Genomic DNA, 57007 nt, shown 5'->3' with positions numbered 1-57007 from the left:
CCATGGATTCGAACGCGATGGCCAGCATCATGCCGCGATGATGTTCGGAGACATTGACCTGGCGGGTGCCGAACAGGGTGGCGAATCCGATCATGATCAGCGCCACCATCAGGGCGGTATCGGATATGCCGCTCTGCTCGATCAGCCCCGGTGCGGTCAGGACTTCCAGGCTGGTGGAGACGGCCTTCAACTGCAGGGCGATGTAGGGGACGCCGGCCAGGGTGCAAATACCGGTGACCAGCAGGGCGATGCCGTTGCGCTTGCCATAGCGCGAGGCCAGGAAGTCCGCGATCGAGGTGGTGTTCTGGCGCTTGCCGACCTTGACCAGTTTCTGCAGCAGTGAACGACCGAAGACAAAGACCAGGATGGGGCCCAGGTAGATGGGTACGAAGTCCCAGCCGCCACTGGCGGCGCGGCCGACACCGCCGTAATAGGTCCAACTGGTGCAGTAAACCGCCAGCGACAGGGAATAGATGGTGGCGTTCACCCAATTGGGCCAGCGGTGCTCCTTTTGACGGTCGCCAAACAGGGCGAGGCCGAACAGCAGGGCCACATAGGCCAGGGCGAGACTGAAAATGGACCAGGCATTCATCGCGGGCGGTGTCTCATTGAGTTTTTGTTATTCAAGTTTTGGAGACCACTGAAGGCTAGCGCCGGATGCCGGGTAGACCTATTCGGGGATGTGGGCCGCCAGGACGGCGGCCGTCAAGCCCCCATGGATGGGTTCACGGCGACCCCGAAAAGGTCTACCCGGCAGCCGGTGCGGGTTCTAGCACCCGCTGCGGACTCCGAGACTTAAGTTGTTATTGTCATCGCCATGCGGTCGTCCATTAGATCGTGGCAAACCATGCGCCAATCCGCCGGATTGGGTATGATCCGCGGTCATCCGCAGGCATGGATCAACCGTACATGGGCGGCATTCGATAAGAATGCGACCTTAGTCGAACATGGCGCAAGAATTATCTATCCGAACCCCCGGCAGAGAAAGAGGTGGCATGAACAAACCCCAGCAACACCCCGTCGTCAAACACGGCCGCATCGGCGTGCTACTGGTCAATCTGGGCACGCCGGATGCCACCGACACACGCAGTGTGCGCCGTTACCTGAGGGAATTTCTCTCCGACCGTCGTGTCATCGAGTTGCATCCGCTGTTGTGGGCGCCGGTGCTCTACGGGCCGATTCTGATGTTCCGGCCGCGCAAATCGGCCGAAGCCTATCGCAAGATCTGGCTCAAGGATGTGGACGAGTCCCCGTTGCGCTATTACACCCGCCGCCAGGCCGAACGTCTCCAGGAGCGGCTGCCGGATGTCGAGGTGGATTGGGCCATGCGTTACGGCACGCCCGCCATCCGCGATCGGATCGACGCGCTGATCGAGCGGGGCTGCGACCGCTTGCTGGTGTTACCCCTCTACCCGCAATACTCGGCGACGACTTCCGCCTCGGTCGCCGACGCCACCTTCGATGCCCTGAAAAAGCTGCGCTGGCAGCCGACCTTGCGCCTGGCCCACCCCTGGCACGATCACCCGGCCCACATCCAGGCCTTGACGCACAGCATTCAACGGCAGCTGGCCGAATTGGAACGCGAACCGGAGGTTCTGGTGCTGTCCTTCCACGGTCTGCCCAAGAAGTACTTCGATCTGGGCGACCCGTATTACTGTCACTGCCAGAAAACAGTCCGCTTGCTGCGCGAGTCGCTGGGTTGGCCCGAAGACCGGGTGAGAGTCACCTTCCAGAGTCGGCTGGGCCCGACCGAATGGCTGCAACCCTATACGGCGGAAGTTCTGGCGCAGTTGCCGAAAGAAGGCGTGACCAATATCGCCGTCGCCACACCGGGGTTCGTTACCGACTGTGTGGAGACGCTCGAGGAAATCGCGATCGAAGGCCGGGAAATTTTCGAGGAGGCCGGTGGCGAGCGTTACGACGTACTGCCCTGCCTGAACGACAGTGATGACAGCATCGAGATGCTCGAGGCACTGGTCACACAGGAGCTCGGCGGCTGGCGCTAAGGCTGGAACCGGACTGTGAAACTGTAGGGCAGAAGAGCCTTGGGCGTTATCTGCCGTCGGTAGGATGACCAGCCATACAATGACCCATCGGCACGGTAGAAACGGCAGATATCGCCTACGGCTCTTCTGCCCTACGAGGTAGGTGTACCGCAGTCAAAGGAATCCAGCCAAGCCGGGCTTGATACTTGATATCAGTAGAAATCGGGAATCATGCAGGAGGGGTTCGTAACTAAGTGGCCCTGTTTTTGTTCTTGGCGGGCCTCTCTAATAAAAACAGCGCCCTTGTTCTTGTTTTTGGATGGGCGCCTATCGTTCTTATCTCACCCGTTCTTATTTTTGTTTGTGGGTGTCTTTATCGTTGTGCGCTTATGATTGCAGTCTGCGTGCCAGTTTTTAAAAACCCTTTAAAATCAGATAGTTGCGTAATATAGGTTAAAAACCGATCAATATAGGGAAGGGTGACACTCTCTGTGCGTGTGTATCGGTAACACTTTTGCGGAAACAGTAACACTTGTAACGCCGTCGTATCCTCAATGTAACCTAATGTAGTCGAAATACCGCCTGCGTCAGTAAAATTGACACACCCACCCGATTTAGACGCTACAATGATGACCCCGGGAGGCTCTTCTCGAACAGCCTCCGGCGGCGCCCATTCGGGGCGACCGGTGTTCCGTGTTAACTAGAGGTACAAGATGTTCAATTGGCTCAAAAATGCGTTGTCCGGCGGGGGCGACGCCCAACCCGGGTCGGTAACAGGCGAGACGATCGAGTACAACGGTTACCGCATCACGCCGACACCGATCTCCGAGTCCGGTCAGTTTCGCGTCAGCGGCGTGATCGAGAAGGAAGGCGATCCGGAGAAGAAACACACCTTTATCCGCTCCGATCTGGTGGCGGGAAAAGACGCCGCCTGCGATTTTACGGTGGTCAAGGCCAAGCTGATCATCGACCAGATGGGCGATCGACTGTTCGACCAGGCCTGAGGCCCGGGCCGCACCGGCCCGATTGGTCTGGTCGGCCAGGCCCATTGACCACTCTCAGGCACAGATCTTAGGCCGGTGGATCAAAAAAGAACCCGAGCATCTTCGTTATACTGCGGTGTCCAGGTTTGTGACTAACTTCACAGATTAGTCCGGCCGGGTTGTCGGGTGTCCCGACCACTTGCGGATCGCAGTATCGGCAAGCGCCATGCTTCTCGAATAAGACGCCGGGTAAAGACTTCTTATGACTACCGTGCCCCATTACCGTTACTTCAAGCCGACGCGGATCGATATCCTTCCGCATGAGAACGCCTCCTATTCGACGAATCGCATCGCCGAGGATCACGAGATTCGTTACGGGTTCGGCCATTGCAGCCGCATCAACCGCAGCCACATCGAGGTGGTGGAGATCGATCTTGTCTGGCTGGGGGTGGTGTTTCACATCGTGAAGACGAGTGAGACCGACGAAGCCGGCTGGGCGGAACTGGCCGCCGCCCGCGATGACATCGACGCGATGAAACGCCTGAGTCGGGACATCGTGCTGGCGTTTTTTCGGGATCACCCCGAGCGTCAGATGAGTCTGCTGGAGCGAATCCACCAGGGCAGTTTCAACCAGGGGCGGCTGGACATGGCCCTGGGCACGGTCCGCCAACTGGATCCTTCCATGGATCTGACCCGGTTGTCGACGCCCCAGTAGACGCTGTGTGGCGCCGGCTTATTGCAGACGCTGGCGCTGCTGCTCGAACAGGACGTCCACATCGTCCGCCGTAAAACGGTATTGCTGGTGGCAGAACTGGCAATCGCTGATGATGGCGCCTTCTTCGGCGACAACCTCTTTGGCCTCCTCATGGCCCAGCGTCAGGATGGCCTCTCCACAGCGCTCCCGGCTGCAGGTGCATTGAAAGCGCAGCCCACGTTCCGGAAACAGCCGAACCTTCTCTTCATGGAACAGACGGTGCAGGATCGTTTCATTGTCCAGTTTCAGCAATTCCTCTGCGGTCAGGGTGTCGGCCAGGTGGGTGACCCGGTCCCAGGCGTCGTCGTCCTTGATTTCCAGACTGCCCTCGCTGGCCGAGACCGGCATGGCCTGTACCAGCATGCCGGCCGCACGCTGGTCGTCCGCATCCAGCCAAATGCGGGTGCGGATTTGCTCCGACTGGCGGAAATAGCCTTCCAGTGCCCGGGCCAGGGTGTGGGCATCGTCGTCGATGGGCACGATGCCCTGGTAGCGCTTGCCCCGCTTCGGGTCAATGGTGATGGCCAGCTGACCGTTACCCAACAGCGGGTCGCTTGAGCTGAAGTCATCGGTGTACTGCGCAATGGCGCGCAACGCCTCATGGTCCCGACACTCGGCCATCAGCATCCGTACCTGACCGGCACCGCGCACTTGCAGGCTCAGTGTGCCCTCGAATTTCAGGGTGTCGCTGAGCAGCGCCACCGCGGCCATGAACTGCCCGAGCAGATGCCGCACCGGTTCGGGATAATTGTGCTTGTCCAGCACGTCCCGGTAGCTCTGTTGCAAGCCGGTGATTTCGCCGCGCAGCGGGGTGTCGTCGAACAGGAAGCGTTGGGTCTGGTCTGGGTTGCTCATGCGTGCCTACGTCGTGATCAGAGGTTGTGGGTATCCTTGAAACGCCGGATATCGCGGCGTTCCTTCTTGTTCGGCTTGTGGTCCGGTGCCAGCTGGGTGGCCTTCTGTGCCTTGCGCAGTGCCGCCTGTTTTTCGCGCTTGGCGATCGACTCCTCGGTTTCCCGATAGAGCGTCTGGGCTTCCGGCGCGCCCCGGCGTTTGTCCGACAGGTCCAGCACCTCGACCGTCTTTTCGTCGAAGCCCAGGCGCATGCGCAAAAGAGCGCCGATTTCTACAGTGCGGCTGGGCTTGGCGCGGGTGCCATTGTAATGCACCTTGCCGCCTTCGACGGCCTCTTTCGCCAGACTGCGGGTTTTATAAAAGCGGGCGGCCCAAAGCCATTTGTCGAGTCGAACTGGGGTATCGGTCATAATAAACAGAAGCACATATCGATCGGGTACCGTGAAAGGTCGAAGATGCGGCCTGGAGGTCGGGAATGCAAGGGAACTCGCTGTCGACCGGGGCAAATGAACCCCGCGCCGAAGCCGGCGGGATCGTGTTAGACTGACATTTCATCCGTAACGAGCCCGATCCTCCTCCATGGCCGAACCGCAGTGGCATTCCGACGACCTGATTCCCGGGCTGTACCGCCTGATGCAGACCGCGGGCGAACGTATTCTAACCGTCTACCGGGATGTGGAACGCTGGAAGACCAACCACAAGGCCGACGACTCCCCGGTGACCGCGGCGGACATCGCCGCTTCCCGCGTGCTGGAAAGCGGCCTGCCGGAGGTGGTCGATTGCCCGGTGTTGTCGGAAGAGGCCCTGGTCAACTACTCCGAGCGTCGCCACTGGGACCACTACTGGCTGGTCGATCCGATGGACGGTACCCGCGAGTTTCTGCACCAGAGCGGCGAGTTCGTCATCAACGTGGCCTACATGGTCGACAACCAGCCGGTGTTCGGCATGCTCTACCAGCCCACTACCGACCTGGCCTGGTGGGGCGGTGACTCCGTGCCACCGCAGGAAGGCCGGCCGGGCGACGCCCGCCCCATTGCCGCCGCCCGGGTCGACAGCCACATCAGGGTTCTCGGCAGTCGCCGGGCCCGCTGGCAGGGCCCGTGGCGCAAACGGCTGGAGGACGCCGGTTTCGAGGTCGAGACCCAGGCCGTCGGCAGTGCCCTCAAGTTCATGCACCTCGCCTCCGGCCGTGCTCATCTCTACCCCCGTCTCGGCCCGACCAGCGAATGGGACACCGCCGCCCCCCAGGCCATTCTCAAGGCCGCCGGTGGCGCCCTGGTGCAATGGAACGGCGAACCGTTGGAGTACGGCAAGGCGGACACGTTAAATCCCGAATTTTTTGCCGTTTCGGATCCAGCATTGATCGAGGTTTTGAAGCGGAAGGATATCTAACCGAGCCATAGACAAGGACATAAGGAGAACGCGTGATAAAACGACGTATTTTGGCCGTGGTAATGGCGGCGTGCGCCAGCCTGGAAGGACAGGCCGACGACTTCAGCGATCGCATCGACACCCTTTTTAATAACCTGATTGCCGAGGATGAACCGGGCTGTTCGGTGGGGGTGATCGAATCCGGACAGTTGATTTATCAGGCCGGTTACGGGCTGGCCAATATGGAAAATCAGGTGCCGATGACCGGGCACAACGTCCATCGAATGGCCTCGGTCTCCAAGCAATTTACCGCGATGGCGGTGCATTTGCTGGCCGACGAAGGCAAGATCGATCTCGATGCCGATATCCGGACCTATTTGCCCGGCCTGAGAGATTATAGTGAAACGGTCACGGTCAATGCCATGCTGGGTCATGTCAGTGGCATGGTTAATGACAGCGGAGATGACTACGAATTCTGGACATCGACAACCGGTGGTGACGAACTGGTACTTGAATCCGCGTTCGGAGGTCCCTTTCTCTTTAATCAGAACTTTTCGATTGATGAGTACTTCCGATACATACAGAAGCTTCCGTTACGTTATTCACCGAATGAGAAATTCCACTACAGCAACATCGCTTACTTTTTGTTGGCCATGCTGGTGGAGGAAGTCAGCGGCCAAAGTTTAAGGGATTATGCAGATCGGAAGATTTTTAAACCCTTAGGGATGTCCAATACGATGTTTTTGGACAGCCCGCGACCCATCATCGACGGTCGGGTTACGGGGTATAACATGATCGGCCGCGACTATGTCAGGGACGATGCCAATGTCTATACCGTCGGTGCCGGTGGCTTGTACACCACCGTGAATGACATGCTGAAATGGGACCGGCATTTTTACCAACCCCAATTGGGTTTTGATCCGGAATCATTGATCCGGCAATTTAACCAGCCGAATAGCGCACTAAAAAAATACGGCCGCTTATACGCCAATGGGCAAATGGTGACTGAACGTCATGGTGAATCGGTCTATCTGCACCATGGAGGGTTTTTCGGTACCCGGACTTATTACGGACGCTATTCGGATGCTGATTTTTCCATCATGGTGTTCTGCAATGATGCCAGTCGGAACGCCGGTGATTACGCAAAAGCCATCGAACAGTATTACTTTTATCCAAACAATTAGTGACTGACCGACGGGATCAAACCGGGTGACGTTCCCGGTTTAATCCTGCTCTTCTTCGCCGTCCCTCAGCCGCTGCATCTTACCCTTGAGCTGAGCCTCCCATTCCTCGCTCAGCTCTTTCACTTTCTCGACGTACGGCTTGTTCTCCATCACCGGAATGGTCATGTCGTACAGCTCGGCCAGAATCGGCATGGAGGCGCGGTCTTTCGTCTCGAAAGCTTTGGCCATGCTCACGGCCTTGTCCTGAGGAATACCCATGGCTTCCAGGGCCGAACGCGCCATACGAATGGAGCTGTCGTAGGTTTCGCGAATAACGTCGCGGCAGCCGACATACCAGAGATCGAAGACATGGATGCGGTCCACGGCGCGCGCGATGACATGAACGTGCGGGTAGGTCTTGATAATGTAGCGCACCACGTTGGTGATGTGGTCCTTATCGTTGATGGCGACGACGACCAGTTTGGCGTCTTCGATACCGGCGGCCTTGAGCAGATCGGGCCGGGTGCCGTCGCCGAAGAAGACGCGGAAACCGAAAGTACGCAGCATCTCCAGTTGCGAAGAACTGTAGTCGACCACTGTGGTTTCATAACCGACGGCGCGCATCATGCGGTTGACGATGCCGCCGACCCGGCCGTGCCCGATGATGATGGCATCGCCCTGAACCTCGATGTCGTCCATGCCGCCGTCGGCCTGTTTGGCGTAGAAGGGCACGACCAGTCGGTCGAAGGCGATGAACATCGCCGGTGTCAGAATCATCGACAAAGCCACCACCAGCATCAACAGGTTGGCGGTGTCGCCCGGGATGACCGAATTGGCGACGGTGAACGAGAGCAGTACGAAGCCGAATTCACCGGCCTGGGCCAGACCGATGGTGGTCAGCCATTTGTCCGATCCGCGTATCTCGAACAGGTACGCCAGTGCGCCCAGTACGAGCCCTTTGACGACGATCAGGCCCAGCGTGAGCCCCAGGACGGTGCCGAACTGATCGAACAGCAGGTCGAAGTCGATTCCTGCGCCGACGGTCATGAAAAACAGGCCGAGCAGCAAGCCTTTGAACGGATCGATGTCCGATTCCAACTCATGCCGGTATTCGCTGTTGGCCAGCACCACCCCGGCCAGAAAAGTGCCGAGCGCCGGCGACACCCCGACCAGCGACATCAGCAGGGCGATGCCGATGACCAGGAACAACGCCGTGGCGGTAAACAGTTCACGCAGTTGGGCGCTGGCGATGTAGCGGAACAGCGGCCGTGCCAGATAGGTACCGATGACCAGCACGAAGGCAATGGCCAAGACAGTGACGCCGGCGGTCTGCCAGGCATTCAGACCCTCGACCAGGCTCAACCCATGGGCGGCCTCTTCGCCGTGGTCGGCTTGTCCGGGGGTTGCGTCCTGAAGTCCCGGCATGGCCAGCAGCGGAATCAGCGCCAGCATGGGAATGACAGCGATGTCCTGAAACAGCAGCACGGAAAAACTGGCCTGCCCGCCATCGCTTTTCATCAGACCTTTTTCGTTCAGGGTTTGCAGCACGATGGCGGTGGACGACAGCGACAGAACCAGGCCGATGGCGAGCGCGATCCGCCAGGGCTGACCCAGAGCCATGGCGATGGCCGTCACCACAGCCGCCGTGCCCGCGACCTGCAGGCCGCCCAGGCCGAGCAACTTGCGCCGCATTTCCCACAATTTGGTCGGATTCAGTTCGAGACCGACGAGGAAGAGCATCATTACCACCCCGAATTCGGCGAAGTGCTGCAGTGAAATCACGTCCACATGCAGGAGCGTCAGCAATGGGCTGATGGCGATGCCAGCGATCAGATAGCCGAGCACGGAGCCCAGTCCGAAGCGGGTGGCCAGCGGCACGGCGATGACACCGGCGCACAGAAATACAAAGGCGGTCAGTAGGAAATCGGTCATGCGGGGTCGGTTCCTGACGAATGCGTTGGCGAGTGGTGGCGTCTCAGTCGTCCGGCGCGTTGATCACCGAGACGACGCCCATGTCCCGGAAGGTATCACGCATCTGTTCCAGATCGTAGGCACCTAGCCCGGTGTATTCGAACACCAGCGGACCGACCCTGGCCCATTCGACGTCCTCCTCCCGGTCCGTCAGGATCAGCGGCAGGCCGCACAGGTGTTCGGCGATTTTCAGTATTGCCAGCAGGGTTTTCTTGCGACCGTCCTGGGCGTAATTGTTGGTGAAGATCTGTTCCACGCTGTGGTGGTCGGCGATGGCGTCGCACAGCAACTGCGGCACACGCCAGGATTTGGCCGTGTAATAGCCGATGACGGCGTGATTGGTGCGGTAGGCATCGTTTTCCGCGTCGATGATGCGGCCGTATTCGCCGGCGTAGGCCAGGCGCTGGGTGTCTTCGAAGTCCGGGAAGCGTTTCATCATCAACGGGATGCCGGCGTTGTGGAACAGGCCCAGGGTGTAAGCCTCGTCCGGGGTCGGGTAGCCGATCAGCTTGGCGATGTTCTGGCTGACCATGGCGATGTCCAGGGCCGCGTCCCAGAACCGGTTCATCTTGACGATGTCTTCGTCGCTCAGCTCGCCCTTGATGCTCAGGCCGTTGACGATGTTCACCACAGTGTCGATGCCCAGCAACATCACCGCCTGCTCGACGGAGGTGATCTTGTTGGCGAGACCGTAGGAGGCCGAGTTGACGACCTTCAGCATGGTGCCGGACAGTCCGACGTCCTGGCGGATCAATTGGGCGATGCGGCGCAGATCCGGCTCGGGCTGGATCTGCTCCATTTGCAGGTCGACCATGACTTGCGGCTGGGGTGGGATAACAATGCCCTGCAGGATCTGCTGAATCTGGTCGGAATCGAGTGCGATGGCCACGACGGTCCCTCTCTCGGATGGATACGGCTGGCCCGACAGTTTAGCAGAGCCGACTGTAATCGGGGACGGTCAGGGGTTGGTCGCCTCGAACAGGGTGTTCAGGTCCTGGTGCAGGGTCGCGATGGCCTGGCGGGCCTGATTGAAGGATTCGACGTCGACGTCGCCCAGGGGGGCATTCGCCGGCAGTGCTTCGATCGTGGAGCGGACCGCGGCCAGGTGCTCACGCAGCGTCGCACCGTCGGGCTGTTCGAAAGCCTCATCAATCCAGACCGTGATCGGGTTGGTGCCGTTGGGGGTGACACCCAGCAAACGTTCCAGCCCCGCTACACGGGCCAGCATGTGGCGCCGGCCCTGACCCGCGACGGCGCTGGGGTGGTGCCACTCGGGGTCGTCCAGTGCACCCTCGGCGAAGGTGCGGGTCAGCAGGGCCTGGTAGACCAGACGTTCCAGACTGCGCAGCAGCACCCGTGCCTGGATGGCGTTCGGTACGTCGCGCAGGGACGTGTCCGTCTGCCAGCGATCGCGGGCCGAACGCAGCTGGGCCAGCAATTCTTCCGTGGCCACTTCCAGGTACTGGCGACGGCGCGGCACCACGCTGGTGTCTTCCTCTTCGCCGGCGATCCACAACTCCGCCAAGGGTTCACGCCAGAGCAGCGTTTCCACCACGGGGAACCCGAGGGAAGCGGATTCCTCATCCATCATCTGGTGCTGATCCAGCAGTGTGCTCAACGACAACACCATGCCGGTTTCATGCACCAGGCCGCTGTAGGGGTATTCCGGCAGGCCGTCGATGTAACCGGGCTGGAAGGGGCGGGTGTTGATCAGTCGACCGGTTCGCACCAAAGCGGCCGCATCGCGCGGCGTGAACGCGACCTGATGGAACACCAGGAAGCGATTCCAGTGTTCGTAACACTCATGCCAGGCCTCGCGCGCCGCATCCCGCCCGGAATCGTCCGGGTGTTGCAGAAACCCCGTCACGCGCGCCTGCAACGTCCGGCAGGTCTCCATCATGGCGTCGCCGGTCTCGCGCGCCGCCTGCTGCATCCGACCGGCCGCCGCCACCAACTGACCGCTGTCGGCCGGTGTGGTCGCAGGAGTGGTGTCTTCCGCCGTGCCGTCGTCGGTGGTCGCCGCTTGCTCCGGGTCGGAACCCGAGCAGGCGGCCAGTGTCAGGACACCGGTCGACAGCAGAGCCAGGGCAAGCAGGTGCGGGCGGTGCATGGCGTTACTCCCTTAAACTGATGATCGGCCAGGCGTTTCGCTCCGCCACGGCTCGCAAGGTATCGTCCGGATCCACGGCCACCGGGTGGTCCACCCGGTTCAACAGGGGCAGGTCGTTGTGGGAATCGCTGTAGAACCAGGCGCCGACCATCGTTTCGTGATGATCGGCCAGCCAGGCTTCCAACCGGGTGATTTTGCCTTCCTGATAACTCGGAACCCCGGTCGGTTGGCCGGTATAGCGCCCGTCCACCCGCTCGGCTTCGGAGGCGATCAGGTTGTCGATGCCCAGCCGCTCGGCGATCGGTCCGGTCACGAAGCGGTTGGTCGCGGTGATGATCAGCAGTGTATCGCCTTGTTGACGATGCTTGTCGACCAGGGCTAGTGCCTTGTCGGTGATCAGTGGCTCGATGCAGCGTTGCATGAAGTGCGCGTGCAAGGTGTCCAGTTCGGCCGGATCCTTGTGGGCGAGGAAGTCGAGGGCGAAACACAGGTAGCGTTCGATATCGAGCTTTCCGGCCTGGTAGTCGGCGTAGAAGCCGTCGTTGATGGCTTTCACTTCATCCGCATTCACCAATCCCTCGTCGATCAGAAACTGACCCCAGGCATGGTCGGAGTCGCCGGCCAACAGGGTATTATCGAGGTCAAAGATCGCAAGGGTCACGGTTTACTCCACGGCAGTTGAATCAAAACCCGTAGGTTACGGTGGTCCGGTGGGTGGCACAAGACGTGATGGTGGCTCAGTCTAATGGTGGCTGGGTTGGCTTGGTTGCCCGGGAGTGCGCGCGAGGTGGGGGTAAGCCCCTCCAGGGTCGCCGTAGACCCGTCCATGGGGGCTAGGCGGCAGCATCCATGCTGCCGACTTCCCTGGAGGGGCTTACCCCCACCTCGCGCTTACTGCAGTGGCACCGGTTTACATTCCCAAAACCAGAACCAATAAGAAGTTTCGTAGGTTGGATCGGTACGTCTGGTCCGGCACCCCGGCCTCGGTAGCCGAAGGCGTAATCCAACCGACTCATGACCCTTGAGGTTATGTTTTGATCGGTGGTCTAGTGCGCCGGGGCGGGGTGTGCTCTGGAGGGGACATCTGAGGCATGGATGCCGAAGTTAAGCGCCCATGGACGGGTTCACAGCGGTCCCCGGAAGAGCATACCCCGTTCCGGGGCACGGGTTAGTAGCACTCAGTCGGCCCAAGGGTTTTACCCTGGCACGACACTCAAATGTGACCTGTTTGGTGTTTTGCGGTGGTTGTGGAACAATGCGGGAAGAGGTTTGAGCGTGCCGGGGGTGGGGTATTGGCCCGGAACCGGCACGGTTGAGGGCTTCCTTGGGTTTGAGAGACGAACAGCGCAGGCGACGATGATCGATTCCGACGGTTTTCGCCCCAATGTGGGCATCATATTGACCAACGGCCGGGGCCAGGTGCTCTGGGCACGCCGTATTGGTCAAGATGCCTGGCAGTTTCCCCAGGGGGGTATCCGGTCCCAGGAAACCCCGTTGGATGCCCTGTATCGCGAACTGCGTGAAGAAGTCGGATTGCGCCCCGACAACGTCGAAATCATGGCCTGCACCCGGGGCTGGCTCAAGTATCGCCTGCCCAAGCGCATGATTCGCTACAACGCCATGCCGATCTGCGTCGGCCAGAAGCAGAAATGGTTCCTGCTGCGGATGCTCGGCGACGACAGCTCGGTGATGCTCAACGAAAGCGACGACCCCGAATTTGACGGCTGGGAATGGGTATCCTATTGGTATCCTCTGGCCAAGGTCGTTTCCTTCAAGCGGGACGTTTACCGTCAGGCATTGGCCGAACTGGCCCCGCGCGTTCAACGGGAGCAAAGGGTACGTGGCTGATATGTTGCATCTCCTCCGCAATGTTGTGGAGGAAGTAAACAGCACCAGAGACTTGCAAACGTCGCTGCGTACCGTCGTCGGGCGCATCCGCGAGGGTATGGACGTGCAGGTCTGCTCCGTCTTCCTGTGGGACCCGCACGTCAACCGGTATGTCCTGATGGCGACCGACGGCCTGAGTCCGGACGCTATCGGCAAAGTCACCCTGACCCAGAACCAGGGCCTGGTGGCATTGGTCGGCAAACGTGAGGAACCGCTCAATCTCAGCGATGCCACCCAACACCCGAATTTCTTTCCCGTCGCCGGTCTCGGCGAGGAACCCTACAAGGGCATGCTGGGCGTGCCGATTATTCACCACCGCAAACTGTTGGGCGTGCTGACCATCCAGAAGACGGATGCCGGACGCTTCGGCGATGCCGAGGAAGCGGTGATGGTGACCATCTCGGCACAGTTGGCCGGGGTGCTGGCGCATGCCGAGGCGACCGGAGCCTTGTCTGGTCTTAACCTGCTCGGCGGTGAGCAACAGGATGTCCGCTTCAACGGGGTCGCCGGTGCCCAGGGCGTGGCCATCGGCCAGGCGCATGTGCTTTTGCCGCCGGCGGATCTGGATGCCGTTCCCGTCCGCCGCACCGATGACATCGAGGCCGAGGTCAAGCTGTTCCACGATGCCCTCGCCAGCGTGCGCTCCGATTTGCGGGCCACCAGCGACCGCCTGAAAAACGAATTGCGCCCGGAAGAACTTGCGCTGTTCAATGTCTACGTCGGCATATTGGAAGACGCGGCGCTGGGCGATGCGGTCATCGAACGCGTCCGTAAGGGTGAATGGGCGCAGAGCGCACTGGCCGAGGTCATGCGCGGCTATATCGACCACTTCGACAGCATGGACGATGCCTACCTGCGCGAACGGGCCTCGGACATGCGCGACCTGGGTCGTCGTGTGCTGTCCTACCTGCAGGAGTCCGTCCCCGAGACGGTTCTGCCCGAAAACGCGATTCTGGTCGGCGAGGAGATCTCTCCCACGGTGTTCGGCGAAATGGCCGACGGCAAGATCGCCGGCATCGTCTGTACCCAGGGCTCGGCCAACTCACACGTCGCCATTCTGGCCCGGGCGCTCGATATCCCCACCGTCATGGGGGTGCAGGAACTGCCCTGGCAGGCACTGCAGGGCGAGGAACTGGTGGTCGACGGTTACCGGGGCCATCTCTATTACCGCCTGTCCCAGGAAAAGCGTCGCTACTTCGAGAACATTGTCGAAGAGGAAGCCGAACGCGAAGCCGGGCTGGAAGCGCTGAAAGACGTGCCCAGCGAAACCCAGGATGGCGTGAACATCAGCCTTCTGGTCAATACCGGCCTGCAGACCGACGTCATTCGCTCCCAGGACCGAGGCGCCGACGGCGTCGGCCTGTTCCGCACCGAAGTGCCCTTCATGCTGCGCGAACGGTTTCCCTCGGAAGAGGAACAGGCCCTGATCTATCGCGCCCAACTGCAAGCGTTCTCGCCGCTGCCGGTCACCATGCGCACCCTTGACGTTGGCGGCGACAAAAGCCTGGCCTACTTCCCCATCGTCGAAGACAACCCCTTTCTCGGCTGGCGCGGCCTGCGGGTCATGCTCGACCACCCCGAACTGTTCATGGTCCAGATCCGCGCCATGCTGCGCGCCAGCGTCAACCTCAACAACCTCAAGATCATGCTGCCCATGGTCACCAGCGTCAGCGAAGTGGAAGAATCCCTCGCGCTGATCCACCGGGCCGTCATGGAACTCAACGAAGAAGGCGTCAACGCCCAGGTGCCCCACATCGGCGTCATGGTCGAAGTGCCCTCCGCCGTCTACCTGGTGCGCGAGTTCGCCAGCCAGGTCGACTTCATCTCCGTCGGCAGCAACGACCTGACCCAATACCTCCTCGCCGTCGACCGCAACAACCCCCGCGTCGCCGGCATCTACGACGCCATGCACCCCGCCGTACTCAAGGCGCTGAAAATGGTCGTCGACGCCGGCAACGAAGCCAACGTACCGGTCAGTCTCTGTGGCGAACTCGCCGGCGACCCGCTGGGCGCCGTGACCCTGGTTGGCCTCGGCTATCGTCAATTGTCGATGAGCAGCTCCAACCTGTTGCGGGTCAAGGCCGTACTGCGGCAGATCGACAGCGGATGGGCACAGACCGTGGCCTCCGGGTTACTGCATCTGGACAACCCCCGGGTGGTCCGGTCGACGCTGCGCCTGGCGTTGCGCAAGGCCGGGGTGCCGATGGCGGATTTGGGGATGTTGCCGTCTTGATGGGTGGGTTTCGTGGCTGGGTTCGCCCCTGAGGCGGGGGTAGCCCTCCCTGGGGCCGCGCGGTGTGCCGCCCACTCAACCCGTCCATGGGGGCTTGACGGCAGCACCGAAGCGTCGGACCGCCCTGCTGCCCACATCCCCTGGGAGGGCAACCCCCGCCTCAGGGGCTTGTTGCCGTGCCCACCCTACGAAACTACCGAAGTATCGGCCGAATCAATCGATGAACCACATGCGTAAGTGCAGGGGGCGGGGTATGCCCGTGCGGGGATGTGTGAGGCATGGATGCCGAGGTCAAGCCCCCAGGGATGGGTTGAGTGGGCGGCATACCGCGCGACCCCGCACGGGCATACCCCGCCCCCTGTACGGACGATTGGCACATGGCATTCTACTCGTCGGTAGGAAGCCAGCGGGCGAGCATGGCGTGGAGGGCCTGGGAGCGTAGCGGTTTGGTCAGGTAGCCGTCCATTCCCGCTTGGAACGCCCGCTGCTGATGATCCGTCATGGCATGAGCGCTGAGACCGATGATCGGCAACCGACTCAGGCGCGGATCATCCAGCGCCCGAATCGCACGGGTCGCCTCGTAACCGTCCATCACCGGCATCTCACAATCCATCAGGACCAGATCCACATCCGTATCCTTCAGACGATCCAGGGCCTCCTGGCCGTTTTCAGCGACCGTCACCGCCATCCCCATCCGCTGCAACAACCCCTGCGCCACTTTCTGATTGACCGGATTATCCTCCACCAGAAGTAACCGCGCCGCCGGCAGAGCCATCTCCTGCTCAGCCGAGCGCCGGGAGTCCTGACTCGCCCGGCGATGTTCCAGCGCCTGTGGCGAAAGCTCCGGCAGCGGCAGGTCGAACCAGAAGGTCGCGCCCTGATCCGGCTCACTGTCGACACCGATGTCACCGTCCATCAACGCCACCAGACGCTTGCAAATGGCCAGTCCCAGACCGGTCCCGCCGAATTGCCGGTTGATCGCCGAATTCGCCTGGAAAAACGCATCGAACAGAGACGTCTGCTTGTCGCGTGCGATACCGATACCGCTGTCCTTCACCTCGAAGTGTAATCCCGGGCTGGTTTTGGCCGGTCGAACCCGCACCTCGATGCGTCCCTCGCGGGTGAACTTCAGGGCGTTACTGAGCAGGTTGAGCAGAATCTGGCGGATGCGCGTCGGGTCGCCCCGGACCCAGGTCGGCGTGTCCGGATGGATTTCACGGGTGACCTGCAGCGCCTTCTCCGCCGCCGGCTTGATGAACAGCGCCAGCGTCTCGTCGATCAACTCGGTCAGATTGAACTCGATCGTCTCCAGCTCCAGCTTGCCGGCCTCGATTTTCGACAGGTCCAGAATGTCGTTGATGATCGTCGTCAGTGTCTGGCCCGAGTTCAGGATGGTGGTCAGGTATTCGCGCTGGCGTTCGTCCAGATCGGTTTCCTGCATCAACTCGGCCATACCGATGATGCCGTTCATGGGGGTGCGGATTTCGTGGCTCATGTTGGCCAGAAACTCGTTTTTGTGGGCGTTGCTGACCTGCAACTCGGCCAGAGTCCGCTCCAGTTCACGGGTGCGGGTGTGGATCTGTTGCTCCAGGTTGTACTGGTGCTGCTTGATGCGGCTGGATTTGTCGGCTAACTGAATCTGCAGTCGATTCAGCGTCTCGGCCAGGGCGGCGATCTCATCCCCTTCCCGGGTCAGCCACTCCGGCAGCAGGCGTGCGCGGAAGACATCGTCCTCCGGTTCGATGGTGGCGATGAGTCGCTGCATCAGGGTCAGCCGGCGCGCCACCAGCCGTTGCACGGCCAGAGCCGTGACCGCGACCAACAGGGTGCAGACCAGCAGGGCGCTCAGTGCGGTGAAAATCAGATTGAGGCTGCTTTCGCCGAGAATCAGGCCGACGTTCGACCAGGCCTGAACCCGGCCGACGGGGTAGACCACGCCGTTCGCCTCGAATTCGACATCCATCGAGAACCGCAACCGCTTGTTCAGCAGGCGCCCGGTGCTGCGCACTTCGATGTCCGGGTAACCTTCCAGTTCGAACCGGCGACTGGTGTCCGGCCAGGGTTCGGGTTCGCCCCGGCGTTCATTCAGATCGGCATCGTCGGACTCGATGAAGACGGCGGTGATCAGCGGGTGGTCGTTGAGCAGATCGGCGGAGGCATCGAGCTGAACCGGGTCGAAACTCCACAGGGCGTTGGCCAGCACATCCCGGGTTCCGAGCAGGGTAAAGGCGATCTGGCGGGCGCCGGATTCTTCTTCCAGCGAATATTCCAGGCTCAATTGTATGCCCGTGGTGATCACGACAAGAGCCGTGAACAGGCCGGCGATCCATACCAGAAGGCGACGCGACAACGATTGGTCGTGCGGCTGGGGACTCAATGAAGAGAGAGGCACTGACGCTCAATCCGCTAAGCTGTAGCGTCAGTGTAGACTAGTTTTCAAGTGACGGGTAAAGGGTGTCCGCTCTGTGAATATTCGTAGCAGAGTAGGTCGGATCGGTACGTCTGGTCCGGCACTCCAGCTTTGGTAGGCCGAAGGCCGTAATTCAACGAAGGTGGTTTTGATACTATCAACGCCGTTAGCATGACGTTGGATTACGCCTGACGGCTAATCCAACCTACGACCGCGGAGGGCTAGCGCGGGATGCCGGGTTGACCTATTCGGGGATGTGGGCCGCCAGGACGGCGGCCGTCAAGCCCCCATGGATGGGTTCACGGCGAGCAATGTGTCGCACCACCCGAATGGGTCTACCCGGTAGTCGGTGCGGGTTAAGGCACCAAAGCGGTTACTTACCGCGGCTGGCGCGCTTGCGTTCGTTCTCGGTCAGCAATTTCTTGCGCAGGCGGATCGATTCCGGCGTTACCTCGACCAGTTCGTCGTCCTCGATGAACTCCAGCGCCTGTTCCAGCGTGTGGCGCACCGGCGGGCTCAGGGTCAGGGCTTCGTCGGTGCCGGAGGCGCGGACGTTGGTCAACTGCTTGCCCTTGGTCGGGTTGACCACCAGGTCGTTGGCGCGGGCGTGGATGCCGATGATCTGGCCTTCGTAGATGTCCTCGCCGTGACCGAGAAACAAACGTCCCCGATCCTGCAGCTGGAACAGGCTGTAGGACAGGGTCTTGCCCTTGGCCATGGTAACCAGCACGCCGTTCTGCCGGCCGGCCATGTCGCCGCCTTTGACCGGGCCGTAATGGTCGAAAATGCTGGTCATGATGCCGGAGCCGGAGGTCAGCGTCAGGAACTGGCCACGGAAACCGATCAGGCCGCGCGAGGGCACCATGAATTCCAGCTTCATCCGGCCCTTGCCGTCGTTCTCCATGTTGGTCATTTCAGCCTTGCGCAGGCCGAGTTCTTCCATCACGCCGCCCTGGTGCTGTTCCTCGATGTCGATCACGACATGCTCGTAGGGCTCCTGGATCTCGCCGTCGATCTCGCGCTGGATCACTTCCGGGCGGGATACGGCCAGTTCGAAACCTTCGCGGCGCATGTTCTCGATCAGAACCGACAGGTGCAGTTCGCCGCGGCCCGAGACCTTGAACTTGTCCGCGGTCTCGCCCGGTTCGACGCGCAGCGCCACGTTGTGGATCAGTTCCTGTTCCAGGCGATCCTTGATGTTGCGCGACGTAATGTACTTGCCTTCTTTACCCGCGAACGGCGAGTCGTTGACCTGGAAGGTCATGCTGACCGTGGGTTCATCGACGGTCAGTGCCGGCAGGGCTTCCGGTGTGTTCGGATCGCACAGCGTATCCGAGATGTTCAGGCCTTCGATGCCGGTGATGCAGACAATGTCGCCGGCTTCGGCTTCCGGCACTTCGACCCGGTCCAGGCCGTGGTAGCCCATCACCTGCAGTACACGACCGCGCTTCTTGCTGCCGTCGCGGCCGACAACCACAACCTGTTCGTTGGAACGCAACTTGCCGCGCTTGATGCGGCCGACCCCGATGACCCCAACGTAGCTGTTGTAGTCCAGCGCCGAGATCTGCATCTGCAGCGGGCCGTCACGTTCAACGTTGGGGGCTTTCACCTGGTTGGTGATCATCTCGAACAAGGGCGTCATGTCGTCCGCCATGGCTTCCGGATCGTCACCGGCGATACCGTTCAGGGCCGATGCGTAGATGATCGGGAAGTCGAGCTGCTCGTCGGTGGCACCGAGACGGTCGAACAGGTCGAACACCTGGTCCATGACCCAGTCCGGGCGGGCACCGGGGCGGTCGATCTTGTTGATCACCAGAATAGGGTTGAGACCTTTCTCGAACGCCTTGCTGGTCACGAAACGGGTCTGCGGCATGGGGCCGTCGACGGCGTCGACCAGCAGCAGCACCGAGTCGACCATGGACAGGACGCGTTCGACCTCGCCGCCGAAATCGGCGTGTCCGGGGGTGTCGACGATGTTGATGCGGTAGTCCTGCCACTTGATGGCGGTGTTTTTGGCCAGAATGGTAATACCGCGCTCACGTTCCTGGTCGTTGGAGTCCATGATGCGCTCGGCGCCCTGTTCCTTGCGGCCAAGGGTGCCGGATTGTTGCAGCAACTTGTCCACCAGGGTGGTTTTACCGTGGTCAACGTGGGCAATGATGGCGATATTACGCAGATTCTCGATCACAACTTAGCGGTCCGGGGGAAATGAGGGGGCGCATTATAACCATTACCGTTGAATAAAAAAGGACCAACCCCGAGAACACCGCTGACAGTGACCTTTCTTTACGGATACAACTGGACGATTCCGCTGTCTCCCTTCATGTCCGCGACGATCCAGATCTGCTCGAACGGGTGGCCACCCGGTACCTCGATGCGGTGTTGCAGGGCTTCGATGTCGTCCTTGGTCCAGAGCGAGTTGGCGTTGCGGATGACCAGCCAGACGCGGTCGCTCTTGTAGGTCTTCTGAGCCTTGGCGGCGAGGATGCGGTTCAGGGCGTTGAGCAGCCGGTCGTCCTGGCGGTCGTGGTCCATCAACGCCAGTTCTTCCCGGGTCTTCGCCGAGAGGTCACGGCCGAGAATGGCCATGGCTTCGGGTTCAGTGCCATAGAGGTGGGCGATCTCCAGATCCAGGCGTTCGCCGTCGAGAAAGCAGGAGACGTCCGGCTTGGTGGGCCGGTTGTGCCAGATGTGACGGATGGGCACGCCGGTATTGCGCTCCCAGTGGCGCATGAAGAGGCGGGCGGCTTCGTGTTCGAGTTCGATTTTTTCCTGTTCGGCCGGGGTCATGGGCGGTGGCTACAGCTCGCATTCCCGTCCAAGTATAGGCCGCCTCGCGGCGGCCCGCCTGTGACGGTGTCGTCAGGCCAGAAAAACGCTGTAAACCGGATTGTCGGATTCGTCCCAGTAGGGGTAGCCGAGTTTGTCCAGTTTTTCGCGGAATTCCTTCACCTCCTCGTCCGGCACCTGGATGCCGGCCAGGACCCGGCCGTACGCCGCACCGTGGTTGCGGTAGTGGAACAGCGAGATGTTCCAGTGGCCGCCCAGGGTGTTCAGGAACTTGCCCAGTGCGCCCGGCCGTTCCGGAAATTCGAACCGGTACAGGCGCTCGTGCGGGATTTCCGGGGCATGACCGCCGACCATGTGGCGTACATGGGACTTGGCCACTTCGTTCTCGGTCAAATCCAGTACCGGGTGACCGGCTTCGCGCAGCGCTTCGACCAATTCGTGGCGTTCGTCGTCGCTGGCGATTTTCACGCCGACGAAGATTTTGGCCTCCTGATGGTCGTTGTAGCGGTAGTTGAACTCGGTGATCGCACGTTTGCCGATGATGGACACGAACTTCTTGAACGACCCCGGTTTCTCCGGAATGGTGACCGACAGGACGGCTTCACGGTGTTCGCCCACTTCGGCCCGCTCGGCGATGTAGCGCAGCCGGTCGAAGTTGGTGTTGGCACCGGAGGAGACGGTGACCAGCGTCTGGCCGGTGCAGCCTTCGCGTTCCACGTACTTTTTCATGCCGGCGACGCTGACGGCGCCGGCCGGTTCGGTGATCGAGCGGGTGTCGTCGAAGATGTCCTTGACCGCAGCGCAGATCTCGTCCGAGGTGACGGTGATGACTTCGTCGACGTGGTCCTTGCAGATTTTCCAGGGCTCCTGGCCGATCTGGGCGACGGCGATGCCGTCGGCGAAGATGCCGACCTGGCTGAGTGTGACCCGTTTGCGCGCCTTGAGCGCGGCGGCCAGGCAGGCACTTTCTTCGAATTCGACGCCGATGACTTTGATTTGCGGCTGCAGGTATTTGATGTAGGCGGCCATGCCGCTGATCAGGCCGCCACCGCCGACGGGAACGAATACGGCGTCGATCGGTGCGCCCCGGTGCTGGTGCAGCAGTTCGCGGGCGACGGTGCCTTGCCCGGCAAGGATGTCGATGTCGTCATAGGGGTGGATGAAGGTGAGACCTTTTTCTTCCTCGAGCTTTTTGGCGTAGGCGAGGGCATCGTCGAAGGCGTCACCGTGTAACACGGCTTTGCCGCCCCGGGCACGGACGTTGGCGACCTTGATGTCCGGGGTGGTTTTGGGCATGACGATGGTGGTTTTGACACCCATCAGTCGACCGGCTTCGGCCAGACCCTGAGCGTGATTGCCGGCGGAGGCGCAGATGACGCCCTTGGCGAGTTGTTCCTCGTTAAGGGTGGTCATTTTGTTGTAGGCGCCACGCAACTTGAACGAGAAGACCGGTTGCAGGTCTTCGCGCTTGATCAGAATAATGTTGTTCATCCGGCGGCTGAGGAAGGCGGCTTTTTCAAGCGGCGTTTCGATGGCCGCTTCGTAGACTTTGGCGTTCAATATCTTTTTGACGGTTTTTTCCAGCATGGGAGAGTCCGCAGTCATTGGATGAATGTTGAGTTGGGTGGTTGCCAGGAACCCGCGCCGGCTACCAGGGATGCTTATTCGGGGTCGCCGTGAACCCATCCATGGGGGCTTGGCTTCGGCATCCATGCCTCAGACATCCCCGAATAAGCATCCCTGGCATCCGTCGCTAGTTTTGGTAGCTATCACCGCACACCGCCTGTTTAGCGGGAACCGCTTAGTGTACGGTTTTTCCGGAGACCCGGAAACGAGGCAGTACGGCAGAATGCGGCATACTGTTTTGCAGGATCGCCAGTATGGCTGGGGGACCGTAGGCAGGGCGAGCTGAGTGGTTATAATGCGAACCAGACTTTGACAGGACGGTTGCAATGACTCAAGACGAACTGAAGCAGGCGGTGGCCGATGCGGCGCTGGCCTTTATCAAGCCGGATTTGAAGCCGGAGGTGATTATTGGCGTGGGCACGGGCTCCACGGCGAATCTGTTCATCGATGCGCTGGCGAAGGAGAAGGATGATTTTCGCGGAGCGGTGGCGAGCAGTGAGGCAAGTGCCGAGCGGTTGCGCGGCCATGGCATCGAGGTGTTCGACTTGAACGATGTGGATTCGCTGGCGGTGTATGTCGATGGCGCCGATGAGGCGAACCGGAAGCTGCATTTGATCAAGGGCGGCGGTGCGGCCCTGACCCGGGAGAAGATCGTGGCCTCTGTGGCGAAGACGTTTGTCTGCATCGCGGATGAATCGAAGGCGGTTCAGACGCTGGGCGCGTTTCCGTTGCCGGTGGAGGTGATTCCGATGGCGCGCAGCGCGGTGGCCCGCAAGCTGGTGAAACTGGGTGGGAATCCGGTGTACCGCGAGGGGGTGGTGACCGACAACGGCAATCAGATTCTGGATGTCTTCGAGTTGAACATCAAGGATGCGGAGGCGATGGAAACCGAGATCAACAACATCCCGGGTGTGGTGACCAACGGCCTGTTCGCGCATCGTCCGGCGGATGTTCTGTTGTTGGGCACGTCCGAAGGTGTGAAGAAGCTGACCGTCATCAACACGATGGCCGAGGACGGCGAGTTTTATTGAATCGCGGCTGAGTCGGGTGTCGGATTACGACCGCAAGCGGTCTAATCCGACCTACACTCGGCCTCTTCGTAGGTTGGATCGGTACGTCTGGTCCGGCACTCCGGCTTCGGTAGCGCCGAAGGCGCGTAATCCAACACTGACCAACCACTCAGTTCACCCCAAACTCAAAACCACCGCCCAAACCGCCAACACCAATAACACACTCCCCAACCAGCGCCCGACCCGCCGTTGCGCCGCTTCCAGCTGAATAAACCGTTGTCCCAACCCGCTTTCCCCGCCGGCGACGACTACGAAGGCGTCCACCAGCACCCAGACCAGGGCACCGGTGAGCAAGACCACGGGCCGGACTTCCGACATCCAGGCGATCATCAGCGCCAGTTGGGTGAAGGCGGACAGCCAGAGCGGGATCGAGAGCCAGGAGGCGAGGGTGACGCTGACGAAGCCGATGGGGCGCAGGGGATGCAATGGGTCGGCGATGAAGGTGCGCATCCAGAACAGCATCCAGAGGGTGGCGGCGGTGAGGGCGCCGGTGAAGACGATCAGCGGCAGACCGAGCGGGCCGCTGTGGGCCCAGTGCCAGATGCCGAGGGCCAGCAGTGTTGCGATCGGGGTTGTGCCGAACAGGCGCCAGCCGAGCAGGCGGCCGGCGGAGTGGTGTTCGCTGCGGGCGGCGCGCATCAGTTCGAAGCGCAGGGCGTCGGGTGGCAGGATCAACAGCAGGGCCAGCGGGCCGGCCAGCAAGAGCATCTTGAACATGGGAGTCGCACTGACGTGTGAAAACGGGCGACCAGCTTACTGCCTGGGTCGCCCGTTCGAAAGAGCGGTGTACGGTTCTGGGCTTACTCGACGCGTTCCCAAACCTGGGTGCGGCCGATCAGGGCGAAGCCGAGGTAGCCGCGTACTTCGAGTTTGGCGCCGTTGTCGATGACTTTGACTTTGGCGCTGTATTCCTTGCCGTTGGCCGGGTCGAGGATCTTGCCGTCTTTCCATTCATCGCCGTCCTGCTCAAGGCCCCAGAGGAAGGTCATGCCTTCGATGGGCTTGTCCTTGCGCATGCCCTTGCACTCGGTGCATTTGGGGTTGGGCTCGGACGGGTTCAGCAGTTCGATGATCTGGCCTTTGAGTTCGCCGCCATCGTTCCAGACGCGGACGATGCTCTTGGCTTCGCCGGTATCGTCGTCGATGGTGCGCCAGCGGCCTTCGGCGGACATGGATTCAGCGAAAGCGATGCTGGTCGCGAGGCTCAGTACGAAGGCGGTCATCAGTGCGGTAAAGGTTTTCATTGTTGTTGTGGCTCCTTGTTGCGTTGTTGGCAACATATCAAAAACGTCGGGTGACTCAAGCCTGGCGAGTCGGTTATTGCCGTTCGCTCACCAAAGGGTATCGAGGCGATGGTCCTGAGACTATACCGGCAAAGATGAACCGGGGCTGACTTTACAGTCGGCCATGCCCTGCTGTATGTTTATACAGTTATCCGAGGCGGGCCATGTACCCGGCCTTCAAGCCCATATCGCCACTCTGGAGTGTCACAGTGGACTATCAAAGCATAGGTAAAGCATTGGAAAACGCAGGCAAAGAAATCCAGAAGGTCAACAACCGGCTCGATAAGGTCCTGGAAAAGCTGATCGAGTTCGAGGACCTGGACGATCGCAAGCAGACCGCCATCGAGCATATCCAGTCGGATGAGATTTCTGAAGCCCTGAACCTGCTGAAGTCGGTGGAGAAGGACCAGTCCAAGGCGCGGGACCTGAAAACCGAGGAAGCCAGCCTGAGGGAACAGTTGGAAACCCTGCGCGAGCAGGCCGAGCGGATCGCCCGGGGTGAAGCGTCCGAAGAGGAGGACGGCGATGCCGGGGCGTCCGGCGAGGTGACCGAGCTGAAACCGGACAGTTCCGCCGCCTGAGCGGCTTTTATACCGCCTTCGGGGATGGCCCGCCGCCATCCCCGGAAACTCCCCGACCTGTTTGTCCCGTCCTGCTCCGCTGCTCCCCGACCCCTTTCCATTGTTGACCGGACTGCAATAATCCGGCTTCGTTCGGCGTTCGAAACAACTCCCGTCCTTCTTTCGCCACAGGGTGCCGACACCTCCGCTCTATCGGATTAGGCTAGCAAGGATCGTGTTCGAATCTTGATCGATTCGATCGACGAGCTCGCGGCCATACCGGCCGACCTTCGATTCATCGGAACAGAAAGGACCAAGCCATGAAACACTCCAATGCTACTCGTCTGCACCTGAATGACATGGAATACCGCGTCGCGCACTATCCGAACCCCGGAGCCGACCCGGCGATCTTCCTGATCGGTAACCTTCAGGAAATCGAAAGTGTCGAAAACTTCTCGAAAGCGTTCCAGGAGGAAATGGACGTCTACTGCGTGGAACTGCCCGGTTGCGGCCTGACGGCGCCACTGCACGCCTGCTACGGTATGGCCGAACACGCCGATCTGCTGGCCCGGTTAGTGGAGCACCTGCAGTTGACGCACTTTCACCTGCTGGTGTTCTCCTACAGTACGCCCATCGCGCTGGAATACTGTCGCAAGTACCCGGGGCGGGTCATGAGCCTGGCGCTCGGCGGCTCGATGGCCGACATCCCGGGCGAAAAACGGGGGCCGACCCTGAGTCTGGTCAACGAGGTGTTGCACGATCGGACAAAATTCGCCGATTCCTTCATCGGAGGGCTGACCAGCGATCAGTGTACCGGTAAACGGGCTGTCGCCATTCGCCGGGCGGCGCTGCGCAAGTGCCGGCAATACACCGACAGCCAGATCTGGTGCTTCATCGAGAATACGGTGCGGATATGCGCGTACCAGTTCCACCACCCGGAGGAAATCGAGGTGCCGCACGCCTTGTGCTTCACCGGGGCATTGGATGTGTATGTGAAACCGGTCTGGTGTCGGAAACTGGCCGAGTCCATCGGCGCCGAGTTCACGCTGATCGATGGTTGTGACCACTTGTTCCATCTCGAGCAGCCTGAAATCACGGCATCGCTGATGATGCGGCCCTATTTCGCGTCGAAACAGCAAGACAACCTGCCGGCGGCCCGTCTGACCGCCTGATGTCGTGCCTGGCAAGGGATGTAACGGTCAGGGCACTATCCGAACAGCACCTTGAGCGCACGGGACAGCTTCAGGGTGCTGGCTTCCGACAGGCCGCCGAGCAGCGGTCGCAACATGGCATCCCGCTTTTCCTGATACTGCCGTAAGACCCGAAACTGGGGATAGGTCTTCATGCCTTCCAGCATGAAGGAGGTATCTTCCAACTCGAACCCGACTTTCATGCGAGCCGCCACGGCGGCGGAAATCGGCAGGGTGTCCTCCGGGTCGCTGATGCGCTGGTAGCGGTGCACCGACACGCCCAGGGTCTCGGCCATTTCCTCGTCGCTGAAACCGCGTTTCGCCTGAATCCGTTGAAAACCCCAGGCGCAGGACTGGCAATAATCCCGTGAAAAATCGGCGACATCCAGAGGGGCGACGAAATCGCAGCGGCCGGCGATCTTCTGGTGCGCCTTGCGGGCATCGAGAAAATCCGCTTCCAGCGCCGCCTGCTGGTCGGAATCCAGCAGCGCGAACGCCGTCTGGCAGGCGATGTCGAAATGCTGGGTGCCGAGCCCGCTCATCAGCGTCAGCAGACGCAGACTGTCGTCGGTGAGCCCGAGGAACGGCTTCAGCCGCGAACCGAGATAGAAACTGTTCATCGACAAGCCAATATACCAACTGAATGCGGCCAGCACGGCCACGGAGCGGTTATTGGGGTAGTCTTCGTTCAGGTAGTTGCGCCAGGTCGCGTAGCTGATCCCGGTGAACGCCTGCTCGAAGCTGGATCGGGTGATGTTGGCCGCCTGACACAGATAGCGCAGCGACGCGGCCACCTCCCGGTTGATGATCTTTTCCGATTCGCTGAGTCGTTCCTCGACTTTGCTTGGAAACATGACGGAGCTCCCTGGCATTTGAAGAATCCGATTCTTTCAAAATGCACAGCCAGTGCAACCCCATTCTTGTACACAGGTGTCGCTTCTGTCCGCCCTAACGGCGGTCAGAACAGGTGCGGATTGTGGCGTTTGTAGTCGCGCAGTGCCCGGCGTGCCTGCTCGACCTGGTCGTACAGGCGGCGTCGTTCCTGGGTATCCCCGCTGCCATTGGGGTTGGCGCGGACGAAACGGCGCTTGGTGTCTTCGGCGACTTCGATGCTTTGCAGTAATTTCTGGTATTCGGTATCCAAGGTTGTCTCCCTTCCTCGTGTTATTGCACGTTCTGGTGAAACTTCTCGAGGTAGTCCAAGGCAATGGCGAGATCCGCCAGAGGCAGAAGGTTGGGCACGACCGAGCAGTCGATGGCCCGAATGCGTTCGCATTGGCGGCGCAAGGGGTCGTGCTTGTCCAGCTGTTGGTACAGGGCCAGCAGGTCCAGTTGATAGTCCTGTTCGGCGACGTGACGGGCAAAGCGGGCCAGGGCGGTCGTCAGCATCATACTGTCGTCGCCTGTCGGTCCGTTGAATGGCTTGCCGTGGTTCACCGCCGTGCCTCCTGTCATTGCCGGGAAAGATATGTGCCGACAGAGCCTTGACGGCACACGTCCGAGTTCAGTGTAACCGGGCGGGCGGGGCTGGAGTGACTGTTCGACAATATTGACCGGGATCGTCAAACAGCGCTTCAGGTCACGGGGTCAGGGTGTATCGGGCTCGCACGGGGATTCAGGCAGGGGCGTGATGCGCTCGATCCGGTCGTCGGTCCAGGTCAGTTCGAACCAGCCTTCCTCCGGCGCCTGCTCGATGGCTCGCTGGAAGCGGGTTCCGTCGCAGTGTTCGAAGACGCCGTTTTCAGAGGGCACCACCCGCAAATAGCGCGGCATCGGTGCCGTTTCGGCTTCCTCCAACGGCTCGGCCAACATCCGGTCGCCGGCGGAATCGCTCAAAGCCGATGCCTCCGGTACCGACTTCTGTGGGCTCGGAGCGCTGGCCGGCTTCTGAATTCGGGGTTCGGCCTCGAAGCTCAGAGTGTGCTCACGGGGTTGGCCGGCGCTGTCGGGGGCGCTCATGATCTCCATCGGCGGGGCTTGCTCGGTGGCCGGACGGGCGGCTCTTTCTTCCAATACCGTGACCGCCGGATCGCTCAACCACTGCAGGCCGAGCGCCATCACCACGAAGGCGGCGGCGACCGACGGTACGACCCGGGTCCAACGACCCGGGCGGTTGTGCGCCCGCGCCCGTTCGAGAACGGCCTGGTTCAGGGCGTCGGGTGCGCGATGGGATGCCTTGCGCTGCGTATACAGCGAGCGGAGGCGTTCATCGGCGGGCGTGGATGAACGGTCATCCCGATGCGGGGCCATGATGCACCTCCAGGTCATGTTGCAGGGTTTGACGGGCGAACCGCAGCCGACTCTTGATGGTTTCGAAGCCGACGCCGGTGATGTCGCTGATCTCGGCCAGGCTGAATCCTTCCTGTTGCAGCATAAAGGCCTCGCGCTGCGCGAAGGGCAACCGGCCGAGCGCGCGGTTGAAGGTCTGCTCCAGGTCGTCGCCTTCGACCGTCGTCTCCAGCGACGCCGTGTGCAACTCGGCGTCCTGGACATCGTCGATGGCTTCGCTCCGCCAGCGACCCTGTCGCCGCAACTCATCGATCATCAGATGCCGGCCCAGTGTGAACAGCCAGGTCTTGAACGTGGCGTGTCCCGGTTCGTACTGGTGGCGTCGTTCCATAACTTTGAGCCAGACACCCTGGTACAGATCTTCGGCCAGGTGCCGGTCGGTCTGGGTCAGCAGAAAGTGAAACAGGTCATCGCCGCTGCGCTGCATCAATTGGGCGAGCACCACCGTCTCGCCGGATTGGCGGTACCGCCACATCAACTGGCTGTCGGCATCCGGCGGGACGACGGCGCCCCGGCCGGTGAACCAGCGGTTTATGTTGGATAGCAGTGTCACGGCAGGGGCGTGGGTCCTGTATCAGTGGGCGGTATTGTCGACCAGGCTCTCGGCGTTGCGCATCAGCTGCACCAGCTCGTTGCGATAACCGAAGGCGTCCTCGCCGAGGGCACTCTGGGCCAGTGCCCGGGCATCGGCCACCGACCAGACATCCGCGTCGACATAGTCGCTGTCGCGCAGCAATTCCCCGAACCCGGCCACGGCGACCGCCAGGCGCAGGGATTCCGGCAGGTCCTCGGAGTATTGATCGTTCGCCACCGGTCGACTCATCAGAATGCTGTCGTTCTCGTCCGGCAGTTTATAGCGCAGCTTGACGAAGGCCAACTCATCGCTGCTCGGGTCCGGCTCCGTACCGTCGTTTTGATACCGCAACGGGTCGTTGAACCGAAAACCCCCTGCGGCCGGTACGATTTCATACAAAGCCGTGACCGAGTGCCCGGCGCCGACATCCCCGGCATCGACCCGGTCGTTGTTGAAATCCTCGCGCTTCAACTGACGGTTGTCGTAACCGATCAGCCGGTATTCAGCGACCTGTGCCGGATTGAACTCGACCTGGATTTTCACGTCCTTGGCGATGGTATGCAGGGTGCCGGTCAAATCCTCGGCGAACACCTTGCGCGCTTCGCTGAACCGGTCGATGTAGTAGGCGGTGCCGTTGCCCAGGTTGGTCAATTCCTCCATCAAATGGTCGTTGTAATTGCCGGTGCCGAAGCCGAGTGCACTGAAGAAAACACCGCTGTCTCGCTTGGACTCGATCAGGTCTTTCAGATCGTCCAGATTGGTCACACCGACGTTGAAATCCCCATCGGTACCGAGAATGACGCGGTTGATACCGTCCTCGCGAAAATGCTCACGCGCCACCTCATAGGCCAGTTGAATACCGGCGCTGCCATGAGTGCTGCCGCCCGCCTGAAGGCGATTCAGCGCCCGCTGGATTTCGGCGCGGTCGTCACCCCCGGTCGGCTCCAACACAACGCCCGACGCCCCAGCGTACACCACAATGGCGACCCGGTCCTCCGGCCGCAACCGGTCGACCAACAGACCGAAAGCGCGCTGCAGCAAGGGCAACTTGTCCGGCTGGTTCATCGACCCGGACACATCGAGCAGAAACACCAGATTCATCGGCGGCAGATCCTCGGCCGCCACTTCATCCCCCTGCACAGCGATGCGCAACAACCGGGTGTTCTCATTCCAGGGCGTGGGCGCCAACTGAGTGTGAACGGCAAACGGATGCTCGGAACCGTCCGGGCCGGGATAGTGATAATCGAAATAATTGATTAGCTCTTCCACCCGAATGCTGTCTTCCGGAGGCAGAACACCCTGATTCAGAAAACGCCGCAGATTGCTGTAGCTCGCAGTATCGACATCGATGCTGAACGTCGACACCGGTGACTCGGCGACGATTTTGATCGGATTGATCTCCGCCGCCTCATAGTTTTCCCGGTTCGGCTCGACAACCGGCTGCCCATCCGGGTTGGGCGGTGGCACGATCACCAGGTTCTGGCTGGAGCGTTGTGGCGCCGAGCCGGTTTTCTGGGTTGAGACTTGCAGGTCGGCCAGGCCCGCCTCTTCGGCCTCGTAAAGGACCTCAGGTTCGGCCTGGGGCTTGGGTGTCGGACGGGTCTGTTGGGTTGAGTTCGCTTGTTCAGTGGTGCCGGCCTCGTCTCCGTCCTGGACGCTGGAGCAGGCGGCCAGCAACACACAGGTCAGCCAGAGGCCAGTGGTTCGAATCATCATAACGGTTCCCCTCTTTGTTGGACGGCGGCCGGTTCGGGCCGCGTTGAGGGTTGAACGTTTGAGGGGACAAAAAGGGGTAAAAAGTTTTTGAGTGTCGGAATTTGCAAAAAAAGGCACGGCAACAAGCCCCTGAGGCGGGGGTAGCCCTCCCAGGGGATGTCTGAGGCATGGATGCCGAAGCCAAGCCCCCATGGACGGGTTCACGGCGGCCCCAGGGAGGGCTACCCCCGCCTCAGGGGCGGACCCAGGCACTGAATTCAGGAATAAATTAAGCCACCAAATCCCCCAGCCGGGCACCCGTCAATGAAACCAAATCCCCGGGCGCCAGCTCCAAATCCAGACCGCGTTTACCGCCACTGACCAGAATCCGCTCGAACCCGTCCGCACTCTGATCCAACACCATCGGCAATCGTTTCTTCTGTCCCAGTGGGCTGATGCCGCCGACGACATAACCGGTCGCCTTCTCGGCAATGACCGGGTCGGCCATCTCCGCCGACTTTTGACCGTGAGCCTTGGCGGCTTTCTTCAGGTTCAGAGTGTGACTGACCGGCAGGATGCACACCCCCAGCCGTTTCGGGTCACCGTTGAAGCTGACCAGCAGCGTCTTGAACACCCGATCCGGCTCCACCCCCAGCGCCTTGGCAGCACCGACGCCGTAGCCTTCGCTGTCGTCGGTCACCTCGAACTGATGCAGTTCGAAGTCGATCTTCTGCTTCTTCAACAGCTGGACCGCCGGTGTCATCGCGTCGCCTCGAACTGATCGGCCATGGCTTGCAGCGACTCGCCGGTTACCCGCTTGGTCAGCCAGCCGTCCATCAGGGAGGCACCGAGCGAGCGGTAGAACTCCCGCGCCGGTTCGTTCCAGTCCAGAACCTGCCATTCCAGACGACCGCAATCGCGCTCGACCGCAATGCGCGCCAGACAGGTGATCAACGCCTTGCCGAGGCCCGCCCCACGTTGATCCGGCTGGACGTAAAGGTCTTCCAGGTGAATGCCGGGTTTGGCCAGAAAGGTACTGTAGTTGTAAAAAAACAGCGCCATACCGACCGGGCCGTCATTGTCATTTTCCGCCAATAGCACTTCGGCGTAACGGTGTTCGCCGAACAGCGTCTCCCTGAGCCTGGCTTCGGTTGCGGTGACTTCGTGCGCCAGCTTCTCGTACTCCGCCAGTTCCTGAATGAAGCGCAGGATATGGGGAACGTCGTCGGGTTCGGCCAGGCGAATGCGATAGCCGGAGGTCAGGGTAATCGGGGTCATCGGTCGTCTCGATTCATCATTCAGGGAGCGAGTATCGAAAATCCTTAACCGGGTGACAACTCATTGGCGCGATTTGACAACCGGCTGTCGCGGTCCCGCCCCTAGACTGTGCGCCCATCGTCAAGCCAGGCAAGAGTCATCATGAAACAATCGTTGTTATCGCTCGGTTTGGGCCTGTTGCTGCTTCCGACGCTTCAGGCCTCGGAGCTCGAAACCCTCTGGCAGGATCTACAATACCGTCATCCCGGTCTGAACGCGGCCGAATCCGCCATCAAAGCCCGTGAAGCCGAGGCTGCCTCGGAACGCTGGCGCTATGGCCCCACGCTCACATTGAAGGGCCGTTACACCCGGCTGGACGACGAGCTCGGCGTGGAGGTCGATGTTTCCTCATTGGCACCGGGCGCACCGCCGATGTATGAAAAGGTGCAAGACGTTCAGTACGCCAACGCCTATCTCGAAGCCCGGTTGCCGGTATACACCGGTGGACGTATCGGCGCGGCCGTCGACGCGGCCGATGCCCGCCTCGCCGACGAGAGCGCCCGGGCCGGGCAGAATCGCCAACAGGTGCTGCTGCAACTGGTCGACCGCTACTACAACGTTGTGATGGCGCGGGAAACCGTCGCCATCCGCGAACGCAATCTTCAGACCCTGGACAAGCAGGTCTACAGCGCCCGTCGGCGCGAGGAAGAGGGCTTGATCGCGCCGTCCGAGCGCTTGAGCGCCGAAGTCGAACGCGACAAGGCGCGCCGCGCCATGTCCACCAGCCAGGCCGATCTGGACCTGGCTGTTCTGGTTTTCCGTCAGTGGGTCGGGGAGGCTCACCCCTTGCCTGATCCCGGCCCACTGACGCCTTTGTCCATCGAACCGGACATGAATCGTCTCACCCGACACATGCTGGAGAACGCTCCCGAGATGGCCCAGCTGAACGCCCGGACCGATCTGGCTCGGGCCGGTCTCGAGGCCCGCACGGCGGGTTGGAAACCCACCGTGGCCCTGTTCGGACGCTACGAACTGCTGCCGGATTCACTCACCGCCCTGGAACCGCGTTGGGCCGCCGGTGTCGCCTTCGAGTGGTCGCTGCTGGGCGAGGGCAATCGCCTCCAACAGCGCCGCGCGGCCCTGGCGCGGGTGGAGCAGGCCGCCCGACAGACCGAGCAGAGCGAAACCGACCTGATCAGCCGCCTGCAACATGATTACCGCGACCTGCAGCGCGCCAATGCCGACATTGAGTCGCTGGCGTCTTCGGAAGACCTGATCCAGGAGCGCGTCACCCTGACCCGGCGCGGTTACGAGCAGGGACTGAACACCACGCTGGACTGGGTCGAGGCCGAAACCGCCCTGGCCGGTATTCGCCTGCAACGGTTGAATGCCGTTGTCGACCAGCATCGGGCGCTGGCGCGGCTCTACATCCATGCCGGCGATGAGGACCGATTTTTCACGATATTGGATCAACCCACTGCCGAAAAAGGACAGTCGAGATGAACAACAAAGCGATGATTTTCAGTCTGGTCTATCTGTGTGGCCTCGGTGGCGTACTCGGCTATGGCTATATGGACCAGATGCAAGCCCCCGAGCCGGTGTTGCAGGGCACCGTGGACGCCCGGACCGTACGCATCAGCGCCAAACTGGCCGGGCGGGTGTCGGAACTGTCCGTACGCGAGGGCGACCGTCTGGCCGTGGGCGACCCGGTGTTCGAGCTGAGCAGCCCGGAACTGGATGCCCGTCTGAGGCAGGCGCGGGCCGCCGTGGCCGCCAAGTCGGCCATGAGTCAACGCGCCGAACGCGGTGCCCGTCAGGAAGAACTGGCTCAGGCCCGCGACCAGTGGCAACGGGCCCGGGCCGCGTTCGAACTGGCCGAAAAGACCGCCGGGCGCGTGCGCAACCTGCACGACGACGGTCTGGTCAGTCAGCAGCGACTGGATGAAGCCGAAACCAGGGCGGAGTCCGCCCGGTTGGCCGCCGAAGCCGCGCGCCAGCAGTATGTCCAGGCGCAAAACGGGACCGAGGACGAGTTGAAAGCCGCCGCCGCCAGTGAAACCGATGCCGCCAAGGGGGCGCTGGACGAAGTCCGCGCCTTGTTGGCCGAAACCCACATGACCGCGCCGGCGGCCGGTGAAGTGACCGAGGTGCTGGTGCATCCGGGCGAGATCGCCCCGGCCGGGTTTCCGGTCGTGACCCTGACCGACCTGAACGACAGCTGGGTCCGTTTCCATGTGCGCGAAGACAGGCTCGATGACTTCAAACCCGGCCAGGCGATGTCCGGCTATGTGCCGGCACTCGACCAAACCATTGAATTGACTGTCAGTTACGTCTCGCCGCTTGGCGAATACGCGACCTGGCGCGCCACCCATACCGGTGAGGCCGATCTGCGGACCTTCGAAGTCCGGGCCCTTCCGACGACGGACCGGCCCGACTGGCGTGCCGGTATGAGTGTTCTGTTGAGCACGGAGCCGGATCATGGCTGACACCCGTGCCGGTTGGCAGCCGGGTCGTCTGCTGCGCCGCGAAGGGCGGCGCATGCTGACCCAGCCCGGTTATGCCTTCCTGCTGTTTCTAGCGCCCCTGCTGGCCTGGGGGCTGTTGAACGGTATCGTTGCCGAGCCCCAGGTCCGCGCTGTGCCCTTTCAGGTCGTCGACCTGGACCGGACCCCGGCCAGCCGCGACCTGGCCTACCGCCTCGGCACCTCGTCGACGCTCGACGTCCGGGTGCAACACCAGGGTACCGACGCCGCCCTGGCGGCTGTGCGTGAGTCGTCCGCGTTCGGGTATCTGGTGATCGAACACGGATTTTCCGAACAGCTGGCTTATGGGCTGCCCCAGACGGTGCCGGCTTACGTCAATCAGCAGAGTTACATGATGGGCACGCTGCTCGGCAATGAGCTGGTGCGATTCATCATCGAACGGAGCCTGCGCGAAACCGCGGCGCTGTTCATGACCCAGGGCGAGTTGAAAGAGCAGGCGCAAGCCCGGGTGGTTCCGATCCAGACTCAGCGCGCGGTTTTTGGCAACCAATGGCTGAACTACCGATCCTTTCTGCTCGGCGCCTTGCAACTGCACGTCTGGCACGTCCTGGTGGTACTGGTCACGATGGTGTCCGTGGGCCACGAATTCCGGGACGATTCGGTCAACGACTGGTCGCGGTTGTCAGGCGGGCGCCTGGTGCCGGCCTTGCTGGGCAAATTGCTGTTACCCGGGGTGGTTCTGTTCAGTTGGGTGCTGCTGGCACACATTCACACTCTGGATGCCTTGTCACTACCCTGGACCGACCGCCTGGGAACCTTGGCTGTCGTCAGCCTCGTCGTGCAGCTGTTTTACCAGGCAGTGGCCCTGGTGGTCATCCTCTTGATACGAAACCTACGCCGGGCGTTGTCGCTTGCCGCCGTCTATACCCTGCCGGCGTTCGCTTTCATCGGCGTCACCTTTCCAGTCGCCGCGATGAACCCGCTGGCGCGCTTCTGGCAAGAGCTGTTGCCGGTCGGCACCCTGGTGCGACTTCAGGACAGCATCGTTCATATGGGGGGATTGCTTGATACCGCGATAACGGCGGTGGCCCCCATTTTTTGGGTCACCCTGGCGTTGCTGCCGCCGGCGTTGTGGATGCTGCACTCGACGCTGAACCAAACCGATGGGGAGCCACACACGCCATGACCTTCTTGAACGCGTTAAAAGACGAACTGGGGGTGTTGTTCAAATACCCGGGCATCCTGCTGGTGCTCGTCGGTGCGCCATTGTTCTATTCCCTGTTTTATCCGTTGCCCTACCAGGAAGCCCAGGTGCGCGAGGTCGCGCTCTGGGTCGCCGATGCGGACCGCACTCAGGCCAGCCGGCATCTGATCGACCGGCTCGACGCCACGCCCAGCTTGAACGTCGTGCGGGTATCGCACGACGATACGGGCCTGTCCGACGCCTTGCGCCAGGGGCGGGCACAGGCCTATGTTAGGCTACCCAAAGACATGCAGGCCGATCTGGAGCGGGGCGAGGCCGTTACCGTCAGCTACGGCGCTGCGGCCGGCAATTTCCTGGTCTACGGAACCGCCGCCCGTGCGCTGGCGGAGACAATCCGGGCCGAGTCGGACGACTGGGCCCGGCGTCATCTGTACGAGACGGTCGACAACGCCGTCCAGGCTGAGGCTCGCGCCGAACCGCTGCAACTGGCGCTGACCCCCCTGTTCAATTCGGATCGCAGTTATGTGCAGTATCTGGTGCCGGGGGTGTATCTGTTCCTGGTCCAGCAGGTGATGATGCTGGCCGTGGGTATGCATTGGGGCGTGCAGACCGAGACCGGGCGTCGGCCCGAGCCGTTGGCCGGGTTTCTGGCGCAAACCGTTCTCTACAGTTTGCACGGCCTGATCCTGGTCATCGCGTTGTTCAGGTGGGGGCTGCCGTTTCAATCCGTCTGGCCGGCGCTGACCTCGGCCGACCTGGTCGCCTACGGCCTACCGTTTGTACTGTCCTCGGTCTGGGCCGGGATGATTGTCAGCCGATTCATGACCCGGCTGGAATCGCCACTGGTGTGGCTGTTGCCGTTGTCCGTGCCACTGTTGTTGCTGACCGGCATCAGTTGGCCCCTGTTCGCCATGGCTGACTGGTTGCGGCCGCTGTCCGTTCTCGTCCCGGCCACGCTCGGCAGTCAGGCGTTGCTGGGCAGGGCGTTTATGGGCGCTGAGCCTGCGCTCTGGCCGATGTGGGCGCTGGCCGGGCTCTATGGCGGCCTGGCTATGGCGTTGCGGTTCGGTGCCGCTCGCGATAGCGCCCCGGCGCCTCGCCCGTCCACTGTCGAAACGCCCGCGTGAAATTGGCCGGCTCGCTGAAACCGAGTCGGTAGCCGATTTCCAGAATGGGCAGGTCGCTGTGCCGGATGTACTGGATCGCCAGTTCCCGGCGTGCTTGCTGCAACAGGTCGCGGAAGCTGACGCCGGCCTCGTTCAGCCTTCGTTGCAGCGTGCGTGTCGACAGATGCAGCGCCTCGGCCACGCTTTGCTGGGTGACGGAACGATCCGGCATCTGCAGGATAATCTGCGAGACGACCAGGCTGGGCCAGTCCTGCTGCAGCAGTCGCAGGTAGCTGGCGATGATCTGTTCGTTGACGGTGGACAGGTGCGGGTTGGCCGATGGCAGCGGGCGTTCGAGCAGGGCGTCGTCGAACCAGACGGTATCCTGATCGGCTCCGTCGTTCAGAGGGCAACCGAGCAACGCTTCATAGCCGGTGCGATCGTGGCCAAGGGTACGCCGGAATTCCAGAGCCGTGGGCGTGAAGTGCACGCCGAAGTAGCTGCGAAACAGTGCCACCATCGCCAGGGCGCCGGCCTCGCGAAGTTGGGCCAGGCTGTCCGACAGATCGGGACCGGCGAAGTTTTTCAGCAGATGATGCAGTAGCGGGCTGGAGCGCATCGTCAAGCCGGTCTGCCCGCTGCGCTCGACGAAATCCAACTGGATCGTGGTGGTCAGCAGTGGATAGTAGCGCTGCAACATCGACAACGCTTCCCGTCCGTTCCGGCTGGTGGCCATGGCGAAGCCCAGGGCGTGAAAGGTGCCGGCGTTGACGTGTTCGGCGATGGCCAGCGGCAGGTTCCGATCGGCGCGGGCCAGCCCCAATCGCCACAACTGCACGACCGCCATCGACGGCACCCGGCTGTTGGCGTCCGTAAGTTGGTCCGGGGTCAGGCCGGCTTCCAGCGCCAGTTGTTCGGCGGGCAGGTCCAGCCGTTCGAAGGTCTGCAGCATCAGGCGTGGCCAACTGGCCAGCACCGTCAGGCGCAGCGGGATCTCGTCATCGTGCAAGGTCACGCCTGGTCGGACTCCAGGCGCTTGCCCAGACTGACCGCGGCATCGACGCGATAGCCCAGGGCCTCGTAAAATGCCAGTACCGCAGCATTGGTCTCGCGGACCTGGAGGTTGATCTTCGGGCAGCCGAGCGTGCGCAGCCGTTCTTCCAGCGCCTCCATCATCCGGCGGGCCAGGCCCTGACGCTGAAGATCCGGATCCACCGCCAGGTAGTTCACCCAGCCACGATGTCCCTCGTAGCCGCCCATCGCAGTCGCGACCAGCCGACCCTCCCGTTCACCGACCAGAAACAGCTCGGCACCCACTTTCAGTTTGCGGTCGATGTCCTTGTTTGGGTCGTTCCAGGGAACGACCAGATCGCAACGTTGCCACAGCTCGATCACGGCGGCGCGGTCGGTTTCGGTGAAAACACGGATGATCATCGAGGGGCTCCGGTGTCCAAAAAAGGCGGAGATTATCGGGAATCGCCCAAGTGGACAACCGGGTTATCAAGGCTGGATGTCTCTGGCTCGCCGATACGTTGATGGGGATCGACCCATTTCAGCGCGGAAGCGGTTGCTGAAATGGCTGGCGGAACTGAACCCGCAGCGCAGGGCGATCTCGGTCATGCTGAGGGAGCTGTTGGTCAGCCACTCGCGCGCCCGTGACAGTCTGCGCTGCATGACGTAACGGTGCGGTGCCTGACCGGTGGATTGCTTGAACATGCGGGCGAAGTGGTAGTCGCTGAGGTCGACCTGCCGGGCGAGGTCGGCGAGTGTCAGGGGTTGGTCCAGGTGGTGTTCGATGCAGTCGACCACGCGTTTCAGTTGCCAGGGCGCCAGGCCGCCGCGCGGGCGCAGGCGGGGCAGGTCGCGTTGGGTGTAATTCCGCAGAGTGTGCAGCAGGGCGGTCTGGACGGCGGAGTCGACGGTCAGCCGGTCGAGCGGATCCTGCCAGTCGCATTGGCTGAGCGTGGTCTGGAACAGCGGCACCAGCAGCGGGTCGTCGGCGAAGTCGAGTTCGTCCAGGTTGATGTGGCGGCCGTCTTTGTCCCAGACCTGTTCGACCTGTCGCCGCAGATGGGCGTCTGTGAAGTAGAGGTGGAGCAGGGTGATGGGGCCATGGACCTGCCAGTTCGACGTCACTGTGGCCGGCATCAGGCACAGCCGGGTGTTCGGGTGGCTGGCGATGGTCGTGTCGCCGAGGCGGCGGCTGCAGTTGCCGGCGCCGTTGAGGTAGACGCTGAGGGTGTGGTGGTCGGAACGCATGTCGCGGATGTCGTCCCGTTCGTTGTCCCAGCGGGCGAGCGCCATGCCGTCGCCGAGTTGGGTGGCGGCGACCAGGCGGGCCCGGGTGGTGGTCATGCGGGGGTATTGGTCGAGTGGCGTCGGTGTCATGCGTTCTGGCTCCCTGGATCGGGGATACCTTAAGGCGATGGCGGTGGGGCGGCAAGGTCGGGGTGGTGGAAAACCGCAAGATGGTGCAAGTCGGGCAAGTTCGTGCAAGCGGTGGTTTGTCTTCTCGGCATTATTGGTTGCCAGGAACCCGTGACTGGGGTGGGGGCAGACCCATGGAGGGTCGCCGTGAACCCGTCCGTGGGGGCTTGACCGAAACATCCCTATTTCGGACATCCCTCCATGGGCCTACCCCCACCCCGGTCACTGGCCCTATGTGCCTGTCATTCGAAGGCTGATCTCGCAAAGTTGGGAAGAAAGCTCATATGAACATTTTTTTGTATATCTCTACCGTCTTGATTTGGGGCTCGACCTGGCTCGCCATCGCTTGGCAGGTGGGCGAGGTGGCGGAACCGGTGTCGATTTTCTATCGCTTTATGGTGGCGGCCGCTGTGTTGTTGGTGGGGTTGTCGTTGGTCGGGAAGCGGTCCCGTTTGAGTCTGGCGGATCATGGGGTCTGTCTGGCGCAGGGGTTGGCGGTGTTCGGGTTGAACTTTTATTGCTTTTATACGGCGGCGGGGTCTTTGCCGAGTGGGTTGATTTCGATTGTGTTTTCGATGGCGACGCTGTTTAACGCGGTGAACGGGTATCTGTTGTTTCGGTTGCCGATTCCCCGGGTGTTTTACGCGGCGACGGCGTTGGGCCTGCCGGGAATGGTGTTGGTGTTTTGGGAGGATCTGACGGCGTTGCAGGCGAGCGGGTCGACGGTGGTGGCGATCGGGTTGTCGCTGTTGGGGACCTATGGGTTTTCGTTGGGCAATATGGCGTCGGTTCGGCATCAGCGTCAGGGGCTGAACATTGCGGTGACCAATGGGTATGCGATGTTGTATGGCGCTTTGGCGATGGGGTTGATCGCGGTCCTGCAGGGGCAGAGCTTCGCGTTGCCGATGGATGGGCGGTATTTGGGGGCTCTGGTTTACCTGGCGATCATTGGCTCCATCGGCGGCTTTGGGGCGTATTTCATGCTGGTCGGTCGGATCGGCGCCGGGCGCGCGGCCTATGCGACGGTGTTGTTTCCACTGGTGGCGCTGGGGTTGTCGACGGTGTTCGAGGGGTATCGCTGGCAGCCGACGGCCGCGGTGGGGCTGGTGCTGATAGTGATGGGCAATCTGTTGATGTTCAACGCGCACCGTGTGGTGATGCGATGGTGGCTCGGTCCGTTATTTGCCCGCTGATTTGGGCAGGGTGATGCGCACGCACAGGCCGCCTTCGCTGCGGTTGTAGGCGCGGATGTCGCCCTTGTGCGCCTGGACGGCGTGACGGGCGATGTTGAGGCCGAGGCCGGCGCCGCTGTTGGTCTGGTCGAGGCGGTAGAAGGGGTCGAACAGCCGTTCGAGTTTGTCTTCCGGTACGCCGGGGCCCTGGTCGCAGATTTCGACGATGGCGTGTTGCTTGTCGGCGCTCAACTGGATGTCGAGCCGGCCGCCCTCGGGTGAGAAGCGCAGGGCATTGCGCACGACGTTTTCCATGGCGCTGTGCAGCAACGGCGGGTCGCCCTGGACGGTGACAGGCGCGTCGATGCGGTCGACGATGTTGAGCTGGCGGTTTTTGGATTCGAAGCGGGCGTCTTCGGCGACGTGGCGGACGAGGTCGTCGAGTTGCAGTTCGCGCGTTTCCAGGTGCTGCATGTCGTTTTCGAAACGTGACAGCTTCAGCACCTGGGCGATCATGCTTTCCAGACGGTCGCTTTCCCGTTCAATGCGGTTGAGGGCGTTTTCGAGGTCCGACGGGGCTTTTTGCCGGACGATGCCGAGGGCGATCTGCAAACGGGTCAGCGGTGAACGCAGTTCGTGGCTGACGTTGCTGAGCAGACGCTGCTGGGCGGAGACGAGTTGCTGCAGGCGTTCGGCCATTTCGTCGAAGTCCCGGCCCAGTTGCCCGAGTTCATCGGAACGGTGAGTGACCGAATCGCCGACGCGGGCGTCCAGGCTGCCGCCGGCCAGTTGTCGGGAGACGCGACGCAGCCGTTCGATCGGCCGGGTAAAGGACCAGGCGAGCACCAGGCTCATCATGCCGGAGACGAACAACCCGAAGATGACCCGCAGCCACTGACTGTCGAGCCAGAGCGGCAGATTGGGCGGCGGCAGGGTGGGCACACCGCGCAGAAAGAGACGGTACATTTCGCCGCCGAAGGACATCGAAATCGGCCCGAGCCAGGCCTCCTGGCGCCACTGGCCGACGCGCAGGCCTTCCATGTCCATCATTTCGGACAGCATGACCAGGATGCGACGCGGTGGTTGGGGCGTGCCGAGCAGGTGGTAGGTGTCGTCGACCAGGTACCACTGGTAGCGGGATTCGCTGTTAAAACGTTCGAGTTCGTCCATCAGCTCCTGGCGGCTGCTGGCCAGGCGGTCGATGTCCGGCAGTTTGACGCGGTTGAGCAGGCGGATGTGCGTGGCGTTGGGGGCGCCGATCTGGTAGACCTGCGCCACCTGGTGGGACACGAAGGCGACCGCGAGTACGATCAGGAGCAGCGTCAGCCAGAAGCTGAGCCAGATCTTGCCGAATACGGTGCCGAACGGGTTGAAACGGCGCCAGTTCAAGGCCGGCACCTCCCCCGGTTTTGGCCGACCTTATTTGGGATCGACAAACAGATAGCCGATCCCCCGGATGGTCTGAATCTTCGGGTCTTCCGTCACCGCCTGCAGTTTGCGTCGCACGTTGGAGACGTGCATGTCGATGGAGCGGTCGTAGGCCATGATCTCGCGCCCGAGCACCTCGCGATAGAGGTCTTCCTTGGGCACGGCCTTGCCGGCTCGGCTCATCAGCACGCGCAGCACCTTGAATTCGCTGGTGGTCATCGGCACCGGTTGCTCTTCGCAGAGCACTTCGTAGGTGTCGAAGTTCAGCGTGACGCCGTTGCTGGTCAGCGAACCGGTGTCGGATTCCTGCTGCACCTTGTCGAGTTCGATACGGCGCAACAGGGCCTTGATGCGGGCCAGCAGTTCGCGGTGACTGTAGGGTTTGGCCAGGTAGTCGTCGGCGCCGAGTTCCAGGCCCAGGACGCGATCGGTCTCCTCGCCCTTGGCGGTGAGCATCAGCACCGGCACGGAAGAGGTGCTGCGGATCTGCTTCAGGGTCTCGAAGCCATCGATGCCCGGCATCATGACGTCGAGCAGGATCAGGTCGTATTGGCCCTTGCGCAGTTGCTCGATGCCGTCTTCGCCGCTGTGGGCGGCACTCAGGCGATATCCCTCGGCGTCGAGGTATTCCCCGAGCAGTTCGGCCAAGTCCCGGTCATCGTCGATTAATAGGATGTGCGATTCGTTCATGGCGTTAGTGTGTCCCAAGGCTTTTGGTGGCGCATTTCAGTTTACCCCACTTTTACACCCTCCCGAGGGGAGTCATTGGCGCATTTTACACCCCTCGGTAGGCTTCCTGATAGAATGGGGTCAGCCTGATTTCAATCAACCGAAAATGATCCCGTACTGTCCGATTCAACGGTCCACTGAGGTGTCATGCACGACGACGATTTCGATCTGTTTCGCCAGGAAATGAAAGGGGTGAAACGGATCAAAACCAAAGAGCGGGTCGAGCCGCCCAAACCGGCCGTTCCGGAGCCGGCGCTGATCCACCGTCGCCAGATGGCGGTGCAGGTGCGCCAGGGCGACGACAACCACCTGACCGAGGAAATCATCGATCTGGTGCATCCGCTCGATATTCTGGAATACCGGACCGATGGCGTCTCCCATGGTGTCTTCCGCAAACTCAAGCGCGGTCAGTACCCGATCGACGCCCGGCTCGACCTGCATCGCAAATCCATGGCCGAGGCCCGGGCCGAAGTGTTCGGGTTTGTCGCCGATTGCCTCAAATACGACGTGCGTTCGGCCATGATCCTGCACGGCAAGGGCGAGCGCGGCGAACCCAAGGCTTTTCTGAAAAGCTGCGTGAACACCTGGCTGAAACAGATGCCCGAGGTGCTGGCCTTTCACAGCGCCCAAAAGCACCACGGCGGCGTCGGAGCGCTCTACGTCCTGTTGCGCAAGAGCGAGAGTAAAAAGGCCGAAAACCGGGAGCGGTTCATGAAAGGTCGCACGGAATAATGCCATTTCAAGGAAACTTCGCATGATGTTGAGATCCATGACGCTGGCCATCCTGCTTGGGCTGGCGTCGGCCACCCCGGCCGATGAATGGACCACGGCCGGTGATGTATTGCAGATCGCCCTGCCGCTGACTGCCCTGACCGCCACCTTCACCCTGGACGACCCCGAAGGACGGACAGCCCTGGTCGGCTCCTACGCCACCACGCTGGGAGCCAGCTATGTGCTCAAATACACGGTCGATCGCGAACGACCGGACGGCTCGGATACCCGTAGTTTCCCGAGTGCGCATACCGCCTCGGCGTTTTCCGGGGCGAGTTTTTTGCAGCGGCGCTATGGCTGGGATATCGGCTTGCCGGCCTATCTGGGTGCGACCTACGTCGGCTGGAGTCGGGTATACGGGGAGAAGCACTACGTCTCGGACGTATTGGCCGGCGCGGCCCTGGCCTGGGGCGTGAATTACTGGCTGGTGCCGAAGAGCGATCGGCGCGATTTCGCCTTGGTGCCGATGCAGGGCGGGGCGGCCCTGGCGTTTAATTTCAGGTTTTGAAGATTAGGAAGGTGTGAACTTGTAGGGCAGAAGAGCGTTAAGCGATATCTGCCGCTTTCATTTAGGGCACCGGTCATCTCTGAGGCTCGTTATCCTACCCACGGCAGATATCGCCCTTCAGGCTCTTCTGCCCTACGGTACGGATAAGGAGTCAATGGAGAAACTTTGGTGGGGAGAGTCTATCGCCATTCCCGGAGGGCGGAAATGGTGCCTGGGAGAGGATTTGAACCTCCACGGGGTTGCCCCCACTAGCACCTGAAGCTAGCGTGTCTACCAATTTCACCACCCAGGCAGAGCGGTCGCGGTGTGAAAGCAGCATCCGGGTGAAATTGGTGCCTGGGAGAGGATTTGAACCTCCACGGGGTTGCCCCCACTAGCACCTGAAGCTAGCGTGTCTACCAATTTCACCACCCAGGCATTCATTCCCGGATGTGCTCACCGTCGGTAAGCAGGCGCGCATACTAATGAGCGCCCGCATGACTGTCAACAGCTATTTGGAAAAACAGGAGCACACGGCTTCCGCACATCCTGATTTTTCCTTCGCATCGGTACATCCCTTACAAAACAACGACTTGGATACCGTTACAGACGCCCAAGCACCCGCTCGGCCGCCTCCAACGTCAGGTCGATGTCCTGCTCGGTGTGCGCCAGCGACAGGAAGCCCGCCTCGAAGCTCGACGGCGCGAAATAGACGCCTTCGTCCAGCATGCCGTGGAAAAAGCGGTTGAACCGCTCCGTATCGCAGGCCGCCACCTGGCTGAAACGACTCACCTTCTCGTCCTCGCTGAAGAAATAACCGAACATGCTGCCGGCTCCGTTCGTCGTCAGCGGAATGCCCGCCTTGGCCGCCCGATCGCGCAGCCCCTGGGTCAGGGCGCCGGCCCGTTCGCTCAACTGCTGGTAGACACCGGGCTGATCGATCTGATTCAGCGTCGCCAGACCGGCCGCCATCGCCACCGGGTTACCGGCCAGCGTGCCCGCCTGATAGACCGGCCCCACCGGCGCCAGATAATCCATGATTTCCGCCTTGCCACCGAAGGCACCGACCGGCATGCCACCGCCGATCACCTTGCCCAGCGTGGTCAGATCCGGCGTCACGTTGAACAGCTCCTGAGCGCCTCCCAGCGCCACCCGGAACCCGCTCATCACCTCATCGAAAATCAGCACCGAACCGTGGTCCGTGCACTCCGAGCGCAGCGTTTCAAGGAATCCCGGCTCCGGCAGAATGCAATTCATATTTCCCGCCACCGGCTCCACGATCACCGCCGCGATGCGATCCCCGTACTCCTTGAAGCACTCGCGTACCGCCTCCGGATTGTTGTACTCCAGCGTCAGCGTGTGCTTCGCCACACTCTCCGGAACCCCGGGCGACGTCGGCACACCCAGCGTCAACATGCCCGAGCCCGCTTTCACCAGCAGGCTGTCGGCATGGCCGTGATAGTTACCCTCGAACTTCACCAGAATATCCCGGCCGGTATAACCGCGAGCCAGCCGGATCGCCGACATTGTCGCCTCCGTGCCGGAATTCACCATCCGCACTTTTTCGATCGACGGCACCAGAGAACACACCTTCTCCGCCATCTCGATTTCCAGCTCGCAGGGCGCTCCGAAGGTCAGCGACTGATCCACCTGCGCATGAATCGCCTCGCGCACTTTCTCATCGCCATGGCCCAGAATCTGCGGCCCCCAGGACAGTACGTAATCGATGTACGCCTTATCCTCGGTATCGTACATCCGCGACCCGGACGCCCGCTTGAAAAAGACCGGCGTACCGCCGACCCCCTTGAACGCCCGAACTGGCGAATTCACACCGCCGGGAATGGTCTTCTGGGCACGTTCGAACAAATCCGCGAAATGATCGGTCATGGTGATTGCCTTCTGAACAGGATATTTGCCGTCCATTGTCGTGATTCCTTGGGAGGCTGGCAAACCCATCACAGGGCATTGAACGAAATTGACGCCGAAGTGAGCGTCCGGGGGTGGAGTAGGCCTCTCCAGGGAAGTCGGCAGCCAGGATGGCTGCCGTCTAGCCCCCATGGATGGGTTTACGGCGACCCTGGAGAGGCCTGCCCCACCCCCGGATGCGGACCTTTGCCACAATCGCTTATTTGGGCTCTGTAATTTGATAGCCCAACCCCCGGCTGGGTATGATTGCGCAACGACCACAAAATGAACGGTAAACGCAGATGACCGAGTCGGTCCCGCAGCAGTTCCTGGTGCCCTCGAAGCTATCGGTGCCCTACCTCCCGCCCAACGCCATCCACCGCCCCCGCGTCGAACAGGTCTTCGTCGACGCCTGCAAACTCCCCGTGGTGGTCCTGTGCGCCCCGGCCGGCTTCGGTAAAACCACCGCTGCGCTGCATGGCTTCGCCGCCCTCAAGGACGACGAACCCGAAGCCCGGCTCGCCTGGCTCTCGCTCGACCCCGAAGATTCCGACCCCTACACCTTCGCCGCCTACTTCATCTCGGCCATCGCCAAGCAACTGCCGCTCAGCGAACAGCTGTGCCACGCCGGCGTCCACGATCGCAACACCCAGCTCAAATCCCTGTTCGGCCAACTGCTGTTCGAGCTCGACCGCATCCACAAGCGTTTGATTCTGGTGCTCGACGACTACCACGTCGTCGACAGTGAAGAAGTGCACTCGGCGCTGGCATACCTCGCCAAACACCTGCCCCCGCACATCACCCTGGTCCTCACCACCCGGTCCGACCCGCCGGCCAGCATCATGTCGCTGCGCCTGCAGGGGCTGGTGGCGGACATGCAGACCGAACTGCTGGGTTTCACCGTCAAGGAAGCCCAGAGCTTCTTCCAGCGCCTCGGCGGCTACCAGTTGGACGATCAGGACGTCCAGCAACTGCTCGATCATGTCGAAGGCTGGGCCGTGGGATTGCAGTTGATCGTGCTCGGGCTCAAATCCAAGCCGTCTTTCGACGAACTCAAGGCCCGGCTGGACCAGAAGAACCTGAACGCCATCGACTATTTCGACTCCGAGGTGTTCGACGCCCTGCCGGCGGACGTCCAGCATTTCATGCTCAACACCAGCATCGTCAAACGCTTCAACGCCGACATCGCCCGGGCGCTGACCGAAGACATCAACGTTCACGAAGTCCTGGAATTCCTGCAGCGACAGCACCTGTTCATCATTCAGTTCAACGAACCCCAGCAGTGGTTTCGCTACCACCACCTGCTGCGCGAGTTCCTGCAGCACAAGCTGATGACAATGACCGGCGGCGATATCCGCCAGCTGCACTACCAGGCCAGCCAGGCCTTTCTGGATCTGGGGTACATCGTCGGCGCGGTCGATCACGCGGTGAAGTCCCGCGACCAGGAACAGATCATCAAAATCCTGCGGATTTACGGCGAAGACCTGATTCACAAGGCGCATTACGAGCTGGTTCAGCGCTGTCTCGCCGAATTGTCCATGGACATCATCGCCAGCGCCCCGCAACTGGTTCTCGTGTATTGCTGGGTCGAGGCCATCTTCGGCGATGCGCGCAAGGTCGACCCCTGTCTGGAGAAAGCCTGGCCATTGCTCGAAACCAGCGAGGGGGCCCGTCTGCTCGAAGCCGAATTCGAAACGGTCCGCTCCCAGGCGTATTACTCGCTGAGCCGGTTCGAGGAAGCCGAGCGCGCCTCCCAGCATGCCCTGGAACTGTTTCCGGCCGACAATACCCGGCGCCAGAGCGCCTTGCTGACCTACGCCAACGTCAAATTCGAGCAGCGCGACCTGGACCGCGCGCTGGAAATTTACGAGGAAAGCGAGCTGCTGAGCCGTCAGGAAGCCAATCACGATGCCGTGTTGTGGAGTCTTAATCAGCAGGCGCAGATCTGGCGCCAGCGCTGTCGCTTCGACCGGGCCATCGCCCTGTCGCGGGAAGTGATGGATTACAGCCGGGAACACGGCGTCAACTACGGCTTCAACGCCTGTTTCTCCCTGCTGTGCCAGGCCGATCTGGCGCTGGAATCCTATCATCTGCGGGAGGCCCGCCTGCTGATCAACGAAGTCGGCCTGGTCTGCCAGAACTGGGACGAATTCTGGACGCAGCATCTGTTCGGCTGGTTATTGAAGATGGAATTGCTCAAGGGCAAGCCGACCACGGCCCGGGAGTTGGCCCAGCAACACGAAAGCATCCTGACGCGCGAGGCCGTCAGCGAGCAGCTGATGCCCTATTCGATCGAGGTGCAGTTGCTCTACTGGTGGCAATCCGGCGAAGTGAAGAAAATCGACACCTGGCTCAAGGCCACCGCCGACGTTCGCGACTGTTACAGCATCGCCGATGTTGTGCTGTTGCGCTCCCGGCTCTACGGCCTCTGTGCGCTGGATCGCTACGACCAGGCACTGGAACGATTGGACGCGGTGCTCGACACCCTGAACACCCTGTCCGACGACGCGTTCAAACTGGAGCGCATTCGCCTGGGCCTGTTGCGGGTGACCATCCTGGAACAGCAGCAGCAACGCGAGGCCGCTCTGACGGAATTGAAGCGTCTGTTGCCGGACATTGTCGAACACACCATCGTCGCCAGCATCCTCTATCTGCGCCAGTGGATCATGCCGGTGTTCGAGGCGCTGGACCCGGACGCCCTGACGGAGGACGAAGCTCGCTGCGTGGAGCAGTTGCTGATTCTCTACAAGCAACGCAACACCACCGCCAAGCGGGGCGAGGACGAAGTGCCGGACGGCTTGATGGCGCTGGGCATTTCGAAGAAGGAGTGGCGGGTACTGCGCTACATCATGGATGGCAAGAGCAACGATGAAATCGCCCAAACCATGTTCATCGCCGTCAGCACGGTCAAGACACACATTAACAATCTGTATAAGAAGTTAGCGGTTACTAACCGCAAAGAAGCGATCAGTAAAGGGCGCGAGCTCAGTCTGGGGGCGGTGGAATCCTGACTTGGGCGCTCCAACCGGGAGAATTTCAACCGGCCGGGGTCTTCTCTCGCGCGCTGGAAGTGACTAGACTGCCCGAATCCTTGGATAAGATTTATCTGGGGATTGTCTAGTTGATAGGTAGTCATTGGCTAACGGCCCGCGTGGCCGTTAGCCCTTTTTTCGAGCGTCCGCTCCTGCCTCAGAACGGTTTCAGCACCACCAGCAGCACGATGGCCAACAACACCAGCACCGGCATTTCGTTGAACCAGCGAAACCAGGTGTGCGGATGGGGGTTGTGGCCCTGCTCAAAGCCTCTCAACAGCCGCCCGCACCAGAAGTGGTAGACCACCAGACCCGCCACCAGCAGCAGTTTCACATGCAGCCACCCCATGGTGAACCAGCCGCGACCGGCCGGTGTGATCAGCAGCGCCAGGCCAAAAAACAACGCCAGCACCATGATCGGGGTGATGAAGCGGTACAGCTTGCCTTCCATGATGCACAGCCGCTCCCGTGTGGCGCGATCGTCGGACATCGCGTGGTGCACGAACAGACGCGGCAGATAGAACACGCCCGCGAACCAGGCAACGACGAAAAAGATGTGGAAGGCTTTCAGCCAGAGGTAGAGCATCAGTGAATGTCTCCTTCGGAGGTCAGTACGGAAACCAGTTGTCCCCGGGTCACCAGGCCGACCCGGTCATCGTCCAGGGGCAGCATGAACCCGGCCGTGTCTTCACGCTTGAGCAGTTTGACCGCGCCCAACAGGGTGATGTCGCCGTCCAGCTGAACCAGTCGGCTGTAGGGCGGGACAGCCTGTCTCAGGGCGTCGCCCAACGGGCGGCGGGTGTCCGCGTTCAGCTGCACCCAGTCGACGTAGAATTCGTTGAGCACCGGCTTGGACAGCAGATAGCTGTCGTTCTCGATCTGGATCATGACCCAGCGATACGGCCCCTTCAGCACCTTGCCGATGCGGTCCTCGTCCAGCGTCAGGTCGAGTCGGTCGAATTGGCTCGACGCCAGTTCGCTGAGGAAACGCTGTGACAGCGCGATGCGTACCGGATGGGTCTCGATGGTCAGACCCTGGGCTTCCAGCAGCGCCCGGAACAGCGACGGTTGCTTGAAGGCGTGCTGACACACCAGGTTGGCGCCGAGCACCACCACCATCGCCGGGAACATGGCATGGGCGTTCAGGGACAGCTCCAAAACCGCCGCCAGAGCCGCCAGCGGTGCGTGCAGAACGGCACTCATCATCGCGGCCATGCCCAACAGCGCATAGAAGGCCGGGTCGGCCGCGCCGGGCATCAGGGCGCCGATGACACCGCCGGCACAGGCGCCCATGACCAGAGTCGGGCCGATCAGCCCGGCCGGGACCCCGAGGCCGATGGCGGCGGCCGTCGCTACGATCTTGGCGACCAGGATCACCAGCAAGGCGGTCCAGCCCAGTTCATTGGCCAGGGCGGCGTTCACCGTATCGAAACCGGAGCCCAGGATCTGGGGAACCACCAGGGCCAAAGCGCCGGCGATCACACCCGCCAGCAGCAGGCGCAAGGCTCGGGCGTGAACCCGCATGCGCAGAAAGGTGCGCACCAGTCGGTGGAAAACCACGGCGAACAAGCCGATCATCAAACCGGTCAGCAGCAGTGCCGGCAGGTCGGCCAGGCCGCCGACGCTGAACGGATCGGTCACAAAAGCCGGGTGTTCGCCCATGAACCAGCGGGTGGTCACGGCCGCCGTGACCGCCGAGGCGATGATCGGCGTGAAACCGAGCAGACTGTATTCCATCAGCACCACTTCCATGGCGAAAAGCACGCCGGCCAGCGGCGTATCGAAGGCGGATGAAATCGCCGCCGCCGTGCCGCAACCGGTGAGCAGGCGCAACTGACTGGGTACCCGGTGGGTGGCCTGGCCCAGTTGATTGGCGATGCCGGCGCCGATGTGTACGGCCGGTCCTTCCTTGCCGACACTGTGGCCGGAACCCAAGGCGATCAGCGCCGCGACAAACTGAAAAATGGCGTTGCCCGCCGGCAGCCGGCCGCGACCGCGGCGCAGCCGGTCCAGCACATGGGCCACACCGACGGTCTGGACATGATTGGGCGTGAACCGGAACAGCAGGATCAGCAGCAGGCTGCCGACAACCGGTAAGGCGAACCGCATCGCGGCCGATAACGACTCGAAGTCTTCGAGCGATTCCCCGTTCAGCAGGTGCAGCACCGCGTCCAGCGTACTGAGAAACAGCGCCATCACCGCACTGGTGGCGATCCCGGTCACAACGCCGAGCAGAACCAGCGTAAACAGACCGTCGGATTGCTTGAGCCAGGTTCGCCAGCGGGAAAAGCCGAATTCGGGCATGAGGAAGTGTGCTTGTCACTGAATTGCAGGCGACCTTATCATAGGGCGCTTATGCATTGAATCGACGGGGTGTACCCCGGGGCCTCCAGCAGTTCTGGCCGGGGTGTCTTGTTGGCGAGAGTAGGATGGCGAGAGTCAAGGTAACAAAGGTCTATCCGATGGCGGTGGTTCCCCACCGTCCCTGGCGTCGCTGGGGTCTGTTGTTTGCCGGAATTGTGATCCTGGTACTGGCGGTTTACGGCGCCTATCGGTATGGTCTGCAGTCCGGGTTTTCTGCTCAGCAATCCTGGGTGACGGAACGGCGAGCGTTGCAGTCCGCCCTGGCGGAGGCCGAAAAGCAGCAGGAAGCGCTGCGCATGAAGGTTGCTACACTGGAGCGAGGCTCGCTGGTGGACCGGCAGTCCAATGAGAGTTCGCGCCAGGTGATTCGCGATCTGACCGATCAGGTCGCGCGGCTGGAAGAAGAGGTGGCGCTGTACCAGGGCATTATGTCACCCTCGACCGGGGATGAGGGGTTGCGGGTCCAGGAAGTGACTCTGGAGCCGACCAGCTCCGAAGACCGCTATCGCTATACGTTGATGCTGACGCAGGCTGGCAACAACGATCAGTATCTACAAGGTTTTGTCGGCGTGAACATCGTTGGCAGTCAGGCGGGCGAACGAGTCGCCCTGCCGCTGAAAGACGTCTCGGATGACATTGACGATGTGGATATCAAATTCCGCTATCGCTATTTTCAAGATATCAAGGGCGACCTGGTGTTGCCCGACGGCTTTGTACCCGATCAGATACAGGTAGTCGCCCAGGCCGTGGGAGAACGCTCGGCCCGTGTGGAGGCTGCCTACGACTGGTCGGATCTGGAGAATGGGACCAATGTGGGGCAGTAGCAGCAAAGTGGCTAATAACGAGACCGTCATTTCGGCGAAAACAGAAGTCAGTGGGGACGTCCGGGTATCCGGCGGTTTGAACGTCGACGGCCGTATCAAGGGCAACATCCTGGCCGATCCGGACAGCGGCAGTGTCGTCCGGGTCAGTGAAAAAGGCATGGTCGAAGGGGAGATCCGCGCGCCCCGCATCGTCATCAACGGCGAGGTCAAGGGCGACGTCTACTCGTCCGACCACCTCGAGCTGGACAAGAAGGCCGTGATCAACGGCAATGTTCACTACGTGATGATGGAAATGGTCATGGGCGCGAAGGTGAACGGCAAGCTGCTGTATGTGGCGGCGGAGAAAGGCAAGAAGGCCAAGCTCGACAAGCCCGAAACCGCCGAATCCAAGCCATTGGCCGATGCCAAGGCCGACACTCCGGTCGAAGCCAAACCCAGTCAGTGACCGACCATTGAAAATCCGGTCGACAGGCCCGATCATAACGGGTCACAGAGGGTGGTTTCCCGGAAACCATCCTCGATCCATTCCGGCAACCCCCGAGACGTGAACATGACAGAAACCGTAGCCATGACCGATGCCTTGATTGTAACCGAGGCGGCGGCCGACAAAGTCCGTCAACTGGTGGAGGAGGAAGGCAACGACCGCTTGATGTTGCGCGTCTTCGTCACCGGCGGAGGCTGTGCCGGGTTTCAGTATGGCTTCACCTTCGATGACGAGATCGCCGACGACGACACGGTCGTCGAGCAGGCCGGCACCCGCTTTCTGGTCGATTCGCTCAGTGTTCAATACCTGGCCGGTTCGACCGTCAACTACACCGAAGGGTTGGATGGCAGCCGTTTCACCATCGAGAACCCGGCTGCGGAAACGACCTGTGGCTGTGGCTCCTCGTTCTCCGTTTAAGCGCCGTCTGGCCGCCGCGCTGGTGGCGGCCGTCTGTACCTGGAGCAACGCCGAAACCGTACGGCTGGACGAACCGGCCGATTCCGGCCTGGTCGCTCACATCGAAGCCCACACCGCCGAAGAACTCTCTTCCATCCTGTCCCGGGCCGAAGCCCTGCTTGAAGCCGAAGAGCAATACAGCAGCCAGCAGCCGATCGCCCTGATCCTGCACGGGGACGAAACCGAAGCCTTCCTGAAGGGCAATTACTCCGCCTATCGCGAACTCGTGGATCTGGCCGCCCGGCTGGACGCGTTCAACGTCATCGACGTGCAGGTGTGCGAAACCTGGATGCGGGACAATGGCGTCGAGCGGGAGCAGTTGCCGCCCTTCGTCAATACCGTGCCCTATGGGCCCGCCGCTGAGCGCGAACTGATCGAACGCGGCTACGATCACTTCTGATCGAGCGCTATTCCATGCTTAAAGAGGAGAACCGGAGCCCGATCGGGCCCCGCGGTGTGGCGCTTATTCCTGGTCGGAATTGGCGTAGGCTTCGTCGAAAACCTGCAACTGGCCGACCATGTTGGCGGCAAATTCCTTGAAGTCCGGCAGATACTGGTTTTCCAGGGGCTGTGCTGTCGGCAGAGGCACTGTCTGCGGGTTGCGATGCACGCCATTGACCAGGAATTCATAGTGAAGGTGGGGGCCGGTCACCATGCCGGTCGCACCGACATAGCCAATGATCTGGCCTTGTTTGACGCGATTGCCGACGCGGGAGTACTTCGAAAACTTGCTCATGTGCGCGTACAGGGTGCGAATGCCGCCACCGTGTTGCAGGATGACCACGTTGCCGTAACCGCCCTTGCGACCGGCGTGGATGACCTTGCCTTCGCCTGTGGCCTTGATCGGTGTCCCGGTTGGTGCCGCGTAATCCGTCCCCTTGTGGGCGCGAATGGTGTTCAGGACCGGATGACGGCGGTTCGGATCGAAGCGTGACGATACCCGGAATACATCCATCGGCGTACGCAGGAACGCCTTGCGGATGGAAGCGCCATCCGGTGCGTAATAGTCGGTCCGGCCGCTGGCGTCGGTGTAGCGGATGGCCGTTACCTCACGTCCCTGGGTTTTGAAGGATGCGGCGAGAATCGGCCCGTCTTCCAGTTTCTTGCCGTCGAGGAAGTGCTCTTCGTAGATCAACGAAAAGGTGTCGCCGGCACGAATATCCATGACAAAGTCGATGTCCCAGCCAAACAGGGTGGCCAGTTGCATGATCATACTGTCGCTCAGCCCCGCATCCTTACCGGCCAGGTAGAGGGAAGAGTCGATGGTGCCTTCGGTGTAGCGGGTGTGGATTTCCGGCTCATGGACGACTTCCTGGATGCTGAACCCCTCTTCCTCCACCGAAATGCGATGATTCACCAGAATGGATTCACTGAAGGTGACTTCTTTCAGGCTGTCGTCTTCATTGAAGGTGAAGGTGAACGACTGGCCGGGATAGATGCGCTCGAGAGGCGTGCTGATCTTCTCGTCCGCCAGCATGCGATAGAGTACGCTGACGCCCGCGTCGGCCCGTTCGAACAAGGTGGACAGGGTGTCACCCGGGCGCACCTCGACTTCAGCGGTGCGTAACTGAGGGGCGTCGGGTTGGGTTGATTCTGATGCGGCGGAGGTTGGCGATGGTGTCGAAAACTCCAATTTGGCCGGTATCTCGACAATGACGGATTGGCTGGGCGCCGGCCACAGCGCCACAGTCAACATGATAGACGTCAGGATGGCAACGCCGACGGCATGCCACCGAGGGAACTGCTGGATGCGGTCGAACAGATTATTAGTCATGATAAAACAGTCGGTTGGCTGGAAAAGTTAAGGCATTATATTAGCAACAGTGCCACCATGTGCTAACTGATATCACAAACTGATATAATCCGTCTTCTGTATATATGTAAATTATTTTGAGGAGCCTCCATGTCCCTGGAGCAGACACTGGCAGAAATTCGACGCGGTACCGAAGAGATCCTGCTCGAAGAGGAACTGGTAGAAAAGCTGGAAAGCGGCCGTCCCCTGCGGATCAAGGCCGGTTTCGACCCGACCGCGCCGGATCTTCATCTCGGCCATACAGTTTTGTTGAACAAGATGCGCCAGTTTCAGGAGCGCGGACACACCGTCATTTTTTTGATTGGTGATTTTACCGGCCTGATCGGCGACCCGTCCGGCAAGAACGCGACCCGTCCACCGTTGACCCCGGAGCAGATCGCCGCGAATGCCGAAACCTATAAAGAACAGGTCTTCAAGATCCTCGATCCCGAGAAGACCGAGGTGCGGTTCAACTCCGAGTGGTTCGAGAAGGTCGGCGCCGCCGGCATGATCAAGCTAGCGGCCCAGCACAGTGTAGCCCGCATGCTCGAACGGGATGATTTCAAGAAGCGCTACAAGTCCAATCAGCCCATTGCGATCCACGAGTTCCTCTATCCGCTGGTGCAGGGGTACGACTCGGTGGCTCTGGAAGCCGACGTCGAACTGGGCGGCACCGATCAGAAGTTCAATCTGCTGGTCGGGCGCGAGCTGCAAAAGCATGAAGGTCAGGATCCCCAGGTCGTGATCATGACCCCGTTGCTGGAAGGTCTGGACGGCGAGAAGAAAATGTCCAAGTCGCTGGGCAACTATGTCGGCATCACCGAGTCGCCGGGCGTCATGTTCCAGAAGATCGTCTCCATTCCCGATGCCCTGATGTGGCGGTACTACGAGTTGCTGTCGTTCAAGACCCTGGAAGAGATCGACGCGCTCAAGCGCCAGGTCGAGGACGGCGCCAACCCGCGAGACATCAAGATGGAGCTCGCGCGCGAACTGGTCGCCCGCTTCCACGGCGAAGAAGCCGCCAGCAATGCCCATAAAGGCGCAGGCAATGTCATCCGCGAAGGCGAAGTGCCGGAAGACACGCCGGAAGTGACCATCGAGCTCGAAGGGCAGGACGAACTGCCGATCTCCGCCATCGTCAACCGCTCCGGCCTGGCCGCCAATGCCGCCCAGACCCGGGACATGTTGAAGAACGGCCGGGTCAAGGTCGATTGGGAATCGGTCGAAGCCACCCTCAAGCTCGGCCCCGGCCACTACCTGATCCAGGCCGGCAAGAAGAAGATCGCCAAGGTCACCCTGGCCTGACCCCGGTGCCCACCGCTATTCGACGTAGGGTGGGCACCGCCCACCGTAAACCATGCCGAGTAAAGATGTCGGATTACGCCTTCCGGGCTAGTCCGACCCATGCATAGCTTCCTTGGTCGGCCGGACCAGTAGGTTGGATCGGTCCGTCTGGTCCGGCACCCCGGCTTCGGTAGGCCGAAGGCCGTAATCCAACACCCTTACCCCGCCACAGCCCCTCCCCAAACACCGCTCAGTCACATTCCCGTCAACTTTTTCCGATCCAGCCCTTGACCGGCGAAAGAAAAAGACTATTATACGCCTCCCTCGCAGCCAACGGCGGCGAGGACGCCGGATTCGGGCGGCTTTTGAAGCGGGTGTTGCACCCACCTCGAAAGCACTTTTTAAAGCGCACGTAAGTGATTGTTTTAAAAAGAAAAAAGCTCAGAAAACGGTTGACAACGCGGCGCAAATCATTAAGATACGCTCCACGTTGAACGGAGCAGCCAACAGCAGCCGGCTCCGAGATCTTTAACATTGTCAGAAGTAATTCGTGTGGGCGCTTGTGGGTCGACAAATAGAAGCTCAGCTTGCTGGGCATTCTCGATCGACAAGTGACCTGTCAGAAATTCTGAGAGGCGTGAATCCGGCTTTTGTCGGGTTCGCTTGCGAACGAGCCAAGATAAAGGCGTCTGCTTCGGCAGGTGTCATATTTTGAACTGAAGAGTTTGATCATGGCTCAGATTGAACGCTGGCGGCAGGCCTAACACATGCAAGTCGAGCGGAAACGATCCTAGCTTGCTAGGAGGCGTCGAGCGGCGGACGGGTGAGTAACGCGTAGGAATCTGCCCGGTAGTTGGGGATAGCCCGGAGAAATCCGGATTAATACCGAATAATCTCTGCGGAGGAAAGAGGGCTTCGGCTCTCGCTACTGGATGAGCCTGCGTCGGATTAGCTTGTTGGTGGGGTAATGGCTTACCAAGGCGACGATCCGTAGCTGGTCTGA

53 protein-coding genes, 2 tRNA genes and 1 rRNA gene (1 of these 56 cut by a window edge) are annotated in these 57007 nt (G+C 61.2%); 24 read left to right on the top strand and 32 right to left on the bottom strand.

The genetic code is table 11. The features are described 5' to 3' along the window. Positions 1-592, bottom strand: partial view of a PAS domain-containing hybrid sensor histidine kinase/response regulator gene (locus IE111_RS10855; protein WP_189608585.1) — the 5' end (the start) only. It extends 2879 nt beyond the left edge of the window; 592 of the gene's 3471 nt are visible here — the first part of the coding sequence; its start codon is at positions 590-592; the stop codon falls past the left edge of the window. 403 nt (positions 593-995) lie between these two features. On the opposite strand from IE111_RS10855, the gene hemH reads away from it, so the two are divergent. The 3 genes from hemH (at position 996) to IE111_RS10840 (ending at position 3683) form a co-directional block, all read left to right on the top strand. Continuing rightward, positions 996-2006, top strand: coding sequence for a ferrochelatase (hemH, locus tag IE111_RS10850; RefSeq protein WP_189608584.1), 1011 nt, complete (start codon positions 996-998; stop codon positions 2004-2006). Between the two features lie 692 nt (positions 2007-2698). Continuing rightward, positions 2699-2989, top strand: a complete 291-nt coding sequence (locus IE111_RS10845) for an HlyU family transcriptional regulator (protein ID WP_189608583.1) — start codon at positions 2699-2701, stop codon at positions 2987-2989. Between the two features lie 241 nt (positions 2990-3230). After that, complete coding sequence (locus tag IE111_RS10840) at positions 3231-3683, top strand: hypothetical protein (protein WP_189608582.1); 453 nt, start codon at positions 3231-3233, stop codon at positions 3681-3683. A gap of 18 nt (positions 3684-3701) precedes the next feature. On the opposite strand, the gene hslO is transcribed toward IE111_RS10840, so the two are convergent. After that, the gene (gene hslO / locus IE111_RS10835) at positions 3702-4577 is read right to left on the bottom strand and encodes an Hsp33 family molecular chaperone HslO (protein ID WP_189608581.1); all 876 of its coding nucleotides are present in this window, start codon (positions 4575-4577) and stop codon (positions 3702-3704) included. Positions 4578-4594: 17 nt separating this feature from the next. Then, a complete protein-coding gene (gene hslR, locus IE111_RS10830; RefSeq protein ID WP_189608580.1) occupies positions 4595-4987 on the bottom strand; it encodes a ribosome-associated heat shock protein Hsp15 in 393 nt (130 codons plus the stop codon). 169 nt (positions 4988-5156) lie between these two features. Here hslR and IE111_RS10825 point away from each other — a divergent pair, with 169 nt between their 5' ends. Both IE111_RS10825 and IE111_RS10820 read left to right on the top strand, forming a co-directional pair. Beyond that, positions 5157-5969 (top strand): 3'(2'),5'-bisphosphate nucleotidase CysQ family protein, encoded by an 813-nt coding sequence (locus IE111_RS10825; RefSeq protein ID WP_189608579.1) that lies wholly within the window; start codon positions 5157-5159, stop codon positions 5967-5969. A gap of 32 nt (positions 5970-6001) precedes the next feature. Continuing rightward, positions 6002-7132: a serine hydrolase domain-containing protein gene (locus IE111_RS10820; RefSeq protein WP_189608578.1), complete on the top strand. Its 1131-nt coding sequence runs from the start codon at positions 6002-6004 to the stop codon at positions 7130-7132. A gap of 39 nt (positions 7133-7171) precedes the next feature. Here the strand turns inward: IE111_RS10820 and IE111_RS10815 are convergent, their stop codons facing one another. The 4 genes from IE111_RS10815 to IE111_RS10800 all read right to left on the bottom strand — a co-directional run bounded on the left by IE111_RS10815 (position 7172) and on the right by IE111_RS10800 (position 11853). Further along, complete coding sequence (locus IE111_RS10815; RefSeq protein WP_189608577.1) at positions 7172-9043, bottom strand: monovalent cation:proton antiporter-2 (CPA2) family protein; 1872 nt, start codon at positions 9041-9043, stop codon at positions 7172-7174. A 43-nt stretch (positions 9044-9086) separates the two neighbouring features. After that, positions 9087-9971 (bottom strand): HDOD domain-containing protein, encoded by an 885-nt coding sequence (locus IE111_RS10810; RefSeq protein WP_189608576.1) that lies wholly within the window; start codon positions 9969-9971, stop codon positions 9087-9089. Positions 9972-10040: 69 nt separating this feature from the next. Beyond that, entirely contained in the window at positions 10041-11192 is a 1152-nt protein-coding gene (locus IE111_RS10805) for an imelysin family protein (protein ID WP_189608575.1), read from the bottom strand. A 4-nt stretch (positions 11193-11196) separates the two neighbouring features. Next, the gene (locus IE111_RS10800; RefSeq protein WP_189608574.1) at positions 11197-11853 is read right to left on the bottom strand and encodes a histidinol-phosphatase; all 657 of its coding nucleotides are present in this window, start codon (positions 11851-11853) and stop codon (positions 11197-11199) included. Between the two features lie 695 nt (positions 11854-12548). Here IE111_RS10800 and IE111_RS10795 point away from each other — a divergent pair. Together IE111_RS10795 and ptsP are read left to right on the top strand one after the other, a co-directional pair. Continuing rightward, positions 12549-13040 (top strand): RNA pyrophosphohydrolase, encoded by a 492-nt coding sequence (locus IE111_RS10795; RefSeq protein WP_189608573.1) that lies wholly within the window; start codon positions 12549-12551, stop codon positions 13038-13040. A 1-nt stretch (position 13041) separates the two neighbouring features. Beyond that, on the top strand, positions 13042-15312 hold the full coding sequence (gene ptsP, locus IE111_RS10790; protein ID WP_189608572.1) for a phosphoenolpyruvate--protein phosphotransferase: 2271 nt from the start codon (positions 13042-13044) through the stop codon (positions 15310-15312). 385 nt (positions 15313-15697) lie between these two features. On the opposite strand, the gene IE111_RS10785 is transcribed toward ptsP, so the two are convergent. The 4 genes from IE111_RS10785 to ilvA all read right to left on the bottom strand — a co-directional run bounded on the left by IE111_RS10785 (position 15698) and on the right by ilvA (position 22117). Beyond that, complete coding sequence (locus IE111_RS10785; RefSeq protein ID WP_189608571.1) at positions 15698-17662, bottom strand: ATP-binding protein; 1965 nt, start codon at positions 17660-17662, stop codon at positions 15698-15700. A 433-nt stretch (positions 17663-18095) separates the two neighbouring features. Next, complete coding sequence (gene typA, locus IE111_RS10780; protein WP_189608570.1) at positions 18096-19910, bottom strand: translational GTPase TypA; 1815 nt, start codon at positions 19908-19910, stop codon at positions 18096-18098. Between the two features lie 98 nt (positions 19911-20008). Continuing rightward, the gene (locus tag IE111_RS10775; protein WP_189608569.1) at positions 20009-20512 is read right to left on the bottom strand and encodes a hypothetical protein; all 504 of its coding nucleotides are present in this window, start codon (positions 20510-20512) and stop codon (positions 20009-20011) included. Positions 20513-20584: 72 nt separating this feature from the next. Further along, the gene (gene ilvA, locus IE111_RS10770; RefSeq protein ID WP_268245026.1) at positions 20585-22117 is read right to left on the bottom strand and encodes a threonine ammonia-lyase, biosynthetic; all 1533 of its coding nucleotides are present in this window, start codon (positions 22115-22117) and stop codon (positions 20585-20587) included. A gap of 347 nt (positions 22118-22464) precedes the next feature. Here ilvA and rpiA point away from each other — a divergent pair, with 347 nt between their 5' ends. Then, positions 22465-23169 (top strand): ribose-5-phosphate isomerase RpiA, encoded by a 705-nt coding sequence (gene rpiA / locus IE111_RS10765; RefSeq protein ID WP_189608567.1) that lies wholly within the window; start codon positions 22465-22467, stop codon positions 23167-23169. A 153-nt stretch (positions 23170-23322) separates the two neighbouring features. Here rpiA and IE111_RS10760 read toward each other — a convergent pair whose 3' ends face one another. After that, positions 23323-23925 (bottom strand): hypothetical protein, encoded by a 603-nt coding sequence (locus tag IE111_RS10760; RefSeq protein WP_189608566.1) that lies wholly within the window; start codon positions 23923-23925, stop codon positions 23323-23325. A gap of 83 nt (positions 23926-24008) precedes the next feature. After that, the gene (locus IE111_RS10755) at positions 24009-24452 is read right to left on the bottom strand and encodes a DUF2147 domain-containing protein (RefSeq protein ID WP_189608565.1); all 444 of its coding nucleotides are present in this window, start codon (positions 24450-24452) and stop codon (positions 24009-24011) included. Between the two features lie 248 nt (positions 24453-24700). Here IE111_RS10755 and IE111_RS10750 point away from each other — a divergent pair, with 248 nt between their 5' ends. After that, positions 24701-25072 (top strand): hypothetical protein, encoded by a 372-nt coding sequence (locus tag IE111_RS10750; RefSeq protein ID WP_189608564.1) that lies wholly within the window; start codon positions 24701-24703, stop codon positions 25070-25072. Between the two features lie 299 nt (positions 25073-25371). Then, positions 25372-26223, top strand: coding sequence for an alpha/beta fold hydrolase (locus IE111_RS10745; RefSeq protein WP_189608563.1), 852 nt, complete (start codon positions 25372-25374; stop codon positions 26221-26223). A gap of 35 nt (positions 26224-26258) precedes the next feature. Here IE111_RS10745 and IE111_RS10740 read toward each other — a convergent pair whose 3' ends face one another. From IE111_RS10740 to IE111_RS10705, 8 genes are all read right to left on the bottom strand, one after another. Then, positions 26259-27095, bottom strand: a complete 837-nt coding sequence (locus IE111_RS10740) for a hypothetical protein (protein WP_189608562.1) — start codon at positions 27093-27095, stop codon at positions 26259-26261. 104 nt (positions 27096-27199) lie between these two features. Further along, positions 27200-27385, bottom strand: coding sequence for a hypothetical protein (locus tag IE111_RS10735; protein WP_189608561.1), 186 nt, complete (start codon positions 27383-27385; stop codon positions 27200-27202). A gap of 20 nt (positions 27386-27405) precedes the next feature. Then, entirely contained in the window at positions 27406-27678 is a 273-nt protein-coding gene (locus IE111_RS10730) for a hypothetical protein (protein WP_194523967.1), read from the bottom strand. Between the two features lie 150 nt (positions 27679-27828). Then, complete coding sequence (locus IE111_RS10725) at positions 27829-28491, bottom strand: hypothetical protein (protein ID WP_189608559.1); 663 nt, start codon at positions 28489-28491, stop codon at positions 27829-27831. Next, positions 28472-29083 carry a sigma-70 family RNA polymerase sigma factor gene (locus IE111_RS10720; protein ID WP_229805319.1) on the bottom strand — a complete coding sequence of 204 codons (612 nt, stop codon included), beginning with the start codon at positions 29081-29083 and terminating at the stop codon, positions 28472-28474. The genes IE111_RS10725 and IE111_RS10720 overlap by 20 nt, the downstream gene beginning before the upstream one ends. A gap of 21 nt (positions 29084-29104) precedes the next feature. After that, entirely contained in the window at positions 29105-30820 is a 1716-nt protein-coding gene (locus IE111_RS10715) for a vWA domain-containing protein (RefSeq protein ID WP_229805318.1), read from the bottom strand. A gap of 268 nt (positions 30821-31088) precedes the next feature. Further along, the gene (gene ybaK, locus IE111_RS10710) at positions 31089-31562 is read right to left on the bottom strand and encodes a Cys-tRNA(Pro) deacylase (protein WP_189608558.1); all 474 of its coding nucleotides are present in this window, start codon (positions 31560-31562) and stop codon (positions 31089-31091) included. Next, positions 31559-32077, bottom strand: a complete 519-nt coding sequence (locus IE111_RS10705; protein ID WP_189608557.1) for a GNAT family N-acetyltransferase — start codon at positions 32075-32077, stop codon at positions 31559-31561. The genes ybaK and IE111_RS10705 overlap by 4 nt, the downstream gene beginning before the upstream one ends. 141 nt (positions 32078-32218) lie before the next feature. Here IE111_RS10705 and IE111_RS10700 point away from each other — a divergent pair, with 141 nt between their 5' ends. The 4 genes from IE111_RS10700 to IE111_RS10685 are packed head-to-tail and all read left to right on the top strand — an operon-like array spanning position 32219 to position 36870. Next, positions 32219-33559 carry a TolC family protein gene (locus IE111_RS10700; RefSeq protein ID WP_189608556.1) on the top strand — a complete coding sequence of 447 codons (1341 nt, stop codon included), beginning with the start codon at positions 32219-32221 and terminating at the stop codon, positions 33557-33559. Next, positions 33556-34542 carry an HlyD family secretion protein gene (locus tag IE111_RS10695; protein WP_189608555.1) on the top strand — a complete coding sequence of 329 codons (987 nt, stop codon included), beginning with the start codon at positions 33556-33558 and terminating at the stop codon, positions 34540-34542. Before IE111_RS10700 ends, IE111_RS10695 begins: the two co-directional genes overlap by 4 nt. Further along, positions 34535-35725, top strand: coding sequence for an ABC transporter permease (locus IE111_RS10690; protein ID WP_189608554.1), 1191 nt, complete (start codon positions 34535-34537; stop codon positions 35723-35725). Before IE111_RS10695 ends, IE111_RS10690 begins: the two co-directional genes overlap by 8 nt. Next, positions 35722-36870 carry an ABC transporter permease gene (locus IE111_RS10685; RefSeq protein ID WP_189608553.1) on the top strand — a complete coding sequence of 383 codons (1149 nt, stop codon included), beginning with the start codon at positions 35722-35724 and terminating at the stop codon, positions 36868-36870. Before IE111_RS10690 ends, IE111_RS10685 begins: the two co-directional genes overlap by 4 nt. On the opposite strand, the gene IE111_RS10680 is transcribed toward IE111_RS10685, so the two are convergent. From IE111_RS10680 to IE111_RS10670, 3 genes are all read right to left on the bottom strand, one after another. After that, entirely contained in the window at positions 36794-37864 is a 1071-nt protein-coding gene (locus IE111_RS10680) for an AraC family transcriptional regulator (RefSeq protein WP_189608552.1), read from the bottom strand. The genes IE111_RS10685 and IE111_RS10680 overlap by 77 nt on opposite strands. After that, the gene (locus IE111_RS10675; RefSeq protein WP_189608551.1) at positions 37861-38283 is read right to left on the bottom strand and encodes a GNAT family acetyltransferase; all 423 of its coding nucleotides are present in this window, start codon (positions 38281-38283) and stop codon (positions 37861-37863) included. Before IE111_RS10675 ends, IE111_RS10680 begins: the two co-directional genes overlap by 4 nt. 66 nt (positions 38284-38349) lie before the next feature. Then, complete coding sequence (locus IE111_RS10670; protein WP_229805317.1) at positions 38350-39237, bottom strand: helix-turn-helix domain-containing protein; 888 nt, start codon at positions 39235-39237, stop codon at positions 38350-38352. A gap of 323 nt (positions 39238-39560) precedes the next feature. Between IE111_RS10670 and IE111_RS10665 the strand changes: the two genes are divergently transcribed. Further along, entirely contained in the window at positions 39561-40469 is a 909-nt protein-coding gene (locus tag IE111_RS10665; RefSeq protein ID WP_189608550.1) for a DMT family transporter, read from the top strand. Here IE111_RS10665 and IE111_RS10660 read toward each other — a convergent pair. Then, the gene (locus tag IE111_RS10660) at positions 40455-41837 is read right to left on the bottom strand and encodes an ATP-binding protein (RefSeq protein WP_189608549.1); all 1383 of its coding nucleotides are present in this window, start codon (positions 41835-41837) and stop codon (positions 40455-40457) included. The two genes, IE111_RS10665 and IE111_RS10660, sit on opposite strands and share 15 nt — an antisense overlap. Positions 41838-41867: 30 nt before the next feature. Beyond that, entirely contained in the window at positions 41868-42566 is a 699-nt protein-coding gene (locus tag IE111_RS10655) for a response regulator transcription factor (protein WP_189608548.1), read from the bottom strand. Positions 42567-42752: 186 nt separating this feature from the next. Here IE111_RS10655 and smrA point away from each other — a divergent pair, with 186 nt between their 5' ends. Both smrA and IE111_RS10645 read left to right on the top strand, forming a co-directional pair. Next, entirely contained in the window at positions 42753-43337 is a 585-nt protein-coding gene (gene smrA / locus IE111_RS10650; RefSeq protein WP_189608547.1) for a DNA endonuclease SmrA, read from the top strand. Between the two features lie 22 nt (positions 43338-43359). Next, positions 43360-43884 (top strand): phosphatase PAP2 family protein, encoded by a 525-nt coding sequence (locus IE111_RS10645; RefSeq protein WP_189608546.1) that lies wholly within the window; start codon positions 43360-43362, stop codon positions 43882-43884. Positions 43885-44089: 205 nt separating this feature from the next. Here IE111_RS10645 and IE111_RS10640 read toward each other — a convergent pair. The 3 genes from IE111_RS10640 to hemL all read right to left on the bottom strand — a co-directional run bounded on the left by IE111_RS10640 (position 44090) and on the right by hemL (position 45750). Continuing rightward, a tRNA-Leu gene (locus tag IE111_RS10640) sits at positions 44090-44176 on the bottom strand. Positions 44177-44214: 38 nt separating this feature from the next. Further along, positions 44215-44301 (bottom strand) — tRNA-Leu (locus tag IE111_RS10635). A gap of 165 nt (positions 44302-44466) precedes the next feature. Then, entirely contained in the window at positions 44467-45750 is a 1284-nt protein-coding gene (gene hemL, locus IE111_RS10630) for a glutamate-1-semialdehyde 2,1-aminomutase (RefSeq protein ID WP_189608545.1), read from the bottom strand. Between the two features lie 320 nt (positions 45751-46070). Between hemL and IE111_RS10625 the strand changes: the two genes are divergently transcribed. Beyond that, positions 46071-48779 (top strand): winged helix-turn-helix domain-containing protein, encoded by a 2709-nt coding sequence (locus tag IE111_RS10625; RefSeq protein ID WP_189608544.1) that lies wholly within the window; start codon positions 46071-46073, stop codon positions 48777-48779. Between the two features lie 178 nt (positions 48780-48957). Here IE111_RS10625 and IE111_RS10620 read toward each other — a convergent pair whose 3' ends face one another. Beyond that, complete coding sequence (locus tag IE111_RS10620; protein WP_189608543.1) at positions 48958-49386, bottom strand: CopD family protein; 429 nt, start codon at positions 49384-49386, stop codon at positions 48958-48960. After that, positions 49386-51104 (bottom strand): chloride channel protein, encoded by a 1719-nt coding sequence (locus tag IE111_RS10615; protein WP_189608542.1) that lies wholly within the window; start codon positions 51102-51104, stop codon positions 49386-49388. Before IE111_RS10615 ends, IE111_RS10620 begins: the two co-directional genes overlap by 1 nt. Positions 51105-51262: 158 nt before the next feature. On the opposite strand from IE111_RS10615, the gene IE111_RS10610 reads away from it, so the two are divergent. From IE111_RS10610 to IE111_RS10595, 4 genes are all read left to right on the top strand, one after another. Next, the gene (locus tag IE111_RS10610; RefSeq protein ID WP_189608541.1) at positions 51263-51988 is read left to right on the top strand and encodes a DUF6776 family protein; all 726 of its coding nucleotides are present in this window, start codon (positions 51263-51265) and stop codon (positions 51986-51988) included. After that, complete coding sequence (locus IE111_RS10605) at positions 51975-52433, top strand: bactofilin family protein (protein ID WP_189608540.1); 459 nt, start codon at positions 51975-51977, stop codon at positions 52431-52433. The genes IE111_RS10610 and IE111_RS10605 overlap by 14 nt, the downstream gene beginning before the upstream one ends. A gap of 105 nt (positions 52434-52538) precedes the next feature. Next, the gene (gene erpA, locus IE111_RS10600; protein ID WP_189608539.1) at positions 52539-52889 is read left to right on the top strand and encodes an iron-sulfur cluster insertion protein ErpA; all 351 of its coding nucleotides are present in this window, start codon (positions 52539-52541) and stop codon (positions 52887-52889) included. Continuing rightward, entirely contained in the window at positions 52867-53328 is a 462-nt protein-coding gene (locus tag IE111_RS10595; protein ID WP_189608538.1) for a DsrE family protein, read from the top strand. The genes erpA and IE111_RS10595 overlap by 23 nt, the downstream gene beginning before the upstream one ends. 63 nt (positions 53329-53391) lie before the next feature. Here IE111_RS10595 and IE111_RS10590 read toward each other — a convergent pair whose 3' ends face one another. Next, a complete protein-coding gene (locus IE111_RS10590) occupies positions 53392-54702 on the bottom strand; it encodes an OapA family protein (RefSeq protein WP_189608537.1) in 1311 nt (436 codons plus the stop codon). Between the two features lie 129 nt (positions 54703-54831). Here IE111_RS10590 and tyrS point away from each other — a divergent pair, with 129 nt between their 5' ends. Together tyrS and IE111_RS10575 are read left to right on the top strand one after the other, a co-directional pair. Further along, complete coding sequence (gene tyrS / locus IE111_RS10585) at positions 54832-56025, top strand: tyrosine--tRNA ligase (protein ID WP_189608536.1); 1194 nt, start codon at positions 54832-54834, stop codon at positions 56023-56025. Positions 56026-56717: 692 nt separating this feature from the next. Further along, positions 56718-57007: ribosomal RNA gene (locus tag IE111_RS10575) — 16S ribosomal RNA — on the top strand; the annotation flags it as partial.

This window comes from Saccharospirillum salsuginis, assembly GCF_014651855.1.
GTDB lineage: Bacteria > Pseudomonadota > Gammaproteobacteria > Pseudomonadales > Natronospirillaceae > Saccharospirillum > Saccharospirillum salsuginis.
This window is presented reverse-complemented; position numbering and strand designations above follow the sequence as displayed.

Bases quoted from the DNA above. Each gene is read 5' to 3' on its own strand.
- ybaK (WP_189608558.1), bottom strand. From the start codon at position 31,562: ATGACACCGGCGGTCCAGCTGTTGAAGAAGCAGAAGATCGACTTCGAA.
- IE111_RS10840 (WP_189608582.1), top strand. From the start codon at position 3,231: ATGACTACCGTGCCCCATTACCGTTACTTCAAGCCGACGCGGATCGAT.
- IE111_RS10700 (WP_189608556.1), top strand. From the start codon at position 32,219: ATGAAACAATCGTTGTTATCGCTCGGTTTGGGCCTGTTGCTGCTTCCG.
- IE111_RS10715 (WP_229805318.1), bottom strand. From the start codon at position 30,820: ATGATGATTCGAACCACTGGCCTCTGGCTGACCTGTGTGTTGCTGGCC.
- IE111_RS10755 (WP_189608565.1), bottom strand. From the start codon at position 24,452: ATGAAAACCTTTACCGCACTGATGACCGCCTTCGTACTGAGCCTCGCG.
- rpiA (WP_189608567.1), top strand. From the start codon at position 22,465: ATGACTCAAGACGAACTGAAGCAGGCGGTGGCCGATGCGGCGCTGGCC.
- tyrS (WP_189608536.1), top strand. From the start codon at position 54,832: ATGTCCCTGGAGCAGACACTGGCAGAAATTCGACGCGGTACCGAAGAG.
- IE111_RS10610 (WP_189608541.1), top strand. From the start codon at position 51,263: ATGGCGGTGGTTCCCCACCGTCCCTGGCGTCGCTGGGGTCTGTTGTTT.
- IE111_RS10815 (WP_189608577.1), bottom strand. From the start codon at position 9,043: ATGACCGATTTCCTACTGACCGCCTTTGTATTTCTGTGCGCCGGTGTC.
- smrA (WP_189608547.1), top strand. From the start codon at position 42,753: ATGCACGACGACGATTTCGATCTGTTTCGCCAGGAAATGAAAGGGGTG.
- erpA (WP_189608539.1), top strand. From the start codon at position 52,539: ATGACAGAAACCGTAGCCATGACCGATGCCTTGATTGTAACCGAGGCG.
- IE111_RS10590 (WP_189608537.1), bottom strand. From the start codon at position 54,702: ATGACTAATAATCTGTTCGACCGCATCCAGCAGTTCCCTCGGTGGCAT.
- hslO (WP_189608581.1), bottom strand. From the start codon at position 4,577: ATGAGCAACCCAGACCAGACCCAACGCTTCCTGTTCGACGACACCCCG.
- hemH (WP_189608584.1), top strand. From the start codon at position 996: ATGAACAAACCCCAGCAACACCCCGTCGTCAAACACGGCCGCATCGGC.
- IE111_RS10795 (WP_189608573.1), top strand. From the start codon at position 12,549: ATGATCGATTCCGACGGTTTTCGCCCCAATGTGGGCATCATATTGACC.
- IE111_RS10685 (WP_189608553.1), top strand. From the start codon at position 35,722: ATGACCTTCTTGAACGCGTTAAAAGACGAACTGGGGGTGTTGTTCAAA.
- IE111_RS10740 (WP_189608562.1), bottom strand. From the start codon at position 27,095: ATGTTTCCAAGCAAAGTCGAGGAACGACTCAGCGAATCGGAAAAGATC.
- IE111_RS10665 (WP_189608550.1), top strand. From the start codon at position 39,561: ATGAACATTTTTTTGTATATCTCTACCGTCTTGATTTGGGGCTCGACC.
- IE111_RS10645 (WP_189608546.1), top strand. From the start codon at position 43,360: ATGATGTTGAGATCCATGACGCTGGCCATCCTGCTTGGGCTGGCGTCG.
- IE111_RS10670 (WP_229805317.1), bottom strand. From the start codon at position 39,237: ATGACACCGACGCCACTCGACCAATACCCCCGCATGACCACCACCCGG.
- ptsP (WP_189608572.1), top strand. From the start codon at position 13,042: ATGTTGCATCTCCTCCGCAATGTTGTGGAGGAAGTAAACAGCACCAGA.
- IE111_RS10690 (WP_189608554.1), top strand. From the start codon at position 34,535: ATGGCTGACACCCGTGCCGGTTGGCAGCCGGGTCGTCTGCTGCGCCGC.
- IE111_RS10675 (WP_189608551.1), bottom strand. From the start codon at position 38,283: ATGATCATCCGTGTTTTCACCGAAACCGACCGCGCCGCCGTGATCGAG.
- hslR (WP_189608580.1), bottom strand. From the start codon at position 4,987: ATGACCGATACCCCAGTTCGACTCGACAAATGGCTTTGGGCCGCCCGC.
- hemL (WP_189608545.1), bottom strand. From the start codon at position 45,750: ATGACCGATCATTTCGCGGATTTGTTCGAACGTGCCCAGAAGACCATT.
- IE111_RS10845 (WP_189608583.1), top strand. From the start codon at position 2,699: ATGTTCAATTGGCTCAAAAATGCGTTGTCCGGCGGGGGCGACGCCCAA.
- IE111_RS10760 (WP_189608566.1), bottom strand. From the start codon at position 23,925: ATGTTCAAGATGCTCTTGCTGGCCGGCCCGCTGGCCCTGCTGTTGATC.
- IE111_RS10655 (WP_189608548.1), bottom strand. From the start codon at position 42,566: ATGAACGAATCGCACATCCTATTAATCGACGATGACCGGGACTTGGCC.
- IE111_RS10695 (WP_189608555.1), top strand. From the start codon at position 33,556: ATGAACAACAAAGCGATGATTTTCAGTCTGGTCTATCTGTGTGGCCTC.
- IE111_RS10605 (WP_189608540.1), top strand. From the start codon at position 51,975: ATGTGGGGCAGTAGCAGCAAAGTGGCTAATAACGAGACCGTCATTTCG.
- IE111_RS10775 (WP_189608569.1), bottom strand. From the start codon at position 20,512: ATGACCCCGGCCGAACAGGAAAAAATCGAACTCGAACACGAAGCCGCC.
- IE111_RS10625 (WP_189608544.1), top strand. From the start codon at position 46,071: ATGACCGAGTCGGTCCCGCAGCAGTTCCTGGTGCCCTCGAAGCTATCG.
- IE111_RS10805 (WP_189608575.1), bottom strand. From the start codon at position 11,192: ATGCACCGCCCGCACCTGCTTGCCCTGGCTCTGCTGTCGACCGGTGTC.
- ilvA (WP_268245026.1), bottom strand. From the start codon at position 22,117: ATGACTGCGGACTCTCCCATGCTGGAAAAAACCGTCAAAAAGATATTG.
- IE111_RS10725 (WP_189608559.1), bottom strand. From the start codon at position 28,491: ATGGCCCCGCATCGGGATGACCGTTCATCCACGCCCGCCGATGAACGC.
- IE111_RS10620 (WP_189608543.1), bottom strand. From the start codon at position 49,386: ATGCTCTACCTCTGGCTGAAAGCCTTCCACATCTTTTTCGTCGTTGCC.
- IE111_RS10615 (WP_189608542.1), bottom strand. From the start codon at position 51,104: ATGCCCGAATTCGGCTTTTCCCGCTGGCGAACCTGGCTCAAGCAATCC.
- IE111_RS10825 (WP_189608579.1), top strand. From the start codon at position 5,157: ATGGCCGAACCGCAGTGGCATTCCGACGACCTGATTCCCGGGCTGTAC.
- IE111_RS10705 (WP_189608557.1), bottom strand. From the start codon at position 32,077: ATGACCCCGATTACCCTGACCTCCGGCTATCGCATTCGCCTGGCCGAA.
- IE111_RS10745 (WP_189608563.1), top strand. From the start codon at position 25,372: ATGAAACACTCCAATGCTACTCGTCTGCACCTGAATGACATGGAATAC.